Raw genomic sequence first — 57671 nt, forward strand, 5'->3', positions numbered from 1 at the left:
GGCATGTCCACGATAAAACCGGCTCAGCCGGAGGCGATCCAACCCGAGCCGGGAATCGCCTATTCGCTGTCGGAATTGGAAGAGTTGGCGCTGACGACCAATCCGACATTACAGCAAGCGGCCGCCGAGATCATGCGACTCAATGGCGTGCGCGAACAGGTCGGGCTGCGGCCCAATCCGATTATGGGTTACCAAGCAGCGGAAGTCGGCAATGATGGATACGGTGGCCAACAAGGTTTGTTCATCGGGCAGGAATTTGTCCGCGGCGGGAAGTTAGAATTGAATCGTGCCGTCGCAGGCAGTGCTGTTGAACAAGCCCGTTGGAAGCGGGAAACGCAGCAACATCGCGTCATCAATACCGTCCGCCGCCGATTTTACGAATCACTCGGCGCGCATAAAACGTTGGAACTCGCGCTGGACTTACAAAAGCTGGCGCAACAGGCCGCAGAAATTGCGGGTAGTTTGGAGAACGCAGGGGAGGGGACCTATTCGCAGGTGCTGCAAGCTGAGATCGAAGCCCAGAGCAATTTGAATCTGGTCAATACTTCGCGCGTCGTGCGTCAAACCTCGCTGAAACGTTTGTCGTTGGCCGTCGGTTCCCCGGAATTGCAACCGGAGAACCTCGTTGGCAGTCTCGATCAAACGCCGCCGGATCTGGAATACGATTCGGTCTGGAACTGGTTGACAGAAAACAGCCCGGAATTGCAGGCGGCGTATTATAATGTGCATCGCGCACGGTGGGCGATCCAGCGTGCCGAAGTTGAACCGACTCCCAACATGGATGCTCAACTCGGTATCGCACAAGATTTTGCCACGGATTATACCATCGTCAACATCCAAGTCGGTTTTCCAATCCCGATCCACAACCGCAATCAAGGCAATATCACCGCCGCCCACGCGGAGCACATTCGCGCGTGCCGCGAAATTGAACGCCTGCGATTGGATCTGCGCGACCGTCTCGCTACTGCGTTTCAAAGCTACCAGAACACGCGGATTCAGATGGAGAGTTACCGCGATCAAATCCTGCCTAAGGCCAAACAGAATCTCGATCTGGTGAGCCGTGGCTACAAAGAAGGACAACTCGATTATTTGCAATTGCTCACCGCGCAGCGAACCTATTTCCGCCAAAGTCTCGCAGCGGTGCAGGTGCAAACGGCCTTATGGTTGAGCGTTGTCCGCCTGCAGGGATTGCTGATTTCCGAAGGTCTCGGGGCGCCCGGTGAAATCGCCTCCGAAGTCACGCCGCCCGACATCAATACGGACTACCCCGTGGGGCTGTTTCCGATGATGTTGCCGTGATTAGAGATTGTCGCCTTCCTCGGCATCGTTGTGGCCATTGGCCTGACTGCCGTGTTCTTGCTGGACAATTCGCCGCCGATGCTGCAGAATCGCTCGCGGCAGCTTGCTGAGGGCGTGCATCCACAAATCCCCTGTTGAATGTGGTGGCGCGCGCGAATCCATCGGAAGGTTTCGCTCAGCATTGACGATTGGCCACACGACAAACAACCAATGGGCAGACCATTCCATTCATTGACCGTCACATTTCGCAACAAGGATTCACAGCGATGGGAATTTATCTGGGCATCGACGTGGGCACCAGCGGCACGAAGACGTTGGCTATTCGAGAAGACGGACAGATCGTCGCATCCGCCACAGCTGAGTATCCCCTCGACAGCCCCAAACCGGGATGGTCCGAACAAGACCCGGCCGATTGGTGGCAAGCTGCCGTCCGCACTGTCAAACAGGTTCTGAAAGCTGGAAAGATCAAACCGGCCGATGTCGCTGGGATCGGCTTGAGCGGACAAATGCACGGCAGCGTCTTTTTAGACCGCGACCACAACGTCATCCGCCCGGCGCTGTTATGGAACGACCAGCGAACCGCTGCTCAATGTGCCGAGATCGAAGCCAAGGCCGGTGGACGCAAAAAACTGATCAACATGGTTGCCAACCCGGCGCTGACCGGATTCACGGCTCCCAAGATCCTTTGGCTCCGCGAACACGAACCGCGCAACTATGCTCGTACGGCGAAGATTCTATTGCCTAAGGACTACGTTCGGTTCCGGCTCACCGGTGAATTTGCCACGGAAGTCAGCGACGCATCGGGAACGTTGTTATTGGATGTCAAACGTCGACGGTGGTGCAAACCGCTGCTCAAAAAACTGGACATTGACCCAGAATTGCTGCCGCCGGTTTATGAATCCGAAGAAGTCAGCGGCAAGCTTTCGCCGATCGCTGCCAAACAAATGGGCCTGGCCGCCGGCGTACCGGTGGTGGGAGGCGGAGGAGATCAAGCGGCCGGTGCGATCGGCAACGGCATCGTCCGCCGCGGTGTGATTTCCGCCACGATGGGCACCAGCGGCGTTGTCTTCGCGCACAGCGACGAAGTGCAGATCGACCCCCAAGGCCGCGTGCATACATTTTGTCATGCGGTCCGCGACAAGTGGCATGTGATGGGGGTCGTCTTGTCGGCAGGAGGCAGTTTTCAGTGGTATCGAAATCAATTGGGCGCCGCCGAAGTGAAAGCCGCCCGTCGCCAAAAAGTTGATCCTTACGAATTGTTAACTGCCGAAGCGTCCGAAGCTCCGGCGGGCTGTGAAGGGTTGTATTTTCTCCCCTACCTAACCGGCGAACGGACACCGCATGCGGACCCCCATGCGCGCGGCGCTTGGATTGGGTTATCACTGCGGCACGGCAAACCGCATTTGATTCGCTCGGTGATGGAAGGGGCAACGTACGCCATGCGGGATTGCTTGGAAATCATCGAGGGTATGAAAATCCCCGTCCGCGAAATCCGTCTCTCCGGCGGCGGCGCCCGCAGCCCCTTTTGGCGGCAAATGCAAGCGGACATTTATGGCAAGCCAGTCATGACCATCAACGCCGAAGAAGGCCCCGCTTACGGCGTCGCCTTGCTCGCCGCAGCCGGAACAGGCGCCTATAAAGACGTTGTCGAGGCGTGTGCGGCAGCCATCGACACGACCAGTCGTACCACTCCCGACCGCAAAACCAAAGCCGCCTACAACCGCGCCTATCCCCTGTACGGCAAGTTGTATCAATCCCTCAAGACGGACTACGCAGCCATCGCCGAGTTGGTCGAATCATAGTAGCCCATCGAAAAATGGGTGCCGATGGTCATGATGGGTGCCACTGGCGGCTTGTCCGCCAGTGCAGAATTTGTGACCGGCAATACACTGCTGGGCAAGCCAGCAGTGGCACCCAACTTTAGGATGTTAAACAGTATTTCAACGAGCCGAGCGTGTTCAGCATGGCGAATTCTTGAATCAACCGCTCGCATCTGTTCGCAGGATTTCTCATTTTTCAGCGATTTACGAGCGCCCCTGTCTGTCCTCGCCGCTAGAATGACTGAAGCTCGCAGTATCGCATCCCACACGAATGAAAGAGATGGCATGGCTGCACTGTTCATTACTGAAGACGAGGTTCGCGACCTATTGGATATGGAAACGGCCATCGAAGTCGTGGAACAGGCGTTTGTCGCTCTTGCCGAAGGAACCGCAGAGAACGTTCCGCGTGCACGAGCCTTCGCACCCGGCCCGTTCTTTTTGCATACCATGTCAGCCACGGCCGACTATCTGGGGGTCTCCGGCTGGAAAAACTACTCTAGCCGGCCCGGGTATGTCGAATTTCTCGTCGGCCTGTATTCCATCGAAACTGGCAAACTGATCGCGCTGATCGAGGCCGATTATCTCGGCCAACTCCGCACCGGCGCCGCCAGCGGTGTCGCCACCGATTACATGGCGCGGCCTGATTCTAAAGTTGTGGGTGTTTTTGGCACCGGCAAACAGGCCCGCACCCAATTAAAAGCAGTCTGCGAAACCCGCAAGATTAATTATGTCGAGGTCTACAGCCGCAACGACGAAAACCGCCGCCGGTTCGCTGACGAGATGTCTGAATTGTGCAACACCGAAGTCGAACCGGTCCATGCGCCCGACACGGCTGCGACGGAGAAGGATATTGTGATTACCGCCACCGGCAGCTCCGCTCCGGTGTTCGATGGCCGCGTCCTGGATGAAGGGACGCATCTCAATGTCGTCGGTTCGAATTTTTTGCAGAAAGCGGAAATCGACGTCACCACGGTTCGCCGCGCCGATGTCATTGCTTGTGACAGCATTGCCCAATGCCAATTGGAAGCGGGTGATTTCTCTGCAGCACTGACCGAACACGCAATCGATTGGCCGCTGATGCACGAACTGTCAGCAATCGTTACGGGTCGCAACACGGGCCGTCCGCAAAAAGATAGCGTCACGCTGTTCAAATCGACTGGCCTAGCAATTGAGGATGTCGCCTTAGCGGCAAAACTCGTGGACTTGGCGACCAAAGAGCGGATCGGGAAACCACTGCCGTTTTAATGCGGCCGCGGTCATGCCGTGAGATTCAAATCAGCGATTCCAGACTGCCCAGCCCAATTTCCTCACGGCTGGCAAACGGCTCACCGTATCCCTTGCCGATGGTCCAACCCCAATACCGCGCGCGATCTCGAATGTCGTCAAGAATCGTGGGGAACTCCGTGGACCTGTCAGTAATGACTTGGCTTTCGTAACAACGAATCGATTCCATTTTGGTCTCGATGTGCTCACTGATATCGAGCACCAGCGATGGCTTCGGGTGGATCCGCAGATGGATGCTCCAAAAATAGAGGATGCGCGGTGGCCAAAATGGCTCGGCCGGCAGATCGGTCCGCGAGAGTTTCGACCAGAACCGAGCCGCATCACAGAGCGCACTCGCCACAACATGATCGGGGTGTGCATCATCCCAGTACGGAGCCAAGATCGTTTGCGGACGTGTCCGCCGAAACACGCCGGCCAATGCCCGCCGCGCTTGCAAGGTATGTTCTAGGCTGCGGTTGGGGAGTCCCAGGTTTTCGCGAAAATCGAGCCCCAGCACTTCTGTAGCAGCGGCAGTTTCGCGTTGGCGAATTGCCGGTGTGCCGTGCGGCGTCGGTTCTCCGCTGGTCAGTTCCACAACACCGACCCGCAGTCCCTGTTGCCGACTGAGCAGGATGGTGCCGCCGACACTGATTTCCGCATCATCGGGGTGCGGAGCAACGACAAGCAGATCGAGCGGGGTTTCCGGATCAGTCATGAGTCTCTCGCCATGTTCGAAGAAATCCAGACGGATGTATTAAGACCGCACGTTCCCGTACGCGTGTTGCGCCCCATCCAGAAAAATACAGGATGCCGCCTCGGCAACGATCGCATCAACAGCACTCTCACTGGCCAACGGCTGCATATGCAATTCCAAGACGATACTGTCACGGACGTTGCTCAACAGATGCACCTCCGCCCAGCCGAGGGCATCAGCCAATTGCAGGGCTGGAATGAGGTCTGGTGGAGACAAATCACAGAGCGGTTGAATCGCATCGCGAGGTTCGTCACTGCCACGGATCAGCTGCATGCCATCGCCCGGCTCGGCGGACAATTCCGAAAGGATCACAATCCGGCCGCCCCGCGTGACCAGCCGACGGGCATTGGCCACTGCTGTTCCGACTTGATCCCAGCTATGTCCTCCCGCATCCGCGCTAACGGCCGCCACCACGACCTCGGCACGTTCATCGACTTGCAGCCGCCAATGATCACCCAACAATGAAATGCCGCGTCGCAACACCGACTCGTTGGCTCCGCTCAACACGGTCAAGACTTCGCCACGCCCGGCAGCGATCACCTGCACACTGACCTGCGTGCCGAGCAACCAAGCAACTTCATCGACAAGTTGCCGAAAGGGGCGTTCTTCATCGGGACCGAGTTCGCTGTGCCCCTGTCCCTGCGCACGGCCAAATGCATCGGCCGAGGAGAGCCCTGGATAGAACACGCTATTGGTTCCGCGATATCCCATGACCGGATCGAAGGTGATTTGACCGATGCTCAGCACAAAATCGGCTTCGACCAAATTGCGGGAAAGATAAATCCGCTGGCCTCCCGCCGTCGTGGCGACATACGCATTCTGGTTTTCATCGGCCGGGTCGTGGATTTCCCATTCGACTTGCGCTTGGATCGTATCGGCCAACCGACTGCGGGGATCGATCAATAAACCATTGCCTGATGAGGCAGGCTGCAAAATCGTCACATCGCCCGGTTCGATGCCGCAAGCGATGAGAATCTCGCAGACACCAGCGACAATCTCCGCCGCCCGCGGAGTGTGATGGTCGACAGCCAGTACCACTTTGTCGCCGGGCACGACGCACTGCGACAGTGGAGGAAAATCGAGCGGCTGCTCGAAAGCGGTCTTGAGATCCGCGTCGAAATCAGCCGTAGGATGCGGAAGCGCTAATTGCGCTTGGAGTTGCGACGGATCGCAATCACATTCATAAACGCGGCGTTGGCCGTAGTGCAGTGAAATGGACACAGTAAAAAACTCGCCGAATAATCCTCAAAATGCCTCATACCCATCAGGCAGAGGACGCAACTTACGGGAACGTATTAGTGACATCCGACGCTGGCGTCACTATAGTGGGAAGTACCGAGACGTCAACTGGGGCGGCGTCTGCGGCGGTCGAGAGACCAGTCCGAGAAATTCAGCAGCTAAGTTGCAGCGCGAGAAGAAAGCCGTGCCGGAGCCGGAACCAGTCACCAACAACGACGATCGCCTGATGATCGAGATTCAGGCCGGGAATTCCTGCGCCTTTGAAGAGCTGGTCGACTGTTACCAAGCACCGCTGATTGGTTTTTTCTTCCGGAATACGCGCGACCGGCAAATGTCCGAAGATTTGACGCAAGAAACCCTACTGCGAGTCTACAATCAATCGTGGGATTACCTTCCCATGGGACGGTTTCGCGGGTGGATGTATCGCATCGCCCGCAACTTGATGATCGACAGCATTCGCCGACAGTCACACGACGCACTGATTCGCGCGGTGCAGTCCCGCGACGAAGACGACAACGCTCTGGCGCGGCTGGTGGGTGAGGTTGTTTCTCCTGAAGATCAGACACACGTGAAGGAATTGGCACAAATCGTCGACAATTTGCTGCAACAATTGCCCGAATTGCAGCGAACGACCTTTGTCATGCATCACTACGCTGGTTTGACGCTCTCAGAAGTGGCCGATGCCACGGAGACGACGACCTCGACCGCCAAAAGCCGGTTGCGGTTGGCACGTGAAAAACTCCAAGAAAAATTACTCTCCCGCGGCGTGCGCGGCCCGGCCGAGGACTATTGATGATCGACAGTTATCGTTTAGCGAAATCTCAAAAAAATGTGATGACAAAAAACAACACGCACAGCCTAGAATGATCACAGACGGCATCGCCCACCGGGCGAAGGGAGGATTCCATTAAAAATCGATGGAATCTGAGCTGAGGAGTGAACCAGTTTCAGCGATTTGACGTTACCAAGGGATGCTCTCGACGCACCAGCGAAGCATCGGGACTTTTTTTAACGGCCCACGAGAACCCGTTTCAAAATTCGGTTGTGCACGGTCTGGGGAATTCACCAGAATCAACACAACCCAACAGCGGATGATTTTGAAACGCGTTATGAAGGAATCGGAGTAGCGGCGATGACCTATTTCAGCCGGCTCAGTGACATAGTCACCTGTAATTTGAACGAACTGCTTGATCGAGAGGCCGACCCGCAAGCGGCCATCTTGAGTATCCTCCGCGAAATGGAAGCGGGTGTTGCCGGCGCCAATCGTAGCGTCGCGACCGCGACCTCGAACCAACAGCGGATTCAATCAGAAATCGACGAACACCGCCGACACATCGCACATTGGCAGGACAAAGCCCGCGAGGAACTGTCAGCCGGCCACGAGGAAGCAGCACGACGTGCGCTGATGCGAAAACGGGAAGTCGAAGACTTGATTGCTGGGCTGCAGCAGCAACACACCGCCGCTGTCTCCACTAGCGAGCAATTAGAAACCACCCGCCGCGCCCTAGAAGCACGACTTGCCGAAGCGCGGCGGCTGCAAGAACAAATCTTGAGCCAATCCAACGCATCGTCAGCCAACGACACCGTTGACAATCTGCTCAACGACACCCAAGTCCTCGGCGCAGAACCGGATGACAACGAATCCAACGAGGTTCCCACCGGACGCGATCCCGTCATCGAAGACGAACTCGCCGCCCTGCGCCGCGAATTGGAACAAAAGGATTAGCACGACAGCAACAGGCGCGCCGGGTGCCACTGGCGGCTTGTCCGCCAGTGCCGTATCAGGCTGGGTTTTCCTTGCCTAGGGACGTCGCTCCACGTGCGCACTGACGGACGAGCCGCCAGTGGCACCCGCGCGGATTCGTCTCAAACAACGAATGGTTACAGCAGTTCCTTCAGATGAAAATGGTGCGGGCCAAGTTTTCCGCCGTAGTTTCCGGCCGTCACCATTTCGATTTCTTCCACACTGCAAGCGGCGTGCAAGCCCGCGCGCATGGCTGCCTGAACATCGTCGGCCGCTAAGCCATCAATGACGATTTCATAGACCGCTTCCACGGTTTCGGGAATCGCCAAGTCAGTCATGCCGCGCAGTGTCGGGCAATAGGCATCGTTCGTGCTGGCGTTGAGTTTTTTATAGCGCGACCCAACCTTACTGCCGCTACGGACAATCCCGCCGGGAAACGGCAGGATCACGTTGGGGATTTCACGAATCGCAGTCACCGCCGCTTCGGATGCGGACAAGGCGGCTTGGGGAGAACGTCCCGCGATAATGAGATTGCCGCCCGCGACCCCCTTGAGCGATCCAAAACGATCTTCGCAAACAAATTCGCCATCCATCACCGGGATCCGCCAAAGCCGTTGCGTGCCGATTTTTTTAGATTGTTGAAACGAGTCGCCGAAAAAACGCAATTGCCCGCCGACGGAGAACTGTTTGTCCGTTGGTGTATCCAACAGGCCGTTGTAACAAGCAGTCGTCGGGCACGTTAGCACGCATTGCCCGACACGTCCCACAACGGCCTTGGCCAAAGCATCGCGATTGAAGGCAAAAACCAACACGCTCACCCCCGGCCGCCCATCGGGCGTTTCATCGGCCGCAAGCACGCTTTCGACCGCAGCTTCGGCGTCGCAGGCAATCACGCTGGTCGCATAGCCGGTCATCACCGTGCCAGCCACATCAGCCCAATGGGCATTGGCAGCCGTTACGATCACCCGCGCCGCCATCGTCGGAAACGCCTCGGCAAACGTATCCACAATGGAAACGCCATTCAAAGTTAGCTCAGCGGTCGTCGTCATTGTGAAATCGTTCCAGGTTTTGTCAGAGAATTCTTGTTCAATGAAAAGAAAAAGTCTCGCGCAAAGACGCGGAGGCGCAAAGGAAAAACAGAGCTGTCCGATACAGATACTTTGCGGCTTCGCGCGCTCACTTTTTTAATTGTTAATCAAACGTCCTGCATAGAAAGGTGCGTCGCGACGCACCCGACAACAACTTCTCCCTCTCCCTCTGGGAGAGGGCCGGGGTGAGGGTTTTCGCACGACAAGCGATTTACTATACAACTCAATCCGTCAGACATGTTTTAACACCAACGGTTCCCTAGGGTGAGGGCGAAGTTCTTGCTAATCCGTTTTCCGTGTTTTATTCGTGTTCATCGGTGGCTATTTTTCAACTTCAATCAACTGCAGTTGAACACGATTTGCCTCGTCCCCCAGTTGGTTGGGGACTTTGTGTTGCCGGTGTAGTGTGATCTGCCCGGTGACGTCCTGCAAATCATGCCCGCCGTGATCATCGACATAATCCAAAGCCGGGCCAATCGCGTCGTAGTACAGATGACAGTTGACGAATTCGACCCCACCCGGGGCGGTGACGATTTCGGGCCGTCGTAGGTGAAAGAAAACGGCGGGCCGCGGTCCACCATAATCCTGGTGCCGTGCGACCCAAGAGTTTCGCCAGTTGCAATCCACAAACCGGACCTTCACGCTCTTGGCCGATTTGTCGAAGATCTTCGCGCCTTCTTTGCCGGTATTTTCCGAGGTGCAGTTGATGAATTCGATCAGACCTTGCGGCCCGTCATCCCGCGCTGTTCCAACCGCCATGCCGGCCCAACCGCGCATCTGGGGATCGGTGAAATCATCCGCTGTCATGCCCGGTTTGCCCATCCGCGTGAGACAGTTTTCAAACCGCACCGAGACCGGTTCCGACTCCGCTGTCAGCGGCTTGAGATACACCAAAATCCCATGCCCCGAGTTGTCCTCCATCACACAGTTACGGACCACGCAATTCATCAACCGCTCATCCGGGCTATCCGGTTCGAGATCGATCCCCGCTTCCGGAGCGGTCCCATCCGTCCCCGAGAGGATGCAATTTTCAACCAAAAGGTTTTCCGCACTGATCACACTAATTCCTTGACGGTGGTTGTCGTGACAGACGCAATCGCGAATCGTAATATCCGTGCACCAACGATTTTTCCCGCTGGAGCCGATATAAATTCCGTCGCCGCCCGAACTCTCAACACGCAGTCCCAAAATATTGACCCGCTGGCAGCCGACAATACGCACACCCATCCGCCATTCCGCTTTTTCATAAGGCGGCTGTTGGTAATCCTTCTTACGCATGCGGAGCGTCGCACCGTACCCCCGAATGGTGATGTCCGATACGTCCTCAGCGCGGATCAACGAGTCTCCACCGCCGTGGAATTCTCCCGCCTTGGCCAACACTAACACACCGGGCTGAAACACCAACTCCAGATTTCCATGCAACTTGATCGGACGCACAATCCAGGGTTGCCCCATGTAGGGGACAATGACCTTTTTGGCGCCCGAATCAATGGCAGCTTGCAACGTATCGGTGGCATCCTCAGCATCAAAACCCCACCAAGCCGCGTTGGCAGTGGTCCGTTTCCCCGATGCGACTTCGGCAATCGCCTTCGTATTAGCACCTTTGCCCGCAAAGGCGTTCGTGATCGTTCCGGAAAAGATCAGTGAAATCGTAGCAGCTATCAGCAGCAATGAGCGAATTCGCACGGGTCGAGGACTCCTAGTATCGTTTAAGTGGTCTTTTCAAAATCATAACGGCGAACGTTTGCAGCAGTCCAGCGGAAGCACTGTTGCAGCAACCAAAAAAATACAGTGCACCCGTAGGGCAGGCTCCCGCCTGCCGTCATGGAGGTAAGAGGCAACCCACCAAAAACGACTGTTGTCGATTCGAGCGGCAGCTCGCAGGTAACTCCACCGTCGCCATTCAACTGAAATCCGGGGGCCGAGCACAAGTCAACGGGTGGGGAAGTTGCTATAATCCTCCCCACTTCAGTTCAAGAGGATTCGACTTTCGCACTCTAAATAAATTTGCAGCGATACTTATGCCGTACGATCATCTCGCTGATTTTTTGTCCGACCTCCACGATTCCGGCGAGTTGATCCGCGTGGCGGCTGAGGTCGATCCTGTTCTGGAAATCGCCGCAATCACCGACCGCATCACACAGTCCGCGGATGGCGGTCCGGCACTCCTCTTCGAAAACGTCAAACAGACCGCGCTCCCGGTAGCAGTCAATCTGCTGGGCAGCGAAAAACGGATGTGCCGCGCTCTGGGGGTTGCCGATGTCGAAGAGGTGGCTCACCGCGTCTCCGGCTTGATCCGACCCGCACTTCCCGACGGTTGGTTGGAGAAGCTCAAATTATTGCCGCAGTTTTCGCAACTGACAAACCTGCCTCCCAAAACCGTTGCTACGGCAATCAGCCAACAGGTGGTCAAAGTCGGCCGCGACATCGATCTGGGAGAACTACCGCAACTGCACTGCCGACCGAAAGAGACAGCGCCGTTTATTACCCGCGGACAGATTCATACTGTCGATCCCGTGACCGGGACGCGGCATGTCGGCAACGTGCCGTTGGAGATCCGGGGAGCGACCTCGGCACTGGTGCATTGGACGCCGCACGATGTTGGTTTTCAAAATTTCCGAAAAACCTGCCAGCTTGGCAAGCAGACCCCCGTGGCGGTTTCGCTGGGAGGCGACCCACTGCTAGATTTCATCTGCACGCTGCCACTGCCGGCTGATAGCGACCCATTGGTATTCGGCGGATTTTTGCGGGACAAAAATATCGAGGTCGTTGCCTGTCGCAGTGTGGAATTGCAGGCCCCCGCACATGCGGAAATCGTCCTCGAAGGCTACATCGATGCTCTGCAGGAACTGCAACCGGGGAGCGAATTTGGCAGTCGGACCGGGTTTTATTCGCCCCGCATGCCGCGACCATTGTTGCAGCTCACCGCACTCACGCATCGCGCCAATCCGGTCTTCCCCACGACGGTGTACGGCCAACCACCACGTGAAGAGTATTGGATGAACCGTGCCGTCCAGCGCATTTTTCGGCCGTTGATCAAATTGTTCCTGCCCGAGATCGAGGATTTTCACCTACCCCGCAGCGGAGCAGGGCGGAACATCTGTTTCGTCTCAATCAATAAAACCTATCCGCAACAGGCTCGCAAAGTGATGAACGGCATCTGGAGTCTGAACCAATTGATGTACAGCAAGCTGGTGGTGGTGGTCGATGCCGGCGTTGATTTGCACAATGAGGAGCAAGTCTGGTTTCAAGTCGGCGCGAACCTGGATCCCGCGCGGGACGTCTTTCAAACCAGCGGCCCAGCCGACTACCTGGACCATGCCAACGCAATTGCCGGAACCGGGGCCAAAATCGGCCTGGATGCAACCACCAAATTCCCCGAAGAGACCCAATCACGCCCCTGGCCGTCGCAATTGGACATGCCGCAAGAAATCGTCGACCTCATCGAACGTCGCTGGCCGGAGTACAAAATCGGCCAGATTCCCACACGAGAAGACGAAAATCCGCCACAAAACAGCTAAGCACAATCCACCCTATCAACAGTCCCCCAAAGGGTTTGCCGCCGACGGCCATTCGGCTTGCAAATCCGGCCAACGTAAGATATACCATTGCTGTAACGTTCCGCGAAAATCCGCAGGAACCGCCCACCCCCCAAGCCGCCGTAGCTCAGTTGGTAGAGCGACGCATTCGTAATGCGTAGGTCAAGAGTTCAAGTCTCTTCGGCGGCTCTTTTGTATCAAGGACTTACGTCGCTCACTGCTGCCCGTCACTGGCTTGTGACCACTTGATGACCACTGGTGCACCATGACAGATGAAGTTGTCGAATGCAGCAATTGTGGAGAGAAGATTCCCGAGGAGAAACCTGGGGACCCACTGGAAAAACGAAAACCATGCCCAAAATGTGGAGCGCTCAATAGAAGTATCCCGGCAGGGGCAGTTTCTTTCTTGGGGGTGGCTTCAATAGTGGCTAATGCCGTAATCGAGCGGCACTGGACTAGGCTCTTGGAAACGTCTAAGGCGTTGATTGAACTTGAGCATTTTGCGCCTGCCGTAATTGTTGCTCACACCGCTTGTGAAGTGATCGTTCAAAGGGCGGCTTCCAAAGCCTTTCAGGAGCGAAAAATCGCCGACCTAGAACGAGAATTCGATGCCGTGTGTCGATGGCAAAGTTTGCTCGAAAAAGAGCATTGCAAGCTCTTCAAAAAATTGACTGGCGACGAAAAGCTGACCGAACAAAAGTTTTGGAAAAAACAGCCCACATATAAATCGTCCGTTGAGCGCCGAAATAAGGTCGTTCATGCCGGAAAGGACGCCACAAAAGACGAAGCCGAGGAAACCCTCCAAATCTGCGAGTCGTTCATTTCGTACATTGAAAAGACTCACGGTCTCGAATGAAACGGTGGAATCAGTTTGCCATTTTTGAGCGATCGTTCAGTTGTTGTTGAGACAACGCCGGCACGTGAAGATTGGCCACCGCCGGTTTAATCTGCCGCGCCATGTTGATGTACCGGTCGGTCGTGTTAGCCGATTTGTGGCGCATCAAGACCTGCAGGGCCTCGCGGGTCATATTCTCGGCGTTCAACGTCGCGAATGCTCTCCGCTCATCGTGGAAGCCGTAACGGTAGCAGGCATCGGTGCATTTCCCGTGCCGGGGATCGCCAGAGTCGCGGCACGGCAGCTTAATCCCCGCAGCGTCCTGAATTTTGGCAAATTCGACGTCCAGCGTCCGACGGTCGTGGTCCCATTGGAAGACACACGGGACGAAAGCCCTCAGCGGTCGGATATGCTCGATGACGATTGGATGCAACGCAACCTTTTCGTCGCGGCCCCCTTTATTGTCAGAATGCCGCGTGATCGCGGTGCCAGCATCGAGATCGACGTCGTCCCACCTGAGCGATAACAACTCCCCAATTCGCCAACCGGTCATTTGGGCGGTAATCAGCAACGCGCGCCACCAATCCGCGATGGGGTAGGGAGCTTCGGCGGGTTTCGTTGCCGCGCCCGCAGATTGGTACATCAGGGCGAAGTGTTCTGGCGTGACGTAGTTCGGCAGTTTCTTCGGCTCCTTTTCCATTCGGAACCGGGGGACCGTCTTAATATATCCCCACTCATGGGCAAGTCTCAACGCGGCCTTAATACATCGCAAATTGCCGTTGACCGTCGCGGGGGAAACCTTACTTTTTTTCTTTTTACCACGTTCCGTTTTCCGCACGCGCACGAATTCGCTGATTCGCTCCGCAGTGACGGACGATGCCTGCTTGGGCTTGATGATCCGTTCAAGATGCGACAACGCCTCTTTGGCCGAACGAACACTCGCCGGACGTAGTCGCGATTTGATGTCGGCTTCGTACCGCTGGCGGAATTCGTCCCACGTCTTACGCTCCTCGCGCTGATAAGTGCCAGTGATCAACTCCTCGCGTATCCGGGCGGCCAATCGTTCGGCAGCGCGCTTACCACGGCTCCCCGTTCCGCAACTTTTGGCGCGCCGTGTGCCGTCTGGTTCGTTCCATTCGGCATACCATGAAGCTTTTTTCTCGCCATGCTTTTCGACCTGCCACTTTTTCTGTTTAACCCATGCGCTCATGAAAATACTTCCCCATTAGTTTGATGCTGTTATCGCCCTTTTTGACGCTATCGGTTTTAGTAACTCGTGTCCCGGAGCTCATCCACTGATATAAATTCTCTAAAATCTCTCAATGATCAATTGAATTCGGTTCGCTTGGAAATGCGACTGGGACGGAGATCTTGACGCGATGGGCTGCAGAGTTTTCATGAGACATATCGCCACTAGCCTTGATTGCAAATAGTTGCAGCCCACCGGAAGCGCCGCCGGTTGTCGTTGAAGACAGAGCAATATCGAAATCAACATTGACGATAGTCATATATTCACAGTTCGGGTTTTCGAGTTTTTTTAATTGCGGTAAGACATAGGCGAAACCTGGTCGTTTATGAGATTGTGCATCCGAGAGCCCTTTCGCGATGTCTTCGAGTGCGGTTGTGATGAACTCGCTAAGTTGCATAATTCTTTTCCTCTAGTTAGGTGAAAGTTACTTTCCAAAAACGATCCAATAAATCTCCCGGCCGCCAATCGTCCCGCGTTCAACCAGTTGGCCGGCGATGTCCATGACGGCTTGCCAATTTCTCACCAACAGCGTGACCGTCGAGTCGAGCATTTCAAACGTGATTGTCTCCCCAATCAATTCGGCATCCAGTGGGTTGAACGAAAAATCCAGTCCTCGTATCTGTTCTCGCAACGTATCGAGGTCCAGCACTTCGGTATCGTCGAGGAATTGGGCCATCAGTCCCGCTATGCCGATCAGCGGCTCGGCCTCGGGCTTCATTCGCAGCAGATTCGTGAGCCCGCGGTATTTGCCGGTTCGCGGATCCACGTCGATACGGGTCCCGCGGATCGACGCGCCGTGCAGGGCTGCTATGACGACGTGGCCTGCCTCGTGGATGGCTGCGGTCCAGGGTTCAGAGGTTGTTGTGATCTCGGGCATGCTGTCGGTTTCAATTGAATTGGAAAGCCCCGGCGACCCGCTTCAGGGGATCGTTGCTCATGGTCTCGGTAATACGTCAATTACGGAAACTCAGTCGAGTTTCGTCGTGCCGAGAAGGCTGCATCCATCCGCCCATGGCGATGGGCGTAAAAAAAGAGTGCCACCATCAACGGGCTTTGTCACGCGGGTACTAGCCGCGCGCGGTCGTTACCGGTCCCGCAAACCTGCTGATGGTGGCGCTCTGGTTTAGTACTTTCGTTCGACATATTTTGTAGTACTCCGCGTCCGCAAGCGGCAGACGACTTGGTTTGACGTCCTCATCGTACTACGGAGGGTGCCGTGATTCAAGGAATTTTCATTATGGTGTTTCCAGGAAACCCAAAAGTTCCGGACAAAATCGGTTACTCTGAGATAAGGTGGACGTAGGCCGTTATGCACGTTGCACGGTGTTTTTTAAAACATACTCATCATGGGGCCTCGAATGAATCGAGAAGAAGCAATAGAACTCCTCAGAACCGGACAAGTCCACCGTTGGAACGCACGGCGGTCTACGCCTGAAGCTGAGCCCAATCTCAGCAACGTTGATTTTGATGGCTTTGACATTCCAGGAGCCAGCTTCAAAGGCATCGATTTGAGCGGGGCGAATCTAAGTAATACGAAGCTCACAAATGCTGTTTTTTTGGAAACAAATCTTGAAGGGGCGAATCTGGCCAATGCCCTGCTTTCCAAAGCGACGTTTCGAGGAGCCAAAATGGCTGGATGTGACTTTTCACATGCAACTGTCACGGACGCTAAGTTTGAAAATTGTGATCTACGCGGGGTGGTATTTAATCGCACGAACCTTTCTTCATCTAATTTGAGCGGCGCCAAGCTAAACGGGATCGATTTCAGGCACTCGAAAATACATCAGACCATCCTGACCGGCGCGAATCTGAGCAATGCAAAGCTAGATAATTGTGACCTTCTCAATGCGGAACTTAACAACGCCACTTTAACGCAGGCGACTCTCATCGGAGCAAATCTTATCAATTGCAAATTGAACGATGCAGTTATGATCGGCGCAGATTTGGAAAAGGCCGCGCTGGAACGAGCATCGCTGCAACATGCGGACCTACGTGATGCGAGATTATTTATGGCGGATCTCAGCAAGACCAACCTGCAGGACGCCAAGCTTAATCGCTCCAATTTGATCGGTGCTAAATTTGACTCAGGATTTCTCCGCGACGCCGACCTACTCGAGGTTGTGATTGACTCGACAACGCGCTTTAACTCGGAGACGGACGTCCGCGGCTGCAAGGTCGATCGCTATACGATGGAGTACATGCGTGAGAATATTCCACGTGCAGTGTTGATGGATCTGGAGGTCCGCGACGACATTGCACGCCTTCGATCACAATACAGCGGTGTGTGGATGTGGTCGCACGTGCTTTCGGTTATCATTTTCGCCGCGCCTTACGTGTGGTTCGTCTGCCGCCAATGGGTAGTTGCACATGTTCAAGAAAAGGTCCCAATCCCAAGCGAATCAATCCCGTTGTGGAAAGCATTGTTCCGCTTCATTTGGAACGGCGGCGAGGGTTGGCGCGAAGGCTGGTCCCTCGCGCCCGGATCGTTTTTCCCATTCTGCTTGGTGCTAATCTACAGCGCGTTGCGCGTTGTTCTCCTTTGGAAGACGAAAAAACTGGAAACTCAACAGGACGTGACGGGGTTGCCCGTGCAGTTTTCACTTGGCCATAGCTTTTGCAGTTGGAACACACTGTATTCGCTATCGTATTGGGGTTACTTTGTGTCCTTGATTTTAGTTTTCTGGAACACGCTACATTTCTTTTCGATTCCCGTACCTATTTCACTTTCACCGTAAACGCTTGAAGAACTACAGACTGTGCTTGAGACGCCCTTCATGGTTCCGCGATCGGACTCGGCGTAGGAATGGGATATGCGTTCGTAAATTGCGAAGCGATGTTTGATGTCATAATCATTTCCAATAGCCTCAAGGAATCACTCCATGTCCTCCGTCAACCTGTCGGATTTCGACCTTTCAATGCTTCCGACTGCTGAAGATGACGAATACGAATTCAAATCGAGCAAGTCACCCGAGAAGTCTCTAAAGGAAGAAATCAGCCGAGCAGTCTCGGCGTTTGGGAATTCTGGGGGTGGATATTTCATTGCGGGTGTTAACGGGACCGGCAATGCCGACGGAGGATTCCCGAAAACGAAAGGAAGGCAAGATTTCCGCGACTGGGCTGACCAGATCATCCATCTCGTCGAGCCAACGCCACCTTATTCGATAAAACTAATAGATGAACCGAATGGGAGGGGGACCATCGATAATGACAACGTCGTTCTTGTTATTGCCGTTGGTGAAAGCCAAACCGGCCCCCACATGGCAAAGGACAATAAATACTATATTCGATCTGGCGCGCATACTGATCCCGCTCGACACTTTATCGTTGACGCTATTTGGGCGAAGAGGTTCTTTGGAAAACCACGCCTTTCTCATGTATTCCGGCAAAACCCTGATAACTCAGGTGTGATTCAGCTTGGAGTCGTAGCCGTAACACAATCACCAGCCATAAACGTCGAAATTTCGCTATCTCCGCTGCAAGGACTATTAGAAGGCCATGAAAAGTATTTCCCTCTTCAAATCGCGGTCATCGACAGCAACAATCCGTTCTATATGGATGTTACATTCTTCTTCGAGGCGGAAAAGCACTTCGGAGCGAGTGTCGATCTCGCTGTTTCGTATAAAGACTTAGCTGGCAATCCCTATGTTTACAAAACTTGCCTCGAAGTAAGTCGATCAATTCCATCGTTATCCTTAGGAAAAATGTCATTGGACAAGGTTGTGGGAGAGCTAAAATCAATTTCTAAAGCTCTAAACAAAAAAAGAGGTTGACGTTTTCAATCGTCTCGTAGTGTCTGTGCATCGGCTGCATGGACTCCGACTGAGTAGTGGAGCAAATTGCTAAAGATCACCCGTCACGGCCAGACTACCGCCCTCGGTTCGGCCGCCCGCGATTCGGTTCCCCCCTATTGGGAGCCCCCCTGTTCGGCATGCCGCGACTCGGCGCCGGGTTGTAACGGCCGATCCGCTTCATCGGCAATTCGCTGCGGGCTGTCTGCATTTGGCTTTCAAAGGTTCGGAGCACGAAGTATTCGGTAGTGTCCTGATTTGAAGAATCGGCGGATGGACCCTAGTCGCCTCATGTGTTGGATGGGTAATATTGCTGCTAGCCCGATGATTTCAAATTAGTTCGCGCCCCAGAGGTACCCCATGACGACGGATAAACCGAAATGGTGGCAGAGTTGGATTGCCTACGCGTTCGTTGGGCTGATACTGATGGTCGGGCCGTATGTGGGAGGGTATTTTTTACTGGCAGAAGACTCCTTTGTTGGTGAGAGTGTCAATGGCAACACCGTCATCGCTCGCGACTTCAAATACGATGCGATGAGGATTGGATTTGGCCCATTGGCGTGGGGCGAATCTAGGCTTCGCGGCGTGGTGGTCAGAATTGCCGTCCCCGGTGGATTAGTAGACCACTACTTCGACAAATCGTTATTAAAAAAGCAGATTCGAGAAGCACCCGAATAAGGACGCTACGGACAATGGCTGTCCGACCCGCTGCATTGTTGGTGGGGAGTGTTGTAGTAAGAATCCCGGCCGCCGGCGTCGCCAAAAACCAGCGACCGGGTTGCGATCCGGCGGGAAAGTATCAAAAAACCGCCGGACTTGATCTCGGTGTAAAACTCACTCGATTTTTAATTCGTATTTTGCATCGTCCCAACTGCATTTGTGACGCAACGCATATTTCTGGATCCGCTGGGCACGGCGACGCGCCATCTCGCCGCCGCGGTCGTTTATAGTTCCCTGCTCAACTTCCGCTTCGAGCCGGTCAAGCCGGGCGCGGTTGCTGTAGTGGTCCCTGCTGAGTCGATCGACTGGGGACCGGTTGTATTTCTTCAGATGCACCAATTCGGCCTTGGCGTCTTCGTAATTCAATCCGCGTCGCAAAGCGAATTGAACAACTTCCTCGGCGAAAGCGGCCGCCTCATCGTTCGTAGTGTTCATGTCACCGGACGTGGGGACGACGCTCCATTTCGATTCGATTTCTTGAAATTTGCCGGTCTTGGCCGCCTGGGCCGGCGTCGCAGCGTTGGTGCCGCGTCCGTCGACACTGCCGACCGTCGGGGCGCTGTAACGTTGTCTCGCTCGAATCCGTGCATGCGTTCTTTGGTTCACGCGGCCGACAATGGCATTGATTGATTTTTGATGGATAGTCATTTCATTTTCCTTTGGTTTGGAAAGTTCGTGAGTTGAAAATTGGCGCCGGCCGGCATCACCCGGGGCCGACCGGCGCCCGACCGAAAACGGCTAAACGATTCCCGTGCCGAATTTGTCCGGGTTCAACTTTCGTTGTCGCAACTCGCGTTCTCTGGCGTGACGTCGGATAAGAATGTGTTGTGCGACTTCGGAAATAAGAGCGGAGTTAAACAGGGCGTCATCGAGCAATTGTTCTCCGCTTTCTCGAATGCGGCGATCGTGGTCCGTCTCGTGATCGTCTGGAAGTTTGAGAGAACCAGGCTTGTCGATTTCCATGAAAGCTTCGGTCGCGCTGATGTTATGCATCCGTGCAATTTGGTGAATTGAAACGCCTTGCTCATTGAGCTTGGCAATCGACTCCAACGGCGGGGGCGATTCCGGATTCTGGACGCGTCTTAGTGTGTCGAAGAAGTGCTGTAATATGCCGAAGAATGATTGGCTGTAGCGGAATTCTCCGTGGTCCGTGCCGGTTGATGGGTTGATCGCAAGCGCTTGTTGCGTTTCGGCGCTGTGACGCTCGCACAGTTTCCAGCCCTCGATAAACAGCGGCGCGAGTTCCACCGTCGGTGTACAACGTGCCAGTGATGTAACGATATCCTCAATTGGGCCGGTCAGCGGCGGCATTGTTTGGATCTTTCCATCATCGAAATCCGTGATAATTTTCTGCGCCGCTTCGATCGCTCCGAAGAGTTCCTCTTGTGGCGTTTTCGTTTCAGCTTGCGTTGCGGTTTGAGTAATCGTTTCGGTCGTCATGTTTAGTTTTCCTCAAAAAGGGTGCGAAAAAAAGTGGTGGCTAGTGAGACTACGGCCGCGCGGCGACGATCATTTCACGCCAGTCGGACGGATCGTCATCTAGCAAAATCAACAATTCCTGATGACAGCGTTCATTGAAACCATGCATGCACGGTTGGTGGGTTTTGGCGTCATCGATGTATTTATTTGGCACAACGATTGTGCAGCGCCCCACTACGATGCGACCGGTCTTCATGTCAAACGATACGGTCGTGGCGTCGGGTGAATGTGGCGTGATTTCGTAGTTCGATGTTTTGCCGCGAATCAGGCTGCGGGCAGGGGTTTCGCGTGTGATGGTTTTCATGGTTTTGTCCTGTCTAATTGGAGTCGTGAATGCGGCGAACGACTTCTGGGTCGTAGCCAGTTTGTACAAAAGTTCGCGGCCGCCAGTCGGCACGCTTTAGTTGGATCCCAAAGCGGCGAGGGTCGCTCCTTTGAAGTGATGTGGTACCTGGTGCCTCGGGCTTTTGGACGTGCGAAAAAATCATGTATCGCAACGTGTCGACGCAATCGTCCTCCTTTTTCAACGGCTCATGTCGTGGACTCGCGGGGTTAAGACCTTTGCCCGATGCGCGGAGCCAACGATACTTTCGCATCTCCTTGGCCAAGTGCGGGCAGTTTTCCTTGTGGATATACAATGAAGGTTGGCCAGTCAGCGGGTCGAGCTTCAAATGCTGACGAACGCACTCGATGCCGCGGTGCACATCGTTTCGGGCCGACGATGTCGGGATACCCCGCGCGGAGAATTCGTTCAGCAGGTCCGGACGCGACGGGTCGCAATATGTCGGGCCGAATTGCGCATGACCGCCGAACCAACGGAAGCGGTCCTTGATCAACTCCGCTCGAAGTTCACTGAGCAAGCCCGTATCGTCCCAGAGTTCGTCGAAGATAAACCAGCGACCAGTGCCGTCGACGTAACCCCATAGGCACACAAACGGATGCTCCGCCGATCCGCCCCAGTCGATAGCTCGAACGTACTGCACACCATTCGGATGCGTAATGACGTTGTCGCCGACAAGATGGACATGTGGATTGAATGACTTGTAGATTTGACCGCGATACGATGCGAACTTACCTTCGCGGCGAGTTGCGACCATTTCGTCGCTGACGCTCGAAAAGAACGCGTCTTTCCATTCCTTTGAGACGGCGCTATTCGCCATCGTATTCAGGCTGTAAAACGACCAGCCCAGCGGCGGATTGTCGTACAACTCCTCGAGCTCGATGCTCAGGTCCGGGTCGATTGGCGTGCACTCAATGATCACACTGCCGGGATACCACGTGTCCCGCAGACCGCGAATGACTTCTTCGAGGATCTCCCACGGGAATTGCTCCGAAAACCACGCGCCGCCAATGCTCCGCCCCTGGAACTTCTGCCGGCGTTGCTCAGTCGATTTGAATTCGATCACCCAATTCTTGCCCGGTCGGCCCGGCCAAGGCTTCAAGGGAACATGCGAGGGCCATTCGGCCTTGCTGGACAGCCATTGCACTCGCGACCAGTCGACCAATGATGGCGGGATAAAGCGTCGCAAGCCCTGGGCCCAGCCGATGCCAATGCATTGCTCGTAGGTATCGCTGATCACCCAATAAGGGCAATCGCGGCGCGGTGGCGGCTGTTCTTGGCATAGGAACTTGGCAACTTTGTAGGCGGCGGCCGTCGATTTGCCTGAACCGTTACCGCCGAGAAGCACACTGACCGGCGACGTCGAATCGCAGAAGCTTGATTGCATATCACCCAGCGCGAGATTGTCTTTGCGCGGCTGGAACGTCATCAACTCGCTCGCCTTCAATTCGAGCAACTCACGAACGCGCGGATTGTTCGCGGCCGCTTCGATCATCTCCGGCGTGATCTCGCCAGACGCACGAAGTTCGCTTGTATTGCGTTGTTCGGGTTGTGGGGTGTCGTTGGTCATGTCAGGGGGCCTTGCGGCTGCTGGTGATATCAATTTGGCTGTCTGCGGCGACGCTGGTTGAACGTTCGTGACTGTGGTGGTTGAATGACTGGCGGTTAATGTCGGCCGGTGCGGCTTTGGTATTCTTCGGCTTGGCTCCATTTGGCTTGGATCTCCGCACATGCCGCGCGGATCTCTGCGGGAGTTGGATCGTGGCGACGTTTGCCGGCTTTCGCACGACAATCGCTGCACAATCGGAAGCCCTCAGCGGTCGCGTTGGGACAGAATTTGCATTGCGGTTGATCTTCCATTTTCGGGCCGCTGTTGGCCTTTATGAGTCTTGTGGTGGAGTCTGTGGGACGTCAATTTGCGTAAGTGATATCTGGTCAACGGGTTGCGATTGGTCGTCTACTGATTGACTATCGGTAGATGGTGGGATTCCCAGAACTTCTCGAATGGCGTCGCCGATGGCGCTGTCGATTTGTTCCGGCGACGGCATCGCGCTGTTGAAGCCTGAGAACGAATTCATTTCGATGTTGATCAATGCTTTGTCTGGCAACAGCCGTTCAGAAACCCATTTGACCGCGCTCGGCTGACCTTTCTTTGCTCGCCGAATTTGCTCCTTGATAATTTTGAGCCAGTCGTCATTGCTCACATTTTCCGCCAGGGTTCGCAGCCGATCCTCCGGCGTCGGCGGCGCCTTCTTCGGCCGACCGGGTCCGCCGCAGTTTCCCGGAACGAACAGCCCGCGCTCATCGCGCTCGGGAGTGTTCGGTTTCGATACAGGCATTTGGTTTTCTGCGCCGTTTTCGATCATGTTGACTCGATTGGCTAGTATTATTCGTGCTGTCACTTGGGACGCTTGGGACGGCTGTTTCCTATTGTGGTTACTTTCCAGCCCTATATGGTGTGTTTTCATTTGTGGAAACGTTTAACAATAGGTGCCAAGCGTCCCAAGCGTCCCAGCCGTCAGGTGAAATTGAATGATCCTGGATGTTTTTGTCGTTCGATTCGTTCCTTGATATCGCGATGCGTTTCGTTCGGATTGGAGTTTTCACCCGCCCAAATGAAACCACGTCCGTAGGCTCGCGATGGGCAAACCTGAATGCGTTTGAAGTTGCCCTTTTCGATCATCGCGGCCATTTTCTTCGCGGCGGATTGGGTCTTGAGTTTTTCACCGGCGGCTTTGTTCAGCATTTCGGCGGCGACGGCGGTGGGGATGAAAACGTGGTCCGCATTGGCGTCGTAGTGCAGCCGCTCCAATTCGTTGGCGAAGTGCTCCTCGATCAGTTCTCCTTCCTCTAGCTCGCTGTCGGCGATGTCCTGTCGTTCGGCGATGACGGCCTGGGCTTCGGTCGGTTCGGGCAGCCGCGCGACAATCTCTCGTTCCCAGTCCCCCCATCGCGTGAACTTTGTAAGGATTGCCGGCTCGCTCCGCAGAAATGCAATCAGGTCGCCAATGATGGCCTGCCGTTGTTCCCGCACAAATCCGGCGGTGTCTTCAGACCATGTCGCGGAATACTTTGGCCTGCCCAGCTTGATTGTCACGACGCGTTGAGCAAGGTCAGTCGATAGCGACGCACCGTTGAGCGTGATGATCCAGGTAATGAGGTTAGGGCGGCTCGCCTCGCCGATGTACAACCGTCGGCCGCTGATGACTGGCGTTGTGATGAGGCTTTCCAGTTCGGCCCATGACAGTTTGAGTGACTTGACGTTGTCGAGAATCGCGACACGCTTATCTACGGCATCGGGGGATAACAACCGTTGTTTGATGACGGTGATATCTTCCCGTACCGAAATGTCGGGGAAGCCGCCGGCAAATTCTCCCACGGTAGTAGCCATCGTCGATTTTCCGACGCCAGTTCCGAAATCGCTGGTGATGAGGAATGCGGGACGTGCTCCCCCGGGTCCGCCCCAGATGATGGAAGCAAATAGGGCCAAGATTAAATCGCGGTCGATGTCCGTTGCGGGGGAGAAGCGATCGAGCAACGTATTAAGCGCCTTGCCATCACCTGGCTGCGGGAACTTGCATGCGTAGTAGTGCCCGTCGACTCGCGGTTCGTGGGGCAAAGTCTCGATCCCCTCGTAATCAGTCGCAGTTCGCCTCAGTTCGGAGAAGACCTCATTTTTCGTGTGAAGACGATCGCCTCGCGAAAACGATGGCGGCATACCGGTTGCCGAACCGACCCAACCAAATAGTGATGCGGGATTGTCGAGCCAATCGATTTGGGAATCATGCTCGTGCACGAATAGTGCCGGCCCAACGCGGCGCGGCCAATCGCCAGTTGCGGCCTTGATCGTATTCAATATCTCAGGCATGGGGACCGGCGCCATACCTCCGCCAGCGATCGAAGCAGCGTTGCGGATCCGCGCGGTTGCTGCGGGTTCGTTCGTAGGTTCGGCGTTCGTCATCACGTCCGCTTCGGGAGCTCCGGCAACGATCCGCTGCAGTTCGTCAACCGTCCCGCCAGCGTCCAGCCAGTCCGAAACGTCGCCCTTGGGCGGCAGTCCCGGCAATTCGATGACCTTGACCATCGTGGCGATGCCTGACAGCGACCTCGCGACTTTGGCGGCGTGCTCCCGGCCCGGATCGTCATTGTCGGAAATGATGGCAACCGTGCGATTCCTGAATAACGGGCAGTAGGATTTGTTCCACTTTCCAGCGCCGCCGATGTTGGTTGTCGCGACCAGCCCCATTGTGGCCAGTCGATCTGCATCCTTCTCCCCCTCGACCACGAAGACCGTTTCGGAAGATTCGGTCGCGAGCACGTCCGGCAGCCGATACAGGATCCGATTGACTCCCTTCATCGACCACGTCCAGCCACCGTTGCCATCCGGCTGACGTTGCCGAAAGTCCTTGGGGTCTAGGCGGACGGCTTGATAGAGCAGCTCGCCCATCGCGTTGCGGTAGTCATACGCGGCGATGATCCGTTTGCCGTTTCGGCTGCCGTTACAAGTCGAATCCGGAAACAACTCATTGAACGACATGCGGACCGCTTTCAGGACGTCGCCCGTCGCGCAACCGGCCTGGCATTTCACCAACGTTTTTCCGTCATCGGCGATAGAGATGCACAAAGAATTCTTGTTATCGTCATGCGCGGGGCATTTCGCTTCCCAGCCCGATTTCGTTGTTTCGACGTCGCGGAGTCGTGAGAGAATAGGCGGCGCGTCTGTCATCGATTGCGCTCCTTGATCTTGCCTGCGATCCGAAGGGTAACGACTCTCGCTGCACGGTCCGTAAATGCGTTGATCAATTTGTCCAACGATCTTGCCGATAAAGCTCCATGAGCATCCACGGCCATAGCTGCGAAAACGCGTGTAGAGCACAACACACAGACATGCAGCGGCTCGGCGCTCCCGCTCTCGGGATTCCAAGTCGCGTCGGATTCGTTGCCGCAATTGAAACATGTCGGCGGTTCGCATTGATCCGTAGTTGCTATTGATGTGTCGGGGTAGGTTGCTACCATTCTGTTGTTCTCGATTTACTCCCTCGGGAATGTTGAAATCAGCGCCCCGCCGGTTCGGTCCCGGCGGGGTTGCTTGCGTTATGCTGTAATGCGTTCCGTCTGCTGGGGGCGTTTTCCTTCGTGGACGTCTCGAACAAAACGCTCGAGCATTTTGAGGGTCAATCGCTCCGCATAACGACGATTCGGCGCGAAGATGAAGTGCACGCCGTAACGTTGCATCCACGCGATAGTGCTGCCGACAACTGATGCCGGCTCGACTTTTGTCCAATAGTCCCCTTCGACGATGCAGTCGAGCGGCGCCTCAATCATCACGACCGCGAACTCAAATTTGGACATGCGCTCAAGTTCCCGAACAAATCGCTCTCGAGAGTGCCCGATACAACTCAGGAAATCTCCGGCTGATTTGCGCTCTATACAGATTCGGTCGCTGTAGTCCTCATGCTCCGTCGCGGCGCTGTAATCGCCAGTCGCCAGCGTTTGCACGCGTGTCTCAACAGTCGACCGCGAAAAATCAAACGGCAGTTGCTCGCGAGTGTCGATCAATATCCACCACAAGAGGAATTCATGTATTCGGCGTTGCGGAGGTGCGCTCATCGTTGGCCCTCCTCACGTTGGCGGCGCAGAAAATCCAACAACTCGGACCGCTCGTATATGATCGATTTACCAACGCGACTGCCTACGATTTCGCCACGGTATCGGGCTTCGGCGAGTTTGTGTTTGGCGACGTCAAGAAGTTTGGCGGCGTTGGCTTCATTGATCGCCAGTTTTTCGGCCGCAATCAGGCTCGCGTCTTCGCGGATCGATTCGAGCGTCTCGTGCACTGCGGCGCGGATTTCGTCGATAGGGACTTCTACGTGCATGTTGCGGCCTCCTCTCGGCGATGCTCTGCAATTCGGGCATTCACTTCCTCAAGGCTCGCACGGTTTTTCAGGAGAGTGCACAGTGATTTCAGGAATGACGCCTCACGCCTCGTACGGGTCAACTCTCGCTCGATCTCCTCAATCGGTGGCAGCTTCTCAATTATTGAAAGTGTCATCAAAAAAACCTCAACCAAAACGGGCCATTGAATATGGCATCGTTTTAATCGAGGCGAATTACAAACCGATGGGCAACTTGCCCATTCATTGATTTTTTGGAAGATTTTCCAGCCTTGTGCGACGCTCCTTGTTATTGATCCTCAGGGTACAGGGGGTGTCTATTAGACCGAGACCTTTTTGCAGTCGAACAAGCCCGCCTTTAATTCCCGCGTCGGTAGTGAACTCACTATTCCTCCAGAAATCTCGTTGTTCTTTCAACGTATCATAGCTCGTCCAACCTTTGTGGCTCTTGAGAAACCGATAAATCAGAAGCGCTTGACCAGTCAATGATTCCTCAGCCGGGTCGGATGTTTGACCTTGCAAATAGTCCGGCGGGTCAAGTTGCTCATTGATGAGATCCAACACGGATCGGAGTCCTGCGGAAAATTGGCTGGTTTGTGCGTTCCGCGTAGCAATGTCTTGTACTTCTGCGAAGTTTGGCCACTCGCTGGGAACGTAGTTCGGATACTTTTCATGAATCCGAGTCAGCCGATCAAGGTGTACCTGCGTCGGTTTAGACTTTATCCACAAGTTCGTAATCAACCATTCACAATCGTATTTAATACTCATCGTCCCACCGTCTTTCGTGGATGCCTTGAAAACCAAGCGGGAAGGCCGGCAAGACAATCCGGCCGTTCGGTGATCAGCCTATCCCGCTCTGTTTCTAGCTCGTTTTCCCTTTTCTAGCTTCGCAAATGTTGCAAATTAGGAATACCAAACCGCCATGGTTATTTTTCCGGACGTTAACGAGCTTTCGATCATAATCCCAACACGCCATGCAAAAAGGACCACTTTCCGTCCCGTCCGTGGTCTTGCGAATGTAAACATTTCCGTCGCGTTTTAATTCGTTAGAAATGTCCTCAGCTTCCTTCAGCCGTTTCAATTCCTCTCTGAGTTCCAGATTCTGTTCACGGATATCGAAAATCTCGTCACGGAGATCACAAATCTTTTGGTACAATTCTTGGTTGTCGAGCTTCCTGATGAGATCAACGATCTCTTTGGTATTGCTGACAATGCTCATTTTACGTTCCGATCCTTGAATTCCTGATGACTCTTTCATGACCACAAACCGGCCCGCCCTACCGCAACTAGACTGGTTTCGGCAAACGCTAAACCCCTGATTTTACAGCATAACATCAGAGACGATACCCGAATCTCAGAGTCGCTCAGGTTTCGTAATGCGTAGGTCAAGAGTTCAAGTCTCTTCGGCGGCTCTGCAAAAGCCCTTCGATTGCATTGGTTTATGGCAATCGGTGGGCTTTCTTTTTGTGCCGAATTCGAGTGCTCCACTAGCGGGCGGCTCTTCGATTGCCCACGTGCTATTGCCTGTCTCACTGCTTCCGGGCTATCGGCCGTTCTGCGCTGAACCGGCACTTCGCAACGCCCTGGACTCATCGGATCGTTGCCGGTCGTTTTCCGTAGACTCTCGCGAATCTTGAAAAAATCTGCTTTTGCGGGGATTCGTCTTTAACCATTTCGCGTATCTCGCGTCTGTTAGGTTAGACTATTAATTTTGCAGGCCGGAGACATGACGATTCGCGATTCATTGGATTCGCAGGGCGCTTGGGAGCGGACCCGTCAAAGTGAGCGACGGAATTGCAGATTATGTTTCGCGTGTGTATCGCTTTGCATTGCGACTTACTGGAGATCCGCACCGTGCGGAGGACCTGACGCAGGAGACGTTTTTGCGGGCGTGGCGAAAGCGAGGTTCGCTGCGTGATCCGCGGGCGATGCGGACCTGGTTGTTTCGCATTGCAGTGAACCTGTGGCGAGACGGACTCAGAAATCGCCGTGACGGTGATACGGAATGGTTGGAAACAGAACTCCCCTGCACGAACGTTGCACCGGAGCAATCGCTAGAGAGTCGTGAGGAATTGAGGCGCGTGCTCGACATGCTGGACAACCTGCCGCCGCGACAACGTGAGGTGTTACATTTGGTCGCCGTGGAGGAATTGTCGTTGGCACAGGTCGCGGAAGTATTACAGATCAATCCGGGCACAGCCAAGGTGCACCTGAGCTTGGCCCGTAAACAGATGCGTGAGAAGTTTCAGGCGGAATCATGAAACCACTCGATTGCCAATGGCTCGACGACTACCTGTCCGGTGAATTGCCGTGCGACTGGGAACCGTTGTTTGAACAGCATGTCGAAGACTGCGCGGCGTGCGGCGAAGAAGTGGCGCAGTGGCGAGCATTGCGAGCAGAATTATCGCGGGCCTCTCGCACGTTGGAAACCCCACCTGCAGGGCTGTTGCAATCCATTCAGGCGATGTACGAACCGGCCCCATCGCCGTCCCGTGAACCGTCACGCGCCCGCCGGTTTGCGGCAGCGGTGGCGGCGGTTTGTTTGATGGCCGGTTTGTTTTTTGCGGCGCTCACCGCGCGGCAAGATGTACCGGAGGTCGCGGTCGAGGACCAGATTGCGGATGTCACGCCTCCACCGTCAGTCACCCACGTGGAGTTGCCGGACGATGTGATTGGCGTGCCGATTGATATCGGCGATCCGGACGTGACGGTGGTGTGGGTCTACCCGGTGTATCAGCCTGATGGTGATGAAGACTGAAAATTAGTGCTGCGGGACGGACGTTTTTTCACTGCGGAAATTACCGTTGACTATCAAGGAGCCATTTCATGTTGAATCGCTATCAGAGCCGGATATTGTTTGCCGGACTTTTGTCGTTGTTGGTTTTAAACGGGGCCATGACGGCATATGCTCAGGAAGCCCAGCAAACGCAGGAAAAACAAACGCCCGAACATTTAGTCAAGATTTATCGCGTCAAACATCAGGACGCTTCGGGCTTGATGTCTACAATCGCTAGGATCGTTGAACACTCCGACACGTCTAAAACCGTCCGAATTGCAGTGGATCACAATACCAAATCACTGATTGTCTCGGGCGATGAAAAAACGCAGAAATTAGTGGGGAGCTTGTTACAAAGCCTCGATGTCGAACCCAAAAATCTTGAACCAAATGAACCCGCCGCGCGGGACGTCATGATTCGCATCGTCTGGTTGGTGGACGAGAAGCTCGTCGAGGGGGACGCGACCGCGATTCCGCCAGACTTGATTCCCACGGTCGAGAAACTGAGTACAAAATTTGGCCTAGGCAAGCTCGTGACGGCCGGACAAATCATCATCAACCAACACGTGACTCAACAAACGCAATTTGATGGGAGCGGGACCGCGGCGATACAAGGGAAAAGCGAATTCAAAGTCCGCGGAACGTCAAGATTTAAAGATGATCAAGTTGCTGAACTTGAGGTACATGTGCAAACCACCTCTTTAAGTATTGAACGATCACCCGTGGTGCAACAGATGGGTGCTTCGAGAAAAGCGACATGCGAACTCGCCTCGAAAATCTCAGCACCGATTGGACGCCCCGTCTTCTTCGGCATGGCGCCGATTGAGTCCAAAACATCCCTATTCGTCGTACAAGTCCTCGACGCCAATTCCGTGGCCGACGAAACGGCCCGCTCAGAAAAATAGCGTCGGGTGATGGGCAGCCGTAGGTCATGCTGTGCATGACGACACTCGCCAATGCCACCTCTTCCCAAGCAACGTCATGCACAGCATGACCTACGAACTAGTGCTCCTCGTCGACCTTGCGGCGAAGGAGCATTTTTAGTTCGTTCATGCCCAGCAGCGTCGCAGCGGCATAATAAACGATGACCGATACCACGACCGGTATCACCACGCTCAGCACGCGGGATGGGATTCCTTGGGCCTCACCGCACATCCACATGGCGAGAAAGCATGCTGCCGACATCACGGCGGTTGCGATACCGGATTTGAGGATAGTTCCCCACAAGCGGCGGCCGTCGACCTGTCCGGCGCGGGATTGGATCATCCACGTTAGCACAAGCACTTGTAGCGTGGCGGAAATCGTGGTCGCGTACGCCAAGCCTTCTCCGCCCAGCGGCCAGATCAATGTCAGATTCAGTGCCAGATTCACACCCACGCTTGCTAACCCCACTCGGAGGGGTGTCGTACGGTCATCGAGCGCATAATACGCCCGGTATAAAATCAATTGCCCGCAATAGGCCCAAACGCCGCAGCCATACGCGGCGATCAACCCAGCCGTGCGCGCCGAGTCACCGGCATCGAATTCGCCATATTCAAACAAGGTTGTCGCCAGCGGTCGCGCCAGCAGTACTAAACCCACACTGGCGGGAAAACCGATGGCGACCACCAACCGCAGTCCCAATGTCAAATCGTGCCGCAAGAGGTCATAGCGTTGCTGTGCCGCATGCCGCGCGAGCAGGGGAAACAACACCGTGCCCAGTGCGACGCCAAACACACCGAGCGGGAATTGGTAGAGCCGCTGGGCATAATAGAGCGCCGCTGCTGCCCCCTCCTGAAGTGGCGGATTCTCTAAAAACCGGGCAAAGCCCCAGGCAATCATTCGGTCCGCGAGGGTATTGATCAGCGTGGTCGACATGCCCAACATGACCGGCAACGTGGCCCACACGATTTCGCGAACGCGGGGCATCGCTGAACTCCAGTCCGTGCGAAAGTGAAAGCCATATTTTTTGAGCAGCGGCCACTGCATGGCGACTTGCACCCCACCGGCAATGACAATGGCAACGGCGATCACATAGGCCTGACTCAGCGCATCGGGAGCGAAAAACGGTGCGACCAACCACAACGTGGCGATCCAAAACAGATTTAACATCACCGGCACCAAAGCGGGTAACGTAAAATGTCCCAACACGTGTAGCACCGCACTCACCTGCGCAGCCAGGCAGATCAAAATCAGATAAGGCAACATAGCTGCGGTGAGGCCCAAGAGGATGTGGATGTCCGTGTCGTGACTACCCCATTTGAGCAGCCCCCAGATCCCGAGTTCACCGACAAGCACCAAGGCGGTCAAAGAAACGGTCAACAGCGCAAAGACGGCGCTGACGAGTCTCCAGACGTTTTCGCGATCCGGTTTTTGCAGTTCCCGCGTGAGCACAGGCAGGAACGATGCGGAGAGGGCTCCCTCGCCAAACAGACGCCGAGCGAGATTGGGAATGCTGAAGGCAACAACAAAGTGGTCGGCGATTGGAGTCAGACCAAACAGTGCGGCCATGCCCATGTCGCGGATCAGACCTAAAACCCGACTGAGCAATGTGCAAAGGCTGACGATGCGTAGTCCCGAAAAGAGCCGTTGCCGATGCTGATCGGGAGCGTCCGCTTCACCACCGACGATACCGGATTCAGCCGCAGTTTCAGAGGGATTCTGCACGGAGGTTAACAGGTCGTTATGCCTCAGATGCGGGCGGGAACCGGTTCGAGCCGTGCCCGGTTGATATTCAACTGGTGCAGAATGCTCATGACAGGATCGATTGGCAGCCCCCATTCCAAGGACCAGCAGATCACATCCAGATTTTCATAACCGCGAAGCACGCGATCGAGGATGCGATCCAGCAGCAGGTCGTTTTCGACCAGCAGTCGGGGAATCAGACCGAAGTCGTCGTCACCGAACTCCGTCCAGTGTTGCCTGCCGGTCAAATGCTCTAAACATTTGCCGCGACAATAGTGGGGCCAGTAGCGATCGTACCATTGGCCGAGGGCGACAGATCCGACGTCCCACCCCCGCTTTTCGCTTTCGATCCACTTATGGCGCTCGGCTTCGCGAAGCCCTTCCTGGTATACGCTCAAACAAGCCACGACCGACTCCTTTGCACTCTCGGTGCAAAGTTGGGAAATAACAGCAAACGAATTTCGCAATTCTATCCCAACACCGAATCTGCGGCAAGATAAGTTCTCAGATAAAAACGACCAAAAACCGACATGGGGAACATTCAACAAATCCGGGCAGGATTGAGGCCGAACTTTGCCGGCGAATTCCCGCGACCGGTTCACCAGGACTGAAGTGACTCCAGCAAATCAGAACGTCACCATGAACGCTCGAAACGCCTGCAATAGAAGTAATCAACGAGCAAACATTGCATCCGACAGCGGCAGAATTCGTGGCAGACTTGGTGCCGCCTTACGAGGCTGGTACGATGCAACGAGCTAATGGATTTCCCTACCCGTCGAGTCATCCCTTCATTGAGATTTTTGTTGGAGCCCCCATGACGCCCCGCATTTTCCTGGTTGGTATTTTGGCCCTAGCCGTCGGCTGCGGCGGGGACGACACATCGTCGACCGAGACAAACACCGGTTCCGGCGAAAAACAATATACGATTGCGGTGATCCCCAAAGGGACGTCGCACGTGTTTTGGAAATCGGTCCACGCCGGTGCCCAGAACGCTGCCGACGAACTAGGGAATGTTATGGTGCTCTGGAAAGGCCCGTTGCTGGAGTCCGACACGAAAGGCCAAGTCGATGTGGTACAGGATTTCATCGTCAAAAAAGTAGATGGCATTTGTCTAGCACCACTTGATTCGCAAGCGCTCATCGAGCACGTCAACGTCGCCAAGGAAGCGGGAATTCCCGTCGTTATTTTTGACAGCGGCTTGGATGATGAATCGAATACGGTCTCCTACGTGGCGACTGACAATTGGCACGGCGGAGAATTAGCCGCCCAGACCTTGGCCGAAAGTATCGGCGGCAAGGGGAACGTGATCCTGCTGCGTTACAAAACCGGCAGCGAAAGTACCGAACAACGCGAAGAAGGATTTCTGGCGAAACTCAAAGAGGCCTATCCCGAAGTCAATGTGATTTCCTCAGACCAATACGCCGGTGTCACCCCGGAAGAAGCCTTTGCCAATGCCACGCAGATCCTGCAGAAATATGAAGGACAGGTCAACGGAATCTTCGCTGTCTGCGAACCGAACGGCGAAGGAGTTCGCAAAGCGATTGAACAATTGGGGCTGACCGGCAAAGTGAAATTCGTCGGTTTCGACCCCAACGAACCGTTGATTGACGGACTGTCCAACGATCAGGTCCATGGCATCGTGCTGCAGGACCCGGTCAAGATGGGCTACGAAGCGGTGATGTCGATGATGAAGCATCTCCAAGGCGAAGAGGTCGAAAAACGAATCGTCACCGGCGAATACGTCGCCACGCCCGAAAATATGAACACCGAAGAGATGCAACGGTTGCTCAAACCGGAACAGTACTAAGCCGAAAAGAGCCCGCTGCGCCGTTCGCACGATGTTGAATCGCGACTATCGAAATCCCCTACGGCGTTTCTTTGATTCGCGGCGGGGGCAATTTGGCGACGCGGAGCTTTCGGAAGGACAAGTCGGTGGTCGGGTCGTGTCCTTGAATACTGAAGTGTCCCGCTGCGGTGCGCAAACCTTCGCGAGGATTCTCAGCCGGTGCGCGCTCGTCCGTCCAATCGGTTACGGGAAAACCATCGACCCAGACCGCCACGTGAGCGGCCTGCGCGATGACCGTCATCGTGAACCACTCGTGATCAGAACTGATCACCCGCCGCGTGGGGACACGACGATAAATACCACCGGTACCAAAATCGACCGGTTGATTGCGATCATCCCCTTTCCACTCGTTGCGGACCTGCGCTTCATAACCATTCATCTGATCGGCTGAGGGAGCAGGCAGCGCCCGGAAGAAGATGCCGGAGTTGAGGTGTTCGCCATTGGAAATAATTTCCGCTTGCAATACAAAGTCGTCCCATGTCGATTCGCTTTCCAGATAGCCCCGACCATCGGAAACGTGAATGGCTCCCTCCTGGACTTCGAACGTACTTTTGCCCCCTTCGACCACACGCCAACCGGTGAGATCGGTGCCGTTAAAAATCGGCGAGGTTCCCAACGGTTTTAAAGCGATATTGCGAAATTTGACCGTCCCTTCGCGAAATTGTAGCCCAATGTACCCGGTGACCGGCCGATCGGGACTTTCGTCGGTGAAATCGAGAACTGTTTTGCCGTCGACCTTGGCGATGATCTGATTTCCCCCCACGGTGATGTGATATGCCACCCACTCACCGTCGTTGGCAACCGGTTGCGCCGGCTGTTGCCGCGTCACCAAACTGGCCGTGGCAAATGCCGCGTGCGTGTCGCACAGATTGAATTCATAGCAATCGGCTGACGGGTCCTGGGGTTCGAGCGGCGCGCGCAAAAACAAGCCGCTGTTGCCTCCCTTTTCGACCCAGCATTCGCAGCGCAGTTCGTAGTCGGCAAATTGCGTGGTCGTGTTCAACCAACCCGGTTCGCCCGCCGAGGCGACGATTTCGCCATTCTCAACGCTCCAGTTCACATCGTTTGTCGCCTTCCAACCAAACAGCGATTCACCATCAAACAGTTGAATCCACCCCTCGGTGATCTCCGCACGCGACAACGGTCGGTGCTGTGTGGCGACAGCCGCTTTCTGTTCGGCTTTAGCGGGCGCTGCCACTTTTTCAGATTCCTCCACCGGAGAATCAACGGCGGCAGGGACCGGTTCCTCTTGGGCACAACCGGCCGCGGACAATACAAGCAGACTCAACACCCAAAAGCTATTTCGCATCACAGGCTCCCTCAAATTTTATTGATTCGGATTCCACAGCACCCGAGTATGATTCAAGCACAAATTTACCCAAAAGGGGAAAGCGTCACACTCCGCTCAGTTGCCCGTCTTTTCGGGCGGACCAATCGTCGGGCGACGTCGCTGGGCAGCGCCTTGCTCGATCCGTGTTTTCATTTCCAAGAACATCCGATTGCCCGGTTGTAACCGCATCAACCGGTCGGCGGCATCGACCGCTTTGTCCCATTGTTGTTGCTTTTCATAGAGCAGGGTCAGCATCATTAAAAAATCGGGACTCGTCGGGTCAAGCACGTAGGCTCGTTCCAGCGCCGTCATCGCCTGCTCCTCCCGCCCGAGCAAATAATTCACCAATCCCAAACGATAATGGATCGTCGCATTGTTCGGGAGTAGCCGCGCATCACGAGCGAGAATCTCCGCTTCTTCTTCGCGAAGCTGGCGGACTTCATCTGTCTCCCCTTGTTGTTCAAGCAGCCCCGCCAAATTTGAACGCGGCCCGGCAACGCTCGGTTCTAAGCGAATCGCGGTGCGGTATTCGTCGGCCGATTGCTGCGGTTTGCCTTGGTTGGCATAGAGCAGCCCTAAGCTCAAATGGACGCCTGATTGATCGGTATGCGCGTTGAGGCCGGTTTGGTATTCCGCCAACGCGGCGGCGAGGTCTTTGCTTTCGGTAGAATTCAACACCCCCGGCGGCAATGCAGACAGTAGTCGCGCTGCTGTCACCCGAACCAACCGGGACGTATCTTTAAGTAGCGGAGCCAAACGGCGTTTTTGTTCGTCCGCCTCTTCGCGAGAGCGGGGTTGCCAACCCTCAAACAATCGCAGCGCCGCCGTCCGGACCAAGGGGTCGCCATCCTCAAGCGCCTTATAAACCGCGTTGCGGCTGGCGTTAGTATTAAAACGGGTCGCTAACAACGACACGGCTGTCGCCCGCACGATGGCCCCTTCTTCTCGATTGCGGGCCAGTTTGGCCAATTTGGGCACCGCCGACGGTGCGCTCTTTCGACCGGCATCGATGATCTCACCATAATGCGGATCCTGCCGCCGCTTGGGGCCATACCATTCAACGATTTTGTCCGCCGCCCACTGCGGGGATTCTTCCGGTTTTGTGTGACAACCATTACAGGCATTGGGCGTGCCAATCTTGACGGTCAAATCGGGACGTGGCACGCGCAGGCTGTGATCGCGGCGGGGATCGACGACCATGTATTTTTTCGACGGCATGTGGCATTCCACGCAAGAAGCGCCATCGGTGCCGATCTTGTGATGATGGTGGTTGGGGCCGTCGTATTTCGCCGGCAAATGGCACTGCGTGCAGAGCTTATTCCCCTCGAACTTTAATTGGGTCGAGTGCGGGTCGTGGCAATCGGTGCAGCGGACTCCTTTGCGATACATCAAGCTTTGCAGGAACGAACCGTAGACGTAGACCTCTTCGTCGATTTGTCCGTCGGCGTGGTAGAGATGATCTTCGAGCAAGGATAAATTGAAATGATCGAGAAACTTCTCTCCCGGTTGGAATCCAGGATGAATGTGTTGTCGGTGCGAATGGCAGGGAGCGCAAGTTTCTAGCTGCGCTCGCGCGTTGGGATCTTTGAGCTTCGCCAATCCGTAACCATAATGTCGGTCCCAGAACAGCGAATTCGAATTCGCCAACTCCTCGTGGATACTCCCCGGTCCATGACACGCTTCGCAACTGACGTCCATCTCATGAAACGAATAGTTATGCGTATCGGTTTTGACGTCGTAATTTTTGGCGAAATTGGTCGAATGGCAGTCGGCGCACATGTGGTTCCAGTTTTGCGCCGACCCGGTCCAATGCAACGGATCGTCCGGTCCGAAGGGGGCATCGGGATTGGCGTAATACCAACGCTTCTCCTCTGTGTCCCACGTCACCGGTAAAACCTGGACTTGCCCCCGTTCCAGCTCGGTCAGGTATTGTTGGAGTGGATGGTAGCCAAAAACATATTTGACTTGAAACTCCGCCGTCTCGCCGTCGGGGCCTTGGGTTTCGACGAAATAATCGTCGCCGCGACGCTGCATTTTGGAAACGATGCCGTGATGTTCCAATTGTGTATCATTGAAGTCACCCAACACGAATTCCGGCGTCGCCAAGTCCATGGCCAGATCGTGATCCGAGCCTTGCCACTTTTTGTACTCCGAGGAATGGCATTCGATACAGGACTGCCGGCCCACAAACGTCGCCGTGCGGCCTTCCGGCAAGGCGATATACCAATCCAGCGTCGGCCACGCGATTACCGCCAAGATGGCGGCGGCGAGAATCAGTCCTATCCAAATCCGTTTCTTCATTCCGGTCTATTTTCCGATTTCGGTGAATCAAAGCTGTTCGGTGCGGTTGGCGACTGCGACTATCTGAGGGGGGAGCCTGGAAAACCGTCCATTCATGATTGTGGAGCATCTTGGCGGGAACAACAAGCCAAGCGACCCGGAGCGTGAAGATCGAGAATTACCGCTGAGGAGCTGCTCGGGCGGACATTTTTGCCGCATGCTTTACCTAGGGGGCTCATCCTTTACAATCCGGGAAACCGATGCGGTTTCTGCGTTGATATCAGACTCCACAAATTTCCCGATACGGATAGATTGCTCCTGACGATGTCGCAAAATCCCAAAGTCATTCTGAGCGCCTTTGCCGACGAAGGTGCCGTGTCCAAAACGGCCATTGAACAAATGGCCACATTGTCCGCATTGGGGCTGGAATACTACAGCCCTCGTTTCGTCGATGTTTCCGGCGAAGTCAAAAATGTGATGGCGCTGACCAAACAGGAAATTAAAAAACTCAACAAACTGCACGCCGATTACGGCATGCACGTGACGAGCATTGGCTCGCCGATCGGCAAGGTCAAACTGCTGGACGTCGATGATGGATCGCACAACAAGTTTGTGCCCTTCAAAAAGTATTTGGCGACGGACGTGAAAACGGCCATCGACCGCGCCAATCAATTGGACACCAAATTGATCCGCGGATTTTCGTTTTATCATCCCGCCGGGACCGATCCCGCTGAACACGTTGACCAAGCAGTCGATCAACTCGCACAAATCGTCGAAGCCTGTGCCGCGGGCGGCGTGATCTTCGGGTTGGAAGTCGAAGCCAATCTGATCGGACAGAACGGGCGACTGCTGGCTGAGTTGTCGCGAAAAGTCAACAGCCCGCACATGGTCTGCATTTTCGACGGAGGCAACCTCGCCTGCCAAAATCTCACACCGGTCGAATGTTTTGATGAATACGAAGCGATGCGCAAGCACATCGGCTGGATGCACATCAAAGACTACGCCGTCGATCCGACGTTATCCTGGACCGGCGTCGTCGATGAAGAACGCTTGAAAAACTTTGTGCCGGCCAACGTGGGCGATACCGGACACGAAGCGATCTTGCGAGATTTCCGCGCGCATGTCACCAAACTCGACAAAAAAATGAAGAAGCTGGGAGTTCCCGGGGTCTTTTTGGAATTAGAACCGCACCTCAAAGGGGGCGGACAATTCGGAGGGTTCAGCGGACCGGACGGTTTGGGCGTTGCCTGCCGCGGACTCTGTTCGGTCTTGGATTATGTCGGTATCGATTATGACTTGCGCGGCTTCGAACACATTCGCACTGCCCGTGGTTTTTGAGAAGTATTGACGACAAGTCGTTTCAAAACCCGCTGACGCGTCTCACTGACACGGATCTGAAGATTTCGAGAACAAGCGCAACCGGGTTTTGAAACTGGTTCTACACACTCATGACGAAGGACGGCGCGCTAAAATAGCGTTGCCGCGAATTCATGGCATTTACGCAAGATACGCTCGAAAAAATTAAATTGGTTTGCCCCAAGACCAAAGCAGACCTCGTGCTCGACGGGGCCTTGCTGGTGAGCGTAGACCCGCAGTCGCGCCTGCGTTACGAAGTCAAAGACGATATCCCCATCATGCTGATCGACGAAGCGGTCGAGTTGTCAGCCGAAGATTGGTCCGCCGTGATGGCGCGGCATCAGCGCGATCCACAAACCGGGAAACCGCTCGAAGCCACGTAATCCCTCGGCGTCCAGAATAAAGGAAAGCCGCGATGAGACTTCCGCATGCGAATTCAGGCTGCCGCACTCATTTCTGGTCCTGGGCGCTGTTTGCGGTCCTCGTGACTGTGAGCCTGGCCAGCGATTTACCGATCGCATTCGGCGATGAACCGGCTGCTAAGAAGAATGCGACAAAACCAGAGGAGCGGTATTCGTTTCGCAAAGACCACGATCCCAACGGCATTGGCAAGTTCTACATGGATCGTGAGATCGCCCATGTCATGGGTTTTGCCGGAATGCCCTGGTTGGAACGGGACGAACGCGAGGAAGAAGAAGCCACTTCAAAACTCATTGAGGCACTGCAACTCAAACCCGGCATGGTGATTGCCGACATCGGCGCGGGGAGTGGAGTGATCTCCGTCCTCATGGCTGAGAAAGTCGCCCCCAACGGCGAGGTCCTGGCAGTCGACGTCCAACAGAAAATGCTCGATGCCCTCAAAGCCAAATGCAATCGGCTAGGCATCAAAAACATCAAGCCGGTTCTCGGCAAAACAAAATCACCGCAATTGCCCGCCGGAAAGGTCGACTTGGCGATCATGGTCGACGTCTACCACGAATTTGATTTCCCCTACGAAATGGTCCAAGGGATTTCCGCAGCAATGAAACCGGGCGGACGTGTGGTGTTTGTCGAGTACCGTAAAGAGGACACCAGCGTGCCGATCAAACGGGTCCATAAAATGAGTGAAGCCCAAGTCAAACGAGAAATCGGCCTGCCGGAGCATCAATTGAAATGGACAAAAACCATCGACGTCTTACCTTGGCAGCACATCATCGTGTTTGAAAAGCAAAAACCGAAACCGTAACTCGGTTGCACGATTCAGACGCCGACAGCTTTGAGGGGATGCGCCGCAAGAAATTCGCGAATCCGAGGGATGAGTTTCTCATGCGCGTCCTCAAACACATAATGCCCCGCCTCGGGAATCCGCAACGTTTCGGCGTTGGGGAAGAAGTTCAAAAACTCCTCTAAGAAGTCCGGCGTAAAACACCAATCCTGCTCTCCCCAGGGAAACAGCACCGGGTATTCACGAAACTGCTGTAAACCCTCTTCGATCTGCTTCAACGTGCCGTAGCTGGGATGCTGCTTTTTAAGCGGAATATCCTCCACAAACCGCAACGTGGCGATGCGGTCCGCCCAATTGCCATAGGGGGCCAGATATCCGGTGCGGACTGCACGCGTCATCCGCTCGTGCTTCTCCACAGCCATCGAAATGGCCGCGCGGGCAAACGCATTCATGCCGCGAATGGCGAGCGTGCCGAATATCGGAATACGGCAGATGGCAATCCGCAGCGGAATCGATGTCGAACGAAACGCCGCTGTGTTCATTAGCACAAACCGCGAAAACCGTTCAGGCAATCGAGTGGCGGCGCCCATGCCGATTGCGCCGCCCCAGTCATGAGCAATCAGCGTGGTGTTGTTCAAATCGAGCGTGTTGATCAATCTTGTCAGATTGGTCACATGCTGGTCGAGCGTATAAGGATAGTCCTGCGGCTTATCGGAAAACCCGCAGCCAATATGATCGACCGCCACACAGCGATAATCCGCCGAAAGGTCCTTAATCAAATTCCGCCAAGCAAAGCTCCACGTTGGATTGCCGTGCACGAACAACAACGTCTCGCCCGCGCCTTCATCGAGATAATGATAGCGCGCGCCGTCGAGGTCGAGATAATTCGACGCAAATGGATATTCCGATTCAAAGCCAGCACGTGAATTCATAACGGTATCAATAATTCTACAAAATCCGCTCGGCAAACAACTGCGCAGAGAGTCTATCAACTTCCAGGGGCTACGTCGCGTAAGACGTCTCTCAACGCTGTGGTGAATTCCTCAATCACCCGCTGGTCGTGCGCCCACGACAACGTGATCCGCAAACGAGACGTCCCAGGCGGAACACTGGGCGGGCGAATGGCTCCCACGAGAAACCCCCGCTCCTCTAACGCAGCGGCAGTCCGCACCGCCAACTGTGGGTCGTCTAGCAGGATCGGAAAGATAGGCGCGACCGCCGCCTCAATGGTCGCAAATCCCTCCGCGATCAGAGCGGCGCGGAAATCTCCACATCGCTGGAGTAACTCCGTGCGTCGCTGCGGTTCTGTTCGGATTATCTCAACAGCCGCACCAGCCGCCGCACAAACCGGCGGGGGCAAGGCTGTGGAGAAAATCTGAGGCCGCGCGCGATTCCATAGCCAGTCAATCAGCGATTGCGAGCCACTGACAAATCCTCCGCTTGCTCCCAACGCTTTGCTCAACGTTCCCACGCGAAAATGCACGCGGTCTTCGACGCCCGCGAATTCTGCAAAACCTTTTCCCTGTGCCCCGAACACGCCCGTCGCATGCGCTTCATCAATCATCAACATCGCATCGTGCGCTTCGGCCAATTCGCACAAGTCTGCCAGCGGCGCCGCATCGCCGTCCATGCTGAAAATGCTATCCGTGACAATCAATCGTCGGCGCACCGACGATGCTGCGGACAATGCCTCGCTGAGGGCACTGAGATTCTTGCGATCGTAAATCGTCAAAGCCGCCTTGGACAACCGGCAGCCGTCCACCAAGCTGGCATGGTTCAAGCGATCGGAAAATACCGCATCCTCGCGGCCAACCACGGCGACGATCACTCCCATGTTGGCGGCAAAGCCGGTTGGAAACAGCAGCGCCGACTCGGTCCCCTCAAACTCAGCCAGTTGTTCTTCCAACCGCGCGTGCCATTGTGTGCGTCCGCAGATCAACGCACTGGCCGTGGCGCCGGTCCCCGCTTCCGCAGCGGCCTGTTGCGCTGCTGCGATGACCCGCGGATCCTGCGAAAGATTCAAATAGTCGTTGCCGGCGAAATTCCACATCTCCCGGCCATCGATCCGGCAGCGTCCGCCCGGCAAGGGTTCGACCATCCGCCGTCGTCGCCGCAAACCACGACGCTCAATTTCTTCCAGTTCTTCATTGATCCAGGGCAACGCATTGGACATGTGAAAACGCGATTCCCGGCCGACACAATCGCGGCGCGAACAATAAATAGTGACTGGAGGACGTATTGTTATGCGAGCGAAATCAAGTGATTGCTCAATTGCTCATACCCGGTTTCGGTAATGAGGTAGTTGTGTTCGATGCGAATACCGCCGATGCCTTCGACATACAGGCCCGGTTCCAACGTCACCACATCTCCGGCGACCAAAATATCTTCACTTTGCGGAACCAAAATCGGGGGTTCCGGATGCGCTAAACCGATGCCGTGTCCAGCGTGATGATTGAACGTATCGCCGTAGCCCGATTCTTTGAGCGGCCGCTCGGTCGCCGCGTGCACATCCTTCGCAGCGGCACCGGCCTTGAGCGCCTTTTCGCCGCTCTGCATAGCTGCTTGGCATAACTCCATCAGCATGGTCTGTTCATCACTGGGAGACCCCACGCTGAGTACATTGGTGAAGTCGCCGCGATAACCGTCGATCACAACCGAAAAATCCATCAGCATCAAATCGCCGTCTTTGAGGATTTCTCCCGTCGGCAATCCGCCCGCCTTAAACTGCTGAGCATTGGTGACGCGAAAATCCCCGTAGAGAATCACCGGGCGTCCCGCGGCTTCCATGGCGGCTGCGTGGATTTCACGGTAGACGTCAAAATCGCTGATCCCCGCACGCACGATTTCGCGTGCCCGCGCATGGCCTGCTTCGCCGGCACGGATGGCGGACCGCATCAGTTCCAATTCGTCCGGTTCCTTTTGCCGCCGCAAGCGACGCAGTACCGATCCTAAATCAATCGCCGGACGTCCTGAACCAACAGCATCGGCGATGCGTTCTTGTACGGAATGTCGTTCGCGATCGGGCGAGAGCACTTCCCAGGCGGCCAACGGTAACCATTCTGCTTCGACCGCGCCGTTGCGGCCGAGAATGTGTCCATCAATCGCTTCCAGCGCTTTAAACAGCGCATGGTCCCGGTTGATGACCGCATGCTGGTGGTTGTACCAAGTTTCTTCGATCACCCGATCTACGAAATGTTCGCCTGCAGCGGAGCGCACGGTGAAATTGTCGGCGCAGAGCGTCGCTGTGCCGCCCCGTTCCAATAACAGCAACCCCCGTTCGCCTCCGGAAAAGCTATACGGGTTCACCAGAAAATTGCTGAGGTAGTACACGTGGCGCGGATCCGCCACCAACAACCACTCCACGCTCTCCGGCACACTCGCCCACAATCGAGCCCGCCGCGCTAAACATCCCGCTTCGGTTAACATCGTTTTTTCCTAATTAGGAGGCCGTCGACTGTAGGCCTGAGGCGTGAGGTGACAGGCTTGAGGATGCGCCATCGCAAGCCAATCTCTCAACAACCTGACACTTCTGTTTCACTGGCCACCGGCCACTCGCCACCGGCCACTTCGTCATCAATCATACCCCTTCGACGCCAACCAACGTTCGGCGTCGAGGGCTGCCATGCAACCGGTCCCGGCGGCCGTAATCGCTTGACGGTAATAATCGTCCGCGACATCTCCGGCAGCGAAGACTCCTTCGACGCTGGTGTAGGTTCGTTGCGGAGTCGTCCAGGTGAGATAGCCTTTCTCGTTCATCTCCAACTGGCCCGCCAAGAAGTTGGTGTTGGGCGTATGGCCAATGGCGGCGAAATAACCGGCCACTTCCAGTTCTTCCGTTTTTTCCTCATCCAAGGTGCTGCGGAGCCGTACGCCGGTCACTCCGTCGTTATCGTTGCCAAGCACCTCATCAACCACGGTGTTCCATTTGACGTCGATTTTTTCATTGGCTAAAACGCGATCAGCCATGATCTTGCTCGCGCGGAATTCATCGCGACGGTGCACGATGTAGACCTTGCTGCCGAATTTGGTCAGAAAAGTCGCCTCTTCCATCGCGCTGTCGCCACCACCAACGACCACCAGCGGCTTGTCGCGAAAACGTGGAATGGCGCCGTCGCAAACCGCACAGGCCGAGACACCCATGTTTTTGAAACGTTCTTCCGAATCGAGTCCCAGATAATTGGCGCGGGCTCCGGTGGCAATAATCACCGAGAGCGCTTCGATCTCCGTGCCTTCCAGCGACTTGAGTTTGAACGGATGCACCGAAAAATCGACTTCCACAATGTCGTCCGTCACGACCTTCGTGCCGAAGTTCACGGACTGTTGCCGCATCAATTCCATCAACTCCGGCCCGCTGACCCCTTCTTTGAGGTGCGGCGCCATGTATTTTCGTTTCGATTCGTCGATCGAATTGTCGAGGTAGCCCCCCAGATCGCCGGCAGGAAATCCGGGATAATTCTCAACCTCGGTGGTCAGGGCCAATTGCCCGAGCGGCAATGTCCCCTGCAAGCGGTTCTCTTCGGTCACTGCCCCCTCGTAAACAACCGGTTCGAGATTGGCGCGTGATGTATAAATGGCGGCCGCCCATCCGGCGGGGCCGGAGCCGATAATGACTACGCGTTCAGCCACGTGGTGTATCTCCCCAAAAGTCCTTGAAACTCGCTCATTTTTTGAAAATCCTTGCGCGGGGAATGATACTCCACCAGCGGGCGCGAGGACAACCAGCATCAGCATTTCGCCGCAACACAGACTGCAAAACCGGGGCTGGACAATTGTGAAAGCGTCAGCACTGCGGGCTCAATCGCGAAACCAACCGATTTTGGCGCGATTTTTATAATACACCGTGCCGAGCTGATGCATGACCACGATGGAGACGTACAGCAGCAGCAGTGCCGAAATCGTGTGGACAAACAACATCATCAACAGACTGTCCGGCCCCAGCATAGACATGATCACGGCGCCCAATAAAAAATAGACGACCAACACACTGGCCGAGAGCAAGCAACAGGTTAAATATTGCCGTGGCAATTTGAAAATCGCCCCCAGAACGTACAGAGGGTTGGCAGCCAATATTGAATTGAACAGCGTCGCGGCCAGCAAGGCCATGGGTGAGTAAAATGCACCGATCAGCAGCAGGATTTCGCCGACTTCCGCAGGAGTCTCCCAGGCAAACCACCACCGGAGCAGGTGGAATCCCCACCAGGGAGACAATCCCAAGACAATCGCACCACACCAAGTGACCGCATCTTGAAGCACATCTTCACCGGAGGATGTTTCAGGCAGTTCGACATCCCCTCCAGCGGCAACACGGACGACCTCGCTCAAAAAATGGAAAAAATATCCCGCAGCGATCAACAGCACGAAAAGTCGAGCGATGTTGGCAACAAGAGACGGGATCGGAATTGACATCATGATTGCGACAAACGCAAAGCCGATTCCCCATCCTAAAAGCGTGAATTTGTTTTCGTCCTGAAACGGGAACTGAAAACTGGCCAACCATGGCCGTTGGGAACGTCGCTTTTCCCGCGATGCTGACCGCCAAGCGGATGGGGCAGCCTTCGATGTGGGCGGCTCACTCGACCGTGCTGCCCGATATGTCGATTTGGTTCGCTTCCTGGAGGAACGCTGCGACGTGTCCATTCGTACAGAAACGAGATCGTCACTGCGGGGAGATTTACCGTCAACAGAATAAGCATCAGGATCCTCACCCAGCTTGGGAACCAACGTCTGTTCCTCACAGGCTGGACAGCGAACGACCTGACCGGCGCGCTGGTCGGGAACTCGTAACCGGGATCCGCAGTCACAACGAAATTCGATGGGCATCGGCGGCCTTTGAGCTGAGAATGATCGATCCACTAAAGCGACTTGTTTTAAGAACCCGCGAGCGAGCGAATTTGCCTCTCTGAAAACGCAGAATCGGCAGATCAGGATCAATCAATACTCCGTCCGGCTCGTGATTTTCGGACAGTGCTTTTTCGGCACAAAGAAAAAGAAAACGTTCCGCACAACAAGGCGCGGAACGTTTTCCAGTGTACCAATGGCGGAAGTGCGGGCCAACGCTTACCACCACGGCGATGAATATATAAAGCATTAATGATGCCAAATCGCACCGTTTTGAGCTAATAAACGCAACACACTGCTGCCAAAAGAGATACAAACCAAACAGACATCTCGATCAACCCGGCCACCTGAAAGAAGTGTCCCATAAATGAACACTGAACAGAATTGCGCGTATTATTTTGCGCCACATGCAGCACAATGCGACACACGCCCTAACTGCCCTGTTCCCTCCGCTTTGTGCACAACCCCCGCGCCCTCTCAATTCGATCACGCTATTTATCTTTTTTCTTATCGATCTCAGCGAAAGGATTGGCCACTGCATTACCTTCGGATTTTTTATCCGACTTCGAGGCGGTGGACGAGCCGCGTGAACGCCTGCGGCCGCGCTTGGAGCCCTTTTCCTGAGCCGCAAAATACTTTTCGGCAGTCAACGGATTCTCCAGATTGACCTCGACCCCGGTCGCCTTAAAACGACCGCGAGTTGGTCTACCAGCCAACACGACCCCCGCTCCTGGAACAATCAATGCGTGGTTCGCCGATTCGATTTTGACCTTATAGCCTTCCTCCAACTGCACGATGCCCGGACCACCGCGCCCGATGTTGATCGCCATCTGCTCCTTATCCAACTGAGTGATCACCCCCATCACCTCGAGGACTTCATCAGTCTTGCCCTTTTTGACACCGCGAAACCGCGAGCCATCCAAGTAAACTTTGAATTCCTTGCCGAACAACTTCTTATCTTTAGTTTGGTAAGCCTTTGTATAGACGACTGCGCCGCGCCGTAGAAAGCCGGAATCCCCGTCTCCCTTGATCACCAGGGGCGTACGCGTTGTGAGCAGTTGCTCGACGGTTTCCCCGTCCTCCGTCTCGATCGACAAGACCAGCGTGCGGCCTTTTTTCTCGACGGATTTGATTTTTCCCGCCAGAGTATTTGCCGGATCGGGCTTTGTGGTCTTATTTTGAGCAAACGCCGACTCTGCAGCCAGCAGCGCTAGTGCGACCAATCCGGCTGTCATTGCGCTGTATCGCATCGCCTGCCTGAGGTTATGGGATCGCAGCATCATCTGTGCTCCTGACGTGAAAATAAATGGGTCTGCTTGCCTGTTGAAGCGGGCATAGCGAACCTATGTGACTTCGGAGACCTCGTTCGTTAGGATACACCGGTTGAGTGCCGACGGCAATCATTTTCCAGATGGCGAGATGAATCCCCCGCGAATCGTCGCGACGGAAGGATTTTGAAATCACCCAAGATTAAAAAGACGCGCCCCGATGACTACAGATGCTGACAACGGCGGACAACCCGCTTCTCCTTGGACCGTGCCTCAATTTTCAGCGGCAAAACAACAGGGCCGCAAGCTCACCGTGTTGACGGCGTACGACTTCACTTGGGCTCAGCTGTTGGATGAAATCGGCATCGACGCCATTCTTGTCGGCGACACGCTGGGCATGGTCGTCCAAGGCCGCAACTCCACGTTACGGGTCACAGTGGATCAGATGATCTACCATGCGGAGATGGTTGTCCGCGCGGTCAAGCAGGCGTTGGTGATCGTGGATATGCCGTTCATGTCGTTTCACGTCAGCCCCGAACAGGCGATGGAAAACGCCGGACGATTGATCAAAGAAACAGGCGCCGCAGCGGTCAAACTCGAAGGGGGAGTCAACCAGGCGGGCACCATTGCAAAATTGACGGGCGCCGATGTGCCGGTGATGGCTCACGTCGGACTCAAGCCACAATCGGTCCTCTCCATTGGCGGCTACAAAGTCCAGCGAGCCAAACAACCATTGCTGGACGATGCCTTAGCTGCTCAAGAAGCGGGGGCATTTGCGATTGTTTTGGAGTGCGTCCCGCGGGAAATTGCCGCCGAAATCACAGCCACGCTGACGATCCCCACAATCGGCATTGGTGCTGGCCCGGATTGCGATGGACAGGTTTTGGTGACCAACGACATGCTGGGGCTAACCCCTGGATTCACACCGAAATTTCTCAAAAAATACGCTGACCTGCGAAACACTGTCGAAACATCGGTGCGGAATTACATCCAGGAAACCCGTGACAATTCGTTTCCAGACGATTCGCACAGCTTCCACGAATGATGCTGCTCAGCAATCGGGTGGGTCAGTTCAAGTTGTCATGCATTGAGTTAGTTGAGCTGCAATTCCGCCTCTTGTGTTTTCAGGTACAGGATCTCTTCCCAGTAGTTCAGTTCGCCATCCGTGGAGGTTATGCCCAAGCGGACGTATTCGTCGGTAATCTCCACAACGGTTAAGGTCAAGTTTTTGCCAAACTGAATCGATTCGCTTTCAGCACGTGAGATGACTTGCATCAACCAGCCTCTTGAATCTGAATAAGAGTCGAAAGAAGAAATCAGAAAACACGCATCAAACGTCATGCGTTGGTGTCCCATTTTGTCGAACACTCCTCGGAAGAGCAAGCTCCAAAACGCAGGATTATGAATGAAAAAAGTCTTTGTGTTTTCAGGAATCGATACTTGACAAATTACGTTTGCGCGCACCTAAGTGATGAAACAACGACCACGTGACATGGTAACATGTTACCAAAACTGCAAAGTAAACAACGGAATGCACTCGTCCGGACAACTGTGAAAATTCAATCTCAAAACCAAGCCGCGGCGCTTGTGATGACGCATTGCTTTGACGCCTCAAGAGAACCGAAACACCATGAAAAAACTTGTCATCTATCCGCCTGTCGACGACCTGCGCTTGCAAAGAATTCTTGATGCGGCGCAAGACATGGTGGTTGTGAATGCAGCGGATCAAGCCACTGCCGACGAAGCAATCGTCGAAGCCACCGCGTTCTTTGGCAAGCTCACGCCACAGCTATTAGCGCGTGCCAAAAAATTGGAATGGGTGCAGTCCCCGACCGCTAGTTTGGAGCATTACCTCTTCCCGGAATTGGTCGCGCATCCTTGCCAGTTGACGAATATGCGAGGCTTGTTTTACGACGTCATCGCGGATCATGTGCTGGGCTACGTGCTGATGTTCGCGCGAAATTCCCATATTTATTTGCGGCAACAAATGCAATCGCGTTGGGAACCGGTTGGCGGAGAAGACGCGCGGGCCGATTTTGTGAACGGGCCGGGTCAAGTCAATGCCATCGACCGCGGCGCACTGCATCTGGCCGATTGCACACTGGGGATTGTCGGCGTAGGAAGCATCGGTGGGGAAATCGCTTGTCGGGCGCGCGCCTTTGGCATGCATGTGCTGGGCGTCGATCCGGTCCGCCGTGAAATCCCCGATGTCCTGCCGGAAATTTGGCCGATCCGCCAACTCCCCGACCTGTTGGCCTCCAGTGATTTTGTGGTGATCGCCGCCCCGCACACGCCGGAGACAGAAAAACTTTTCTCTGCCCAGCAGTTTCAGCAAATGCGTGACTCGGCCTATCTGATCAATATCGGACGGGGGGCGATTGTCGATCTAGCGGCGCTGAGTACCGCTCTCGAAGCAGGACAGATTGCCGGCGCCGCTCTGGACGTGTTTGAAGTCGAACCGCTTCCCGCTGACCACGCGTTGTGGGGTATGGAAAACGTACTGATCACGCCGCACGTAGCAGCCGCCTCACCGCGCATCGCCGAACGGCATACCGAAACACTACTGGAGAATATTCGCCGTTACATCAACGGTGAAGAGTTCTTGACCCCTGCTGACAAACAGAAGTGGTTTTGAGCGTGCGGGATGGAATGGCCGGCCTATCAGCGTCGGCGACGCAGCACGATGAAGTAGCCATCGGTGCGATCGGGTAACAATTCCCAGGTTTGCGGGCTGTCGCGAAATTCCTTGACCTCGCTGGGCAGCTTGATGTTGCTGTAGCGATGCCGCGTATCGATCACGATATAATCCGTGTCGTCCGGGACAATGGGGCGGTAGTCGCTGTAGTCATACGACCGCGCGTAATGCGTGAAGCGCGGATGCACGAAATCGGTCGAGGCGACTTTTGATTCCGCGGGGATTTGCTCAATCACTTCCGCGAATTTCTCAGCCCGTTCGCCCGGCACGTACCAGCGTCCCCAATAAAAAGCAGATGTGGGATCCCAGAATGCGATTCCTGTTGGACCGATACTGAAAAACAAACCCGTACACAACGCGCAGGCGAATGCCCACCGCGGCCGGAATCGTGCGGTGGTTGTCAGCGACGCGGCTGCTGCCCAGAAAATTATCGGGATCAACGGCGCATGGAAATGGTGTTGCGTATCACGGGCAATTTGATTCAGGCACAACACCCCAAACAACGGAGCCGCCACCGCCAACCGCGTGGGGGACAACAATGGCAAGCCACCGAGCGGTAACAATAGATACATTGCGAACAGCAAGTTGCCCGGTGTGAACAAATACTCGGCCACTCGCAGTGGATGCATGAAGACATTGCGCACCATTTCGCCGGGCGTTGCGCCCAGATCTTCGGGGAAATAACGTACGTAATGCACATCGCCGCCGCGAAATAAGGGGATGGCAAATTTGATCACCAACATCAAATACAGCACCCCAAACAGCGCCAAACATCCCCCCAGCCACCAGAGTCGTTTGCGCGGCATGGTATGATCCGCCTCCGCCTGCCGGTGCAGGGCGATCCAAACTCCCAACGGGGCGATGATCATCGCGTAGTCTTCTTTGGCCGAGAGCGCCACGGCAAGTAACAACAGCATTGTTTTAACGCGCCCGCGCTCCCATTGATCGAGCGCGAAGAGTATCGCCGGCACGCCGAAACAAATCGGGCGGAACGTCTTGAAGTCGATTTCGATGTCTAAAAAATGCAGCGGAAAATAGAGCAGGTACGCGCCGGCGAGCAGGGCGGCCCCGCGGCGCGACCCGGAATGCCGCCTCCCGATGAAAAACACCGCCAACGCCCCGCTGGCTAAGGCGAGGGTTTCGCACAATTCCAACGTCAGGTGCGAACGCCAGATGAGATACACCGGCAACAACAACACATGCACGACTTGGATATGCTCGCCCAAAAACAGACGAAACTCCGGCGGCTGCCGTTCGGTGTTGTAATCCAAAAAGCTGCGAAAGCCTTTGCCATGCGTGAGATTCCAAAGATGCTCTTCATACATCGCGGAATCGCCGTGTGGCGTTTGCAGTCCGTAATACAGCTGCCGGTTCATGGTGAAGAAACAGCCCACGAACAGCGCGATTCCCAACCACAATGCCCAGGGAACGCGCTGTGGTGGTGTGGTGTCGAGATTCTTGGATTCCTGCAGCGGCGCCGCCAATGTGAAAAATGTCGCCCCCCAACCGGCGCAGCTGATTGCCAACCAAAATGGCGTACTGGCGGTGACGAATGGATTCCACGTGCCTCCCAGGGAAACCAGCCACAGGATTTGCCAGACAAACGGCAGCAACAACCACGGCCAGCCTCGCCAGCCCCAGTAGGCGAGCGAATCGACGTATTCTTCGCCGCGTTTGCGACTCAACCAGGCCGCCCCGGCTAGCCACGTTGCGATACTCGCCGTGCCATTGATCAGCAGCAAACGGAAAAAGGGAACGACCGCTGTGAGTGCATTGGCGGCGGGATTGGCTTTTATTTCGCCGCCAAAAATGCCAACGACCTTTCGCCACAGGCCGGAACTGATCATATTGGAGGAGAGCGATTGATCCTCAAGCAGCATCTGCAGGCCGATGCAATAGGCCAACGTGCCACCAATCACCATGCCCAGCGCCCAAGAGAGACGCGGTGGCAGTGCCTGCGGACTGGCGTGAGGATTGGACATGGACGGCTTCGATGGTACGGGAGAAATCTTGAATGGCGGCGACCGCCCCGTGATTGATGTTAGTGTAATCCTCCCCCGTTCATCCACTCCGCTTCCAGGGAATTCCTACGTAGGCAGAAAGACCAAACATGCGACAACCGATTTTTCTATTGTTATTCAGTGCACTCGCCATCACGACGACGGGGGTCAGTCCGACTTTTGCTGAGTCTCCCCAGAGCATCGAGATGCCGAAGCGGGGGATTTGCGCACATCGCGGGGCGAGCAATACGCATCCGGAGAATACCTTAGCCGCGTTTCGCGAGGCGATTCGATTGGGGGCGCAGATGATCGAATTTGATGTTGCTCTCACCAAGGACGGGCAACTGGTGTTGATGCACGACCCCAAACTCGACCGCACGACAGACGGTAGCGGCCCGGTCGGGGACTACACGATGGCGGAACTCAAGAAATTGGATGCAGGAAGTTGGAAGTCGGCTGAATTTGCCGGAGAACGAATTCCGACGCTCGATGAAGCTTTAGAGGTGATGCCGGAAAATATTTGGTTGAATGTGCACCTGAAAGGGAATGCGGAATTGGCCGAGAAGACGACGCAGCGAATCATCGCGCATCAGCGGCAGCATCAAGCATTTTTGGCCTGCAACAAAAAAGCCGCCGAGGCAGCCCGTCGCGTTGATGCGGATATTCTCATCTGCAACATGGAGCGCCAAGGCAATAACCTGCAATACGTCGACGAAACGATCGCCATGGGAGCGGGCTTTATTCAATTGCTGCGTGGAAAAACGGTTTCCCCCGACCACACGCAAAAACTCACGATGCACCACGTGCGGATCAATTATTGTTGTGCGAACGATGCGGAGGTCGTGCGGCAATTGTTTCAAAGCGGCGTCCAATTCCCGCTGGTCGATGAATTGGCGGCGATGCTAAAGGTGGCGGACGAGGCCGGCATCGCGCGGTTGAAACCGGTCTATCGGCCGAAGGCAAAGTGACAGGGCTGGTCATCAACGGCCCTCCAAGTCTAGCGATCCCGGGTGGCACTGGCGGCTTGCCCGTTAGTGTTTTGCTGCATCACGTAATTCGCACTGGCGGACAAGCCGCCAGTGGCACCCTTTTTTAATACACCATGAACGTGGATACCGTGATAGGGGCGTGCCGTTGAAAATCACCGAAGTGAAAACGATCCTCACCGCTCCGGCGGGGATTCGACTGGTGGTGGTCAAAGTGCTGACCGACCAACCGGGGCTGTACGGGCTGGGCTGCGCGACCTTCACACAACGTGCGCGGGTGGTGCAGACAGCGGTCGATGAATATTTGCGGCCGTTCTTGCTTGGTAAAAATCCGCTCGACATCGAAGACATCTGGCAGTCGGCGTTTGTCAGTTCCTATTGGAGGAATGGTCCGGTGCTGAACAATGCCCTGAGTGGTGTCGATATGGCGCTGTGGGATATCCTGGGAAAAGTCGCCGGAGTGCCCGTCTATCAACTGTTGGGAGGCAAATGCCGCACAGCTGTCGATACGTATCGGCATGCCTCGGGCAGTGATTTCCAAGAAGTCGAAGACCAAGTCCGCGGATTTCTACAGGCGGGTTACCGCCATGTGCGGGCGCAGGTCGCGATTCCCGGTATGGGGACCTATGGCAGTGGAGAGACAACGGGCGCGGGAGATGTTCCTGAAAATCGCCGCACCGAAATCTGGGAACCACGCCCCTACGTTCGGGCGATTCCGCGATTGTTTGAGCATCTGCGAAATCAACTAGGCGACGAAGTGGAATTGATTCACGACGTGCACGAACGTGTGCCGCCGACTTTGGCGATGGGACTGGCCAAAGATTTGGAGCAACTTCGTTTGTTCTATCTGGAGGATCCGTTTAGTCCGGAGGATGCGAGTTATTTTTCGCAGTTGCGGCAACAAACCAGCACGCCGCTAGCCATGGGTGAGTTGTTCAATAATCCGCATGAATGGATGCCGTTGGTGAGCGGGAGACTGATTGATTTTATTCGCGTGCATATTTCGCAAATCGGGGGACTGACCCCCGCTCGCAAAATGACCGCCATGTGTGAGTTGTTTGGCGTGCGGACCGCTTGGCATGGACCAGGGGATGTCTCGCCGGTGGGGCATGCGGCCAATATTCACCTGGATTTGGCTGTCCCGAATTTTGGCATTCAAGAAGCCCACGCATTCAACCAAGCCGAACAGGATGTCTTCCCCGGCTGCCCGGAATTGCGTGACGGGTATTACCATGTGAATGATCGTCCCGGACTGGGGATTGACCTCGATGAAACGTTGGCGGCGAAGTTCCCAATCACCGGCGCCCCGCCGTTTGATATGTTCTGGGGCAATTATCGCCGCGCAGACGGCACGATCGTCAAACCGTAACATCCCCGCCGTTCGTATCCTCCTGGCGTCCAGTTCGATACAATCAAACAACACCGTATTTTTTCGTCGGTCGTCAACTCGATTCGAGGTGTTGTTGATATGTCAGGCTCAAAGGCAATTGGTTTCGTTTTTGTTGTGGCTACTTTTTGTTTCGCCGGTTTCGCCGGTTGGGCAGGCCATTCGCACGACCACTTCGTGAGCACGGTTTCCGCAGAGGAGGCAGATGCCAAGTGGGGCGATCTGAGCGGACAGTTCATCTACGGTGGTGAACCGCCGGTGCCCGAAGCATTGGAACTCAACAAGGATGCCGAATTCTGCGGGCCGTTCGATCTGCATTCCGAACAACTGCGGGTCGACAAAGAAAGTCGCGGCATCGCCAATGTCGTGATCTGGCTGGAAATGCCACGACGTCAGACGCCGCCGATTCATGAGTCGTATGCCGAATCAGCCAAGGCGGATGTCTTGTTGGCCAATAAGGATTGCCGATTCGTACCGCACGTAACAACGCTGCGAACCACGCAAAAACTGTTGATCAAAAACGACGACAAGATCGCACACAACACCGCCGCGTATTTGAAGCGGAATCTGCCGTTTAACGCTGTTTCCCCCCCCGAAACCGAAGACCGCCGCACGGCGCGTCGTGTCGAGCGGGCGCCGGCGAAGGTCAGTTGTTCGATTCACGCTTGGATGACCGGTTGGCTGCTCGTTCAAGATCATCCCTATATGGCCGTCACCGACAAGGAAGGCCGCTTTACGATCAAAAACCTCCCGGCTGGTGAATGGACGTTTCATGTATGGCACGAAGTTCCGACCGATGTCACGGCAGCCACTCAAGATGGCGCGTCGCAGACCTGGAAAAAGGGCCTCGTGACCGTGACGGTCAAACCGGGAGAGAACGATTTTGGTCAGTGGACGCTCGATCCGAAACTATTCAAATAGCCGTGTGCTTTGAAATCGGTGCCGCTTCGCTCTATTCTCATACGACCTACGAATCAGGTGCGTTGCGTTACGCGCCTGACAAGAACCTTTTTCTACCAATTCACGCAACAGGTGGTCCGCTGATGAAGATGCTTCCGCGTATGACGCTGGTGTTCTCCGCACTGGCTTTGACAGTTTCTATTTTGAGCGCCGCCGGCCGTGCGGCGGAGATTGATGAATCGCCGCTCGCCATCCGTGCGACGCAGGCATTTATCGATCTGGAGTTTCGACGCCCAATCGTGATGACCTACGCCGGCGACGGCAGTGATCGTCTCTTCGTCGCCGAACAAGAAGGGGTGATTCGCGTCTTCAAAAACGATCAGGACGCCACCGAGTCGAGTCCGTTTCTCGATATTGAGTCTCAGGTGGTCTACAAGGACAATGAAAACGAAGAAGGTTTGTTGGGATTCGCGTTTCATCCCAAATACAAAGAGAACGGCCACCTCTTCGTGTATTACACAACGACTGATGCTCCACACACCTCGGTCGTTTCGCGGTTCACCGTCTCCGCCGACAATCCCCAGCACGTGGATCCCAAGACGGAAGTCGAAATTTTGCGTATTCCGCAACCATTTTGGAATCACAACGGCGGCACGATTGCCTTTGGGCCGGATGGTTATTTGTACATTGCTCTGGGAGATGGCGGAGCTGGTAATGATCCGATGGGGAATGGACAAAACTTGAAGACATGGTTGGGATCGATCTTGCGGATTGATGTCGACCACAAATCCGATGGAAAGAACTATTCGATTCCCAAGGACAACCCGTTCGTGAAGACCCCCGGTGCGCGTCCGGAGATTTATGCCTACGGCGTTCGCAATATCTGGCGGTTGTCTTTTGACCGTAAAACCGGCCTATGCTGGGCTGCGGACGTGGGACAGAACATTTGGGAAGAAATTGACATCATCGTCAAAGGTGGCAACTACGGTTGGAACCTGCGTGAAGCGAAGCACAAATTCGGTCCCAACGGGGTCGGGCCGCGCAAGGATTTGATCGATCCGATTTGGGAATACCATCACGACATCGGCAAATCGATCACCGGCGGGCAGGTTTATCGTGGTAAGAAATTCCCAGAATTGGCCGGCTCGTATTTGTATGCCGACTACGTGAGCGGCCGCATTTGGGCCTTGAAGTACGACGCCGACAAAAAGGTCGTGACCGCTAACCGCAGCATCAGTTGGCCGGAAGGAGTCGACCCGCTGCCGGTGATGTCGTTCGGCGAGGACGAACAAGGCGAAGCGTACATGCTCACCCCATCAGGTCACATTTTCGGGTTTGAGAAAGCTGAATAACACGCGCATGAAAAATCCCCCACTCCTCGTAGAAAACCGAGGGGTGGGGGATTTTCGTTTGATTGTGCAACCCTGATTACGCAATCCTGACAGCAAAGCGAGTCAGTTCAGTATCGCTGCGGCTGCGGCATCTTGTTGTTGCTGCTGTTGCTTTCGCTGCATTTCTTTTTGCTTCTCTGCTTCTTGCCTTTTCTTTTCGTCTTCCGATGGCCGCGGGTTGAGCAGTTTGGCCAGGTTCTCATGGATCGCTGCGGAATCCATACCCGGCTTGAGTTTGACGACCTGCATATTGGATTCCAGCGGCGCGGCAGAATTTTCAAGTTCTTTGATCATGATTCCCACGTTGTGCAAAATGGCTTCCGTGGCTGAGACGATCAACGTGTTGGTCTTGGGGTCGACCCCGATCGACAAGTCCCCCTTAAAGCGGCCTTGGCTCAGCTCATCCTTGTCATCGTCGCCGTACATGTCGGCGTAGCGAATGTTGGTTTGTTTTTTCGGCTGATTTTCCAGCGCCTTGTCATTGGCGCTGAGCAAGTCGCGATAAACATCCTTAATCGCTAGGGAAACGTCTTTCGCGCTGTTGTGCTTGAGTTTGAAGATCTGCACATGTCGCACATTGCGCGAGTTGGGCGGCAAGGCTTTGTCGTACAATTCAATGAGCTGCTCAACGGTTTTCCATTGGGTGGCATCTCCGCCGCGGACCATGATTGAGTTCGTGTCGACATCGACGATGAATTT

At 55.1% G+C, this 57671-nt stretch carries 55 protein-coding genes and 1 tRNA gene (2 of these 56 only partly in view); 24 read left to right on the plus strand and 32 right to left on the minus strand.

Translation table 11 applies throughout. The annotated features are described in order from the left end of the window. From Mal52_RS24150 to Mal52_RS24160, 3 genes are all read left to right on the plus strand, one after another. Positions 1 to 1299: the 3' portion of a TolC family protein gene (locus Mal52_RS24150; RefSeq protein ID WP_197534437.1), read on the plus strand. The gene continues 201 nt to the left of window position 1, outside the view; the window shows 1299 of its 1500 coding nt (coding positions 202-1500); its start codon lies off the left edge, out of view; it ends in the stop codon at positions 1297 to 1299. A 266-nt stretch (positions 1300 to 1565) separates the two neighbouring features. Beyond that, the gene (gene xylB, locus Mal52_RS24155; RefSeq protein WP_145379079.1) at positions 1566 to 3101 is read left to right on the plus strand and encodes a xylulokinase; all 1536 of its coding nucleotides are present in this window, start codon (positions 1566 to 1568) and stop codon (positions 3099 to 3101) included. A gap of 303 nt (positions 3102 to 3404) precedes the next feature. After that, on the plus strand, positions 3405 to 4364 hold the full coding sequence (locus tag Mal52_RS24160) for an ornithine cyclodeaminase family protein (RefSeq protein WP_145379080.1): 960 nt from the start codon (positions 3405 to 3407) through the stop codon (positions 4362 to 4364). A gap of 25 nt (positions 4365 to 4389) precedes the next feature. On the opposite strand, the gene bshB1 is transcribed toward Mal52_RS24160, so the two are convergent. Together bshB1 and Mal52_RS24170 are read right to left on the minus strand one after the other, a co-directional pair. Then, positions 4390 to 5097 carry a bacillithiol biosynthesis deacetylase BshB1 gene (bshB1, locus tag Mal52_RS24165; protein ID WP_145379081.1) on the minus strand — a complete coding sequence of 236 codons (708 nt, stop codon included), beginning with the start codon at positions 5095 to 5097 and terminating at the stop codon, positions 4390 to 4392. Positions 5098 to 5136: 39 nt separating this feature from the next. Next, complete coding sequence (locus Mal52_RS24170; RefSeq protein ID WP_145379082.1) at positions 5137 to 6357, minus strand: lactate racemase domain-containing protein; 1221 nt, start codon at positions 6355 to 6357, stop codon at positions 5137 to 5139. A gap of 202 nt (positions 6358 to 6559) precedes the next feature. Between Mal52_RS24170 and Mal52_RS24175 the strand changes: the two genes are divergently transcribed. Then, positions 6560 to 7168, plus strand: coding sequence for an RNA polymerase sigma factor (locus Mal52_RS24175; protein ID WP_231962433.1), 609 nt, complete (start codon positions 6560 to 6562; stop codon positions 7166 to 7168). Between the two features lie 339 nt (positions 7169 to 7507). Continuing rightward, complete coding sequence (locus Mal52_RS24180) at positions 7508 to 8101, plus strand: PspA/IM30 family protein (RefSeq protein ID WP_145379083.1); 594 nt, start codon at positions 7508 to 7510, stop codon at positions 8099 to 8101. Positions 8102 to 8256: 155 nt separating this feature from the next. Here Mal52_RS24180 and fhcD read toward each other — a convergent pair whose 3' ends face one another. Both fhcD and Mal52_RS24195 read right to left on the minus strand, forming a co-directional pair. Then, the gene (fhcD, locus tag Mal52_RS24190) at positions 8257 to 9168 is read right to left on the minus strand and encodes a formylmethanofuran--tetrahydromethanopterin N-formyltransferase (protein WP_145379084.1); all 912 of its coding nucleotides are present in this window, start codon (positions 9166 to 9168) and stop codon (positions 8257 to 8259) included. Between the two features lie 360 nt (positions 9169 to 9528). Then, positions 9529 to 10893, minus strand: a complete 1365-nt coding sequence (locus Mal52_RS24195; RefSeq protein ID WP_145379085.1) for a right-handed parallel beta-helix repeat-containing protein — start codon at positions 10891 to 10893, stop codon at positions 9529 to 9531. A gap of 335 nt (positions 10894 to 11228) precedes the next feature. Here Mal52_RS24195 and Mal52_RS24200 point away from each other — a divergent pair, with 335 nt between their 5' ends. The 3 genes from Mal52_RS24200 (at position 11229) to Mal52_RS24210 (ending at position 13602) form a co-directional block, all read left to right on the plus strand. Then, a complete protein-coding gene (locus tag Mal52_RS24200) occupies positions 11229 to 12728 on the plus strand; it encodes a UbiD family decarboxylase (protein ID WP_145379086.1) in 1500 nt (499 codons plus the stop codon). A 134-nt stretch (positions 12729 to 12862) separates the two neighbouring features. Then, positions 12863 to 12935: transfer RNA gene (locus Mal52_RS24205), tRNA-Thr, on the plus strand. 76 nt (positions 12936 to 13011) lie between these two features. Continuing rightward, positions 13012 to 13602, plus strand: coding sequence for a hypothetical protein (locus tag Mal52_RS24210; RefSeq protein ID WP_145379087.1), 591 nt, complete (start codon positions 13012 to 13014; stop codon positions 13600 to 13602). Between the two features lie 10 nt (positions 13603 to 13612). On the opposite strand, the gene Mal52_RS24215 is transcribed toward Mal52_RS24210, so the two are convergent. The 3 genes from Mal52_RS24215 to Mal52_RS24225 form a co-directional block, all read right to left on the minus strand. Continuing rightward, positions 13613 to 14791 (minus strand): tyrosine-type recombinase/integrase, encoded by a 1179-nt coding sequence (locus tag Mal52_RS24215; RefSeq protein ID WP_145379088.1) that lies wholly within the window; start codon positions 14789 to 14791, stop codon positions 13613 to 13615. Positions 14792 to 14900: 109 nt separating this feature from the next. Beyond that, positions 14901 to 15227 (minus strand): hypothetical protein, encoded by a 327-nt coding sequence (locus Mal52_RS24220; protein ID WP_145379089.1) that lies wholly within the window; start codon positions 15225 to 15227, stop codon positions 14901 to 14903. Positions 15228 to 15254: 27 nt separating this feature from the next. Next, positions 15255 to 15707 carry a hypothetical protein gene (locus Mal52_RS24225; RefSeq protein WP_145379090.1) on the minus strand — a complete coding sequence of 151 codons (453 nt, stop codon included), beginning with the start codon at positions 15705 to 15707 and terminating at the stop codon, positions 15255 to 15257. A 481-nt stretch (positions 15708 to 16188) separates the two neighbouring features. Here Mal52_RS24225 and Mal52_RS24230 point away from each other — a divergent pair, with 481 nt between their 5' ends. The 3 genes from Mal52_RS24230 to Mal52_RS24240 all read left to right on the plus strand — a co-directional run bounded on the left by Mal52_RS24230 (position 16189) and on the right by Mal52_RS24240 (position 19296). After that, on the plus strand, positions 16189 to 17565 hold the full coding sequence (locus Mal52_RS24230) for a pentapeptide repeat-containing protein (RefSeq protein WP_197534438.1): 1377 nt from the start codon (positions 16189 to 16191) through the stop codon (positions 17563 to 17565). 144 nt (positions 17566 to 17709) lie between these two features. Further along, positions 17710 to 18600 (plus strand): ATP-binding protein, encoded by an 891-nt coding sequence (locus tag Mal52_RS24235; RefSeq protein ID WP_145379092.1) that lies wholly within the window; start codon positions 17710 to 17712, stop codon positions 18598 to 18600. Between the two features lie 378 nt (positions 18601 to 18978). Continuing rightward, positions 18979 to 19296, plus strand: coding sequence for a hypothetical protein (locus tag Mal52_RS24240; RefSeq protein WP_145379093.1), 318 nt, complete (start codon positions 18979 to 18981; stop codon positions 19294 to 19296). Between the two features lie 156 nt (positions 19297 to 19452). Here Mal52_RS24240 and Mal52_RS24245 read toward each other — a convergent pair whose 3' ends face one another. The 11 genes from Mal52_RS24245 to Mal52_RS24290 form a co-directional block, all read right to left on the minus strand. Further along, entirely contained in the window at positions 19453 to 19986 is a 534-nt protein-coding gene (locus tag Mal52_RS24245) for a hypothetical protein (protein WP_145379094.1), read from the minus strand. A 90-nt stretch (positions 19987 to 20076) separates the two neighbouring features. After that, the gene (locus Mal52_RS24250; protein WP_145379095.1) at positions 20077 to 20778 is read right to left on the minus strand and encodes a hypothetical protein; all 702 of its coding nucleotides are present in this window, start codon (positions 20776 to 20778) and stop codon (positions 20077 to 20079) included. Positions 20779 to 20827: 49 nt separating this feature from the next. Beyond that, positions 20828 to 21121: a hypothetical protein gene (locus tag Mal52_RS24255; RefSeq protein WP_145379096.1), complete on the minus strand. Its 294-nt coding sequence runs from the start codon at positions 21119 to 21121 to the stop codon at positions 20828 to 20830. A 13-nt stretch (positions 21122 to 21134) separates the two neighbouring features. Continuing rightward, a complete protein-coding gene (locus Mal52_RS24260; protein WP_197534439.1) occupies positions 21135 to 22727 on the minus strand; it encodes a terminase large subunit domain-containing protein in 1593 nt (530 codons plus the stop codon). A 95-nt stretch (positions 22728 to 22822) separates the two neighbouring features. Continuing rightward, complete coding sequence (locus tag Mal52_RS29970; protein WP_197534440.1) at positions 22823 to 23017, minus strand: hypothetical protein; 195 nt, start codon at positions 23015 to 23017, stop codon at positions 22823 to 22825. A gap of 20 nt (positions 23018 to 23037) precedes the next feature. Further along, positions 23038 to 23523: a hypothetical protein gene (locus tag Mal52_RS24265; protein WP_145379098.1), complete on the minus strand. Its 486-nt coding sequence runs from the start codon at positions 23521 to 23523 to the stop codon at positions 23038 to 23040. Between the two features lie 152 nt (positions 23524 to 23675). Then, positions 23676 to 25883 carry a hypothetical protein gene (locus tag Mal52_RS24270; RefSeq protein ID WP_145379099.1) on the minus strand — a complete coding sequence of 736 codons (2208 nt, stop codon included), beginning with the start codon at positions 25881 to 25883 and terminating at the stop codon, positions 23676 to 23678. Between the two features lie 368 nt (positions 25884 to 26251). Next, on the minus strand, positions 26252 to 26767 hold the full coding sequence (locus Mal52_RS24275; protein WP_145379100.1) for an ERCC4 domain-containing protein: 516 nt from the start codon (positions 26765 to 26767) through the stop codon (positions 26252 to 26254). After that, complete coding sequence (locus tag Mal52_RS24280; protein ID WP_145379101.1) at positions 26764 to 27033, minus strand: helix-turn-helix domain-containing protein; 270 nt, start codon at positions 27031 to 27033, stop codon at positions 26764 to 26766. Before Mal52_RS24280 ends, Mal52_RS24275 begins: the two co-directional genes overlap by 4 nt. Before the next feature lie 261 nt (positions 27034 to 27294). Further along, positions 27295 to 27819 carry a hypothetical protein gene (locus Mal52_RS24285; RefSeq protein WP_145379102.1) on the minus strand — a complete coding sequence of 175 codons (525 nt, stop codon included), beginning with the start codon at positions 27817 to 27819 and terminating at the stop codon, positions 27295 to 27297. 94 nt (positions 27820 to 27913) lie between these two features. After that, on the minus strand, positions 27914 to 28270 hold the full coding sequence (locus tag Mal52_RS24290) for a hypothetical protein (protein ID WP_145379103.1): 357 nt from the start codon (positions 28268 to 28270) through the stop codon (positions 27914 to 27916). A gap of 562 nt (positions 28271 to 28832) precedes the next feature. Between Mal52_RS24290 and Mal52_RS24295 the strand changes: the two genes are divergently transcribed. From Mal52_RS24295 to Mal52_RS24305, 3 genes are all read left to right on the plus strand, one after another. Beyond that, a complete protein-coding gene (locus Mal52_RS24295; RefSeq protein WP_197534441.1) occupies positions 28833 to 29312 on the plus strand; it encodes an RNA polymerase sigma factor in 480 nt (159 codons plus the stop codon). Beyond that, positions 29309 to 29809 (plus strand): anti-sigma factor family protein, encoded by a 501-nt coding sequence (locus tag Mal52_RS24300; protein ID WP_145379105.1) that lies wholly within the window; start codon positions 29309 to 29311, stop codon positions 29807 to 29809. The genes Mal52_RS24295 and Mal52_RS24300 overlap by 4 nt, the downstream gene beginning before the upstream one ends. Before the next feature lie 68 nt (positions 29810 to 29877). Further along, positions 29878 to 30732 (plus strand): secretin N-terminal domain-containing protein, encoded by an 855-nt coding sequence (locus Mal52_RS24305; RefSeq protein WP_145379106.1) that lies wholly within the window; start codon positions 29878 to 29880, stop codon positions 30730 to 30732. A gap of 97 nt (positions 30733 to 30829) precedes the next feature. On the opposite strand, the gene murJ is transcribed toward Mal52_RS24305, so the two are convergent. Both murJ and Mal52_RS24315 read right to left on the minus strand, forming a co-directional pair. Beyond that, entirely contained in the window at positions 30830 to 32473 is a 1644-nt protein-coding gene (gene murJ, locus Mal52_RS24310; RefSeq protein WP_197534442.1) for a murein biosynthesis integral membrane protein MurJ, read from the minus strand. A 23-nt stretch (positions 32474 to 32496) separates the two neighbouring features. Then, positions 32497 to 32898: a hypothetical protein gene (locus tag Mal52_RS24315; RefSeq protein ID WP_145379108.1), complete on the minus strand. Its 402-nt coding sequence runs from the start codon at positions 32896 to 32898 to the stop codon at positions 32497 to 32499. Positions 32899 to 33305: 407 nt separating this feature from the next. Between Mal52_RS24315 and Mal52_RS24320 the strand changes: the two genes are divergently transcribed. Then, positions 33306 to 34298 (plus strand): ABC transporter substrate-binding protein, encoded by a 993-nt coding sequence (locus tag Mal52_RS24320; RefSeq protein ID WP_145379109.1) that lies wholly within the window; start codon positions 33306 to 33308, stop codon positions 34296 to 34298. 58 nt (positions 34299 to 34356) lie between these two features. Here Mal52_RS24320 and Mal52_RS24325 read toward each other — a convergent pair whose 3' ends face one another. Further along, positions 34357 to 35646, minus strand: coding sequence for a 3-keto-disaccharide hydrolase (locus Mal52_RS24325; protein ID WP_145379110.1), 1290 nt, complete (start codon positions 35644 to 35646; stop codon positions 34357 to 34359). Positions 35647 to 35742: 96 nt separating this feature from the next. Beyond that, positions 35743 to 37968: a tetratricopeptide repeat protein gene (locus tag Mal52_RS24330; protein ID WP_145379111.1), complete on the minus strand. Its 2226-nt coding sequence runs from the start codon at positions 37966 to 37968 to the stop codon at positions 35743 to 35745. Positions 37969 to 38271: 303 nt separating this feature from the next. On the opposite strand from Mal52_RS24330, the gene Mal52_RS24335 reads away from it, so the two are divergent. The 3 genes from Mal52_RS24335 (at position 38272) to Mal52_RS24345 (ending at position 40528) form a co-directional block, all read left to right on the plus strand. After that, positions 38272 to 39285 carry a sugar phosphate isomerase/epimerase family protein gene (locus tag Mal52_RS24335; protein WP_145379112.1) on the plus strand — a complete coding sequence of 338 codons (1014 nt, stop codon included), beginning with the start codon at positions 38272 to 38274 and terminating at the stop codon, positions 39283 to 39285. 152 nt (positions 39286 to 39437) lie between these two features. Next, positions 39438 to 39686, plus strand: coding sequence for a Trm112 family protein (locus tag Mal52_RS24340; protein ID WP_145379113.1), 249 nt, complete (start codon positions 39438 to 39440; stop codon positions 39684 to 39686). A 32-nt stretch (positions 39687 to 39718) separates the two neighbouring features. Further along, complete coding sequence (locus Mal52_RS24345) at positions 39719 to 40528, plus strand: class I SAM-dependent methyltransferase (protein ID WP_145379114.1); 810 nt, start codon at positions 39719 to 39721, stop codon at positions 40526 to 40528. 14 nt (positions 40529 to 40542) lie between these two features. Here the strand turns inward: Mal52_RS24345 and Mal52_RS24350 are convergent, their stop codons facing one another. The 7 genes from Mal52_RS24350 to Mal52_RS24380 all read right to left on the minus strand — a co-directional run bounded on the left by Mal52_RS24350 (position 40543) and on the right by Mal52_RS24380 (position 47628). Continuing rightward, entirely contained in the window at positions 40543 to 41439 is an 897-nt protein-coding gene (locus Mal52_RS24350; protein ID WP_145379115.1) for an alpha/beta fold hydrolase, read from the minus strand. Between the two features lie 56 nt (positions 41440 to 41495). Then, positions 41496 to 42680 (minus strand): 8-amino-7-oxononanoate synthase, encoded by a 1185-nt coding sequence (bioF, locus tag Mal52_RS24355; protein WP_145379116.1) that lies wholly within the window; start codon positions 42678 to 42680, stop codon positions 41496 to 41498. Positions 42681 to 42748: 68 nt separating this feature from the next. Then, positions 42749 to 43933: a M24 family metallopeptidase gene (locus tag Mal52_RS24360; protein ID WP_145379117.1), complete on the minus strand. Its 1185-nt coding sequence runs from the start codon at positions 43931 to 43933 to the stop codon at positions 42749 to 42751. Between the two features lie 147 nt (positions 43934 to 44080). Beyond that, the gene (locus tag Mal52_RS24365; RefSeq protein WP_231961964.1) at positions 44081 to 45133 is read right to left on the minus strand and encodes an NAD(P)/FAD-dependent oxidoreductase; all 1053 of its coding nucleotides are present in this window, start codon (positions 45131 to 45133) and stop codon (positions 44081 to 44083) included. A 168-nt stretch (positions 45134 to 45301) separates the two neighbouring features. Beyond that, positions 45302 to 46327: a hypothetical protein gene (locus tag Mal52_RS30295; protein ID WP_231962434.1), complete on the minus strand. Its 1026-nt coding sequence runs from the start codon at positions 46325 to 46327 to the stop codon at positions 45302 to 45304. Then, the gene (locus tag Mal52_RS24375; RefSeq protein WP_145379120.1) at positions 46305 to 46595 is read right to left on the minus strand and encodes a hypothetical protein; all 291 of its coding nucleotides are present in this window, start codon (positions 46593 to 46595) and stop codon (positions 46305 to 46307) included. The genes Mal52_RS30295 and Mal52_RS24375 overlap by 23 nt, the downstream gene beginning before the upstream one ends. 241 nt (positions 46596 to 46836) lie before the next feature. Then, a complete protein-coding gene (locus Mal52_RS24380) occupies positions 46837 to 47628 on the minus strand; it encodes a hypothetical protein (RefSeq protein ID WP_145379121.1) in 792 nt (263 codons plus the stop codon). 205 nt (positions 47629 to 47833) lie between these two features. Between Mal52_RS24380 and panB the strand changes: the two genes are divergently transcribed. After that, positions 47834 to 48658, plus strand: a complete 825-nt coding sequence (panB, locus tag Mal52_RS24385) for a 3-methyl-2-oxobutanoate hydroxymethyltransferase (RefSeq protein ID WP_145379122.1) — start codon at positions 47834 to 47836, stop codon at positions 48656 to 48658. 47 nt (positions 48659 to 48705) lie between these two features. Here the strand turns inward: panB and Mal52_RS24390 are convergent, their stop codons facing one another. After that, entirely contained in the window at positions 48706 to 48888 is a 183-nt protein-coding gene (locus Mal52_RS24390) for a carbon storage regulator (protein ID WP_197533453.1), read from the minus strand. A gap of 355 nt (positions 48889 to 49243) precedes the next feature. On the opposite strand from Mal52_RS24390, the gene Mal52_RS24395 reads away from it, so the two are divergent. After that, positions 49244 to 50248: a D-2-hydroxyacid dehydrogenase gene (locus Mal52_RS24395; protein WP_145379124.1), complete on the plus strand. Its 1005-nt coding sequence runs from the start codon at positions 49244 to 49246 to the stop codon at positions 50246 to 50248. A gap of 26 nt (positions 50249 to 50274) precedes the next feature. Here the strand turns inward: Mal52_RS24395 and Mal52_RS24400 are convergent, their stop codons facing one another. Then, complete coding sequence (locus Mal52_RS24400; protein WP_145379125.1) at positions 50275 to 52290, minus strand: DUF2079 domain-containing protein; 2016 nt, start codon at positions 52288 to 52290, stop codon at positions 50275 to 50277. 128 nt (positions 52291 to 52418) lie between these two features. Between Mal52_RS24400 and Mal52_RS24405 the strand changes: the two genes are divergently transcribed. The 4 genes from Mal52_RS24405 to Mal52_RS24420 all read left to right on the plus strand — a co-directional run bounded on the left by Mal52_RS24405 (position 52419) and on the right by Mal52_RS24420 (position 56933). Then, positions 52419 to 53276, plus strand: coding sequence for a glycerophosphodiester phosphodiesterase (locus Mal52_RS24405; RefSeq protein WP_145379126.1), 858 nt, complete (start codon positions 52419 to 52421; stop codon positions 53274 to 53276). Between the two features lie 160 nt (positions 53277 to 53436). Beyond that, a complete protein-coding gene (locus Mal52_RS24410) occupies positions 53437 to 54663 on the plus strand; it encodes an enolase C-terminal domain-like protein (protein WP_197534443.1) in 1227 nt (408 codons plus the stop codon). Between the two features lie 195 nt (positions 54664 to 54858). Beyond that, complete coding sequence (locus Mal52_RS24415; RefSeq protein ID WP_145379128.1) at positions 54859 to 55602, plus strand: hypothetical protein; 744 nt, start codon at positions 54859 to 54861, stop codon at positions 55600 to 55602. A 122-nt stretch (positions 55603 to 55724) separates the two neighbouring features. Then, a complete protein-coding gene (locus Mal52_RS24420; RefSeq protein WP_145379129.1) occupies positions 55725 to 56933 on the plus strand; it encodes a PQQ-dependent sugar dehydrogenase in 1209 nt (402 codons plus the stop codon). Between the two features lie 102 nt (positions 56934 to 57035). On the opposite strand, the gene Mal52_RS24425 is transcribed toward Mal52_RS24420, so the two are convergent. Further along, a protein-coding gene (locus tag Mal52_RS24425) for a secretin N-terminal domain-containing protein (RefSeq protein WP_145379130.1) crosses the window boundary here: on the minus strand, positions 57036 to 57671 show its end. 2307 nt of this gene lie beyond the right edge of the window; only the last 636 of its 2943 coding nucleotides appear in the window; its start codon lies off the right edge, out of view; it ends in the stop codon at positions 57036 to 57038.

Origin of the sequence: Symmachiella dynata, from assembly GCF_007747995.1 — a bacterium.
Taxonomy (GTDB): domain Bacteria; phylum Planctomycetota; class Planctomycetia; order Planctomycetales; family Planctomycetaceae; genus Symmachiella; species Symmachiella dynata.

Excerpts from the sequence above, each read along its gene's own strand:
- Mal52_RS24345 (WP_145379114.1), top strand. The coding sequence starts at position 39,719 with ATGAGACTTCCGCATGCGAATTCAGGCTGCCGCACTCATTTCTGGTCC.
- panB (WP_145379122.1), top strand. The coding sequence starts at position 47,834 with ATGACTACAGATGCTGACAACGGCGGACAACCCGCTTCTCCTTGGACC.
- Mal52_RS24395 (WP_145379124.1), top strand. The coding sequence starts at position 49,244 with ATGAAAAAACTTGTCATCTATCCGCCTGTCGACGACCTGCGCTTGCAA.
- Mal52_RS24350 (WP_145379115.1), bottom strand. The coding sequence starts at position 41,439 with ATGAATTCACGTGCTGGCTTTGAATCGGAATATCCATTTGCGTCGAAT.
- Mal52_RS24285 (WP_145379102.1), bottom strand. The coding sequence starts at position 27,819 with ATGAGTATTAAATACGATTGTGAATGGTTGATTACGAACTTGTGGATA.
- Mal52_RS24380 (WP_145379121.1), bottom strand. The coding sequence starts at position 47,628 with ATGATGCTGCGATCCCATAACCTCAGGCAGGCGATGCGATACAGCGCA.
- Mal52_RS24215 (WP_145379088.1), bottom strand. The coding sequence starts at position 14,791 with ATGAGCGCATGGGTTAAACAGAAAAAGTGGCAGGTCGAAAAGCATGGC.
- Mal52_RS24250 (WP_145379095.1), bottom strand. The coding sequence starts at position 20,778 with ATGACGACCGAAACGATTACTCAAACCGCAACGCAAGCTGAAACGAAA.
- Mal52_RS24290 (WP_145379103.1), bottom strand. The coding sequence starts at position 28,270 with ATGAGCATTGTCAGCAATACCAAAGAGATCGTTGATCTCATCAGGAAG.
- Mal52_RS24230 (WP_197534438.1), top strand. The coding sequence starts at position 16,189 with ATGAATCGAGAAGAAGCAATAGAACTCCTCAGAACCGGACAAGTCCAC.
- Mal52_RS24180 (WP_145379083.1), top strand. The coding sequence starts at position 7,508 with ATGACCTATTTCAGCCGGCTCAGTGACATAGTCACCTGTAATTTGAAC.
- Mal52_RS24330 (WP_145379111.1), bottom strand. The coding sequence starts at position 37,968 with ATGAAGAAACGGATTTGGATAGGACTGATTCTCGCCGCCGCCATCTTG.
- Mal52_RS24240 (WP_145379093.1), top strand. The coding sequence starts at position 18,979 with ATGACGACGGATAAACCGAAATGGTGGCAGAGTTGGATTGCCTACGCG.
- Mal52_RS24220 (WP_145379089.1), bottom strand. The coding sequence starts at position 15,227 with ATGCAACTTAGCGAGTTCATCACAACCGCACTCGAAGACATCGCGAAA.
- bshB1 (WP_145379081.1), bottom strand. The coding sequence starts at position 5,097 with ATGACTGATCCGGAAACCCCGCTCGATCTGCTTGTCGTTGCTCCGCAC.
- Mal52_RS24305 (WP_145379106.1), top strand. The coding sequence starts at position 29,878 with ATGTTGAATCGCTATCAGAGCCGGATATTGTTTGCCGGACTTTTGTCG.
- Mal52_RS24260 (WP_197534439.1), bottom strand. The coding sequence starts at position 22,727 with ATGACCAACGACACCCCACAACCCGAACAACGCAATACAAGCGAACTT.
- Mal52_RS24280 (WP_145379101.1), bottom strand. The coding sequence starts at position 27,033 with ATGCACGTAGAAGTCCCTATCGACGAAATCCGCGCCGCAGTGCACGAG.
- Mal52_RS24265 (WP_145379098.1), bottom strand. The coding sequence starts at position 23,523 with ATGATCGAAAACGGCGCAGAAAACCAAATGCCTGTATCGAAACCGAAC.
- Mal52_RS24360 (WP_145379117.1), bottom strand. The coding sequence starts at position 43,933 with ATGTTAACCGAAGCGGGATGTTTAGCGCGGCGGGCTCGATTGTGGGCG.
- Mal52_RS29970 (WP_197534440.1), bottom strand. The coding sequence starts at position 23,017 with ATGGAAGATCAACCGCAATGCAAATTCTGTCCCAACGCGACCGCTGAG.
- Mal52_RS24275 (WP_145379100.1), bottom strand. The coding sequence starts at position 26,767 with ATGAGCGCACCTCCGCAACGCCGAATACATGAATTCCTCTTGTGGTGG.
- Mal52_RS24245 (WP_145379094.1), bottom strand. The coding sequence starts at position 19,986 with ATGACTATCCATCAAAAATCAATCAATGCCATTGTCGGCCGCGTGAAC.
- Mal52_RS30295 (WP_231962434.1), bottom strand. The coding sequence starts at position 46,327 with ATGCCCATCGAATTTCGTTGTGACTGCGGATCCCGGTTACGAGTTCCC.
- Mal52_RS24270 (WP_145379099.1), bottom strand. The coding sequence starts at position 25,883 with ATGACAGACGCGCCGCCTATTCTCTCACGACTCCGCGACGTCGAAACA.
- Mal52_RS24390 (WP_197533453.1), bottom strand. The coding sequence starts at position 48,888 with ATGCAAGTCATCTCACGTGCTGAAAGCGAATCGATTCAGTTTGGCAAA.
- Mal52_RS24325 (WP_145379110.1), bottom strand. The coding sequence starts at position 35,646 with ATGCGAAATAGCTTTTGGGTGTTGAGTCTGCTTGTATTGTCCGCGGCC.
- Mal52_RS24235 (WP_145379092.1), top strand. The coding sequence starts at position 17,710 with ATGTCCTCCGTCAACCTGTCGGATTTCGACCTTTCAATGCTTCCGACT.
- Mal52_RS24340 (WP_145379113.1), top strand. The coding sequence starts at position 39,438 with ATGGCATTTACGCAAGATACGCTCGAAAAAATTAAATTGGTTTGCCCC.
- Mal52_RS24300 (WP_145379105.1), top strand. The coding sequence starts at position 29,309 with ATGAAACCACTCGATTGCCAATGGCTCGACGACTACCTGTCCGGTGAA.
- Mal52_RS24375 (WP_145379120.1), bottom strand. The coding sequence starts at position 46,595 with ATGCTTTATATATTCATCGCCGTGGTGGTAAGCGTTGGCCCGCACTTC.
- fhcD (WP_145379084.1), bottom strand. The coding sequence starts at position 9,168 with ATGACGACGACCGCTGAGCTAACTTTGAATGGCGTTTCCATTGTGGAT.
- bioF (WP_145379116.1), bottom strand. The coding sequence starts at position 42,680 with ATGTCCAATGCGTTGCCCTGGATCAATGAAGAACTGGAAGAAATTGAG.
- Mal52_RS24225 (WP_145379090.1), bottom strand. The coding sequence starts at position 15,707 with ATGCCCGAGATCACAACAACCTCTGAACCCTGGACCGCAGCCATCCAC.
- xylB (WP_145379079.1), top strand. The coding sequence starts at position 1,566 with ATGGGAATTTATCTGGGCATCGACGTGGGCACCAGCGGCACGAAGACG.
- Mal52_RS24160 (WP_145379080.1), top strand. The coding sequence starts at position 3,405 with ATGGCTGCACTGTTCATTACTGAAGACGAGGTTCGCGACCTATTGGAT.
- Mal52_RS24335 (WP_145379112.1), top strand. The coding sequence starts at position 38,272 with ATGTCGCAAAATCCCAAAGTCATTCTGAGCGCCTTTGCCGACGAAGGT.
- Mal52_RS24320 (WP_145379109.1), top strand. The coding sequence starts at position 33,306 with ATGACGCCCCGCATTTTCCTGGTTGGTATTTTGGCCCTAGCCGTCGGC.
- Mal52_RS24255 (WP_145379096.1), bottom strand. The coding sequence starts at position 21,121 with ATGAAAACCATCACACGCGAAACCCCTGCCCGCAGCCTGATTCGCGGC.
- Mal52_RS24420 (WP_145379129.1), top strand. The coding sequence starts at position 55,725 with ATGAAGATGCTTCCGCGTATGACGCTGGTGTTCTCCGCACTGGCTTTG.
- Mal52_RS24210 (WP_145379087.1), top strand. The coding sequence starts at position 13,012 with ATGACAGATGAAGTTGTCGAATGCAGCAATTGTGGAGAGAAGATTCCC.
- Mal52_RS24400 (WP_145379125.1), bottom strand. The coding sequence starts at position 52,290 with ATGTCCAATCCTCACGCCAGTCCGCAGGCACTGCCACCGCGTCTCTCT.
- Mal52_RS24200 (WP_145379086.1), top strand. The coding sequence starts at position 11,229 with ATGCCGTACGATCATCTCGCTGATTTTTTGTCCGACCTCCACGATTCC.
- Mal52_RS24405 (WP_145379126.1), top strand. The coding sequence starts at position 52,419 with ATGCGACAACCGATTTTTCTATTGTTATTCAGTGCACTCGCCATCACG.